This is a genomic window from Saccharopolyspora galaxeae (assembly GCF_016526145.1).
Taxonomy (GTDB): Bacteria; Actinomycetota; Actinomycetes; order Mycobacteriales; family Pseudonocardiaceae; genus Saccharopolyspora_C; species Saccharopolyspora_C galaxeae.
The window spans coordinates 57,097-114,767 of record NZ_JADDUE010000006.1; the positions used below are offsets into that span (position 1 = coordinate 57,097).

Genomic DNA, 57,671 nt, shown 5'->3' on the forward strand with positions numbered 1-57,671 from the left:
GACCGGGCCGGTCTCGGCCTCGGTCGTGCAGTTCACCTCGGGTTTCTTCGTCGGGGCCGGTTCGATCGAACTCCAGGTGGTCGCGTTCGCCACGATCAGCGCGACCGCCACCGGCGGGGCTTCCACCTTGTTCAACGTGCAGCGCCAGGTCGGTTCGGCGCTGGGTGTGGCGGTGACCGCCGGGGTGCTGGCGATCGGCGGCGCAGGTGCGCACGGGTCGCTGGGCCCATACCATGCCGCGATGCTGGTGTCGGCGGGGTTTGCGCTGGTCGGAGTGCTGATCGCGCTGCGCATCAAGACCCCGTCCGAGCCGCGGTCCGACGCCGTGACCGGAGCCGGTTCGGGCAGCGGCGCGGGCCCGGTGCCCGCTGGCCGCAACTGATCGGCGCCACCCGGATGTGCGGCGAGGCGAGATCTGGCCCACCGGGGGGAGACATCATCGAAATCTGTAGTTAGGCTAGCCTTAACTAATTGATCCTTCTGGGAACGGTGAGGAAGGAACGCCAGGTCAGATGACGACAGCGGACCGAGCCCGACGCGGCGGCCACCCGCGTCCGCCCACCCGCACGCTGGAAGTGCTGCGGACCGCGGACCTGACGCCGTCGATGCGGCGGATCACCCTCGGCGGCGACGAGATCGCCGGGTTCCGGGACGAGCACACCGGCCCGAACATCAAGGTGTTCGTCCCCCAGCGCGGTCAGCGGCGGCCGGTCCTGCCCGTCTTCGACCACGACGCCGGTAGGCACGTCTGGCCCGAGGCGCACGAGCGCCCGACCATGCGCACCTACACGGTCCGCCGCTACGACGAGGCGCGCGGCGAGCTCGACGTCGATTTCGTGATGCACGGCGAGCACGGCGTGGCCTCCTCCTGGGCGCGCGGAGCCGCCCCGGGCGACTACCTCGGCGTGCAGGGCCCCGGCGGCCGGACGCCGCGCGCGGCCGACTGGTACCTGCTGATCGGCGACGAGACCGCGCTGCCAGCCATTTCGGCGATCATCGAGGGGCTGCCGCTGACCGCCAGCGGCGAGGCGTTCCTGGAGGTCTCCGACAGCGCCGAGCAGCAGCACATCGAATGCCCGCCGAACCTCAACCTGAACTGGCTGCACCGCGACGGCGTGCCCGCGGGCCGCTCGACCAAGCTCGGCGATGCCGTCCGCGAGCTGGACATCCCGCCGCAGCGGGACGTTTCCGCGTGGGTCTCCGGTGAATCCGGGGTGGTCCGCGGCATCCGCAGGCACCTGCGCCGGGACCGCGGGCTCGACGCCGCATCGGTGCTGGCGATCGGCTACTGGAAAGCCGGAATGGTGGAAACCGATTACCACGACCAGTACAACCACGACCGCGACTGAACGGTCTGCGGACCACTCCGTGCCCGCGCGCGAAACCCGCCGGGTACCGGCGAAGGGACAACCGTGTCAACGGCTTCGATCCACTTACAAGGCCCGGTCCACGACGTGCTGGGCGTCGGTTTCGGCCCGTCCAACCTGGCGCTGGCCGTCGCGGTCGAGGAGCACAACCGCCGGTGCGCCGAGCAGGAGCAGCTGACCGCAGGCTTCGTGGAACGCCAGCCGCGGTTCGGCTGGCACCGCGGGATGCTCATCGAGGGCACCACGATGCAGGTCTCGTTCCTCAAGGACCTGGTCACGATGCGGGATCCGGCCAGCGACTTCTCGTTCCTGTCCTACCTGCACGGCAAGGACCGGCTGGTCGACTTCATCAACCACAAGACGATGTTCCCCACCCGCGTCGAATACCACGACTACCTGGAGTGGGCCGCGGGCAGGCTCGAGCACCTGGTGCAGTACGACGCCGAAGTCATCGACGTGCGGCCGGTGCAGCAGGGCGAGCTGTTCGAGGTGCTGGTGCGGCACGGTTCCGGGCAGGTCACCGCGCGGCGGGCGCGCAACGTCGTGGTCGCGGTCGGGCTGGAGGCTAACCTGCCGCCCGGCGCGGAACGCGGCGACCGGGTCTGGCACAACCTCGAACTGCTGCACCGCATCGGCGAACTGGAGGGCGCCGATCCGAAGCGGTTCACCATCGTCGGCGCCGGGCAGAGCGCCGCCGAGGTCACCGATTACCTGCACCGCACTTTCACCGGCGCCGAGGTCTGCTCGGTGTTCGGCCGCTACGGGCACACACCTGCCGATGACAGCCCGTTCGCGAACCGGATCTTCGACCCGGAGGCGGTGGACCACTTCTACAGCTCGCCGACCGGGGTGAAGCAGCTGCTGATGGACTACCACCGGAACACGAACTACTCGGTGGTGGACCTGGAGCTGATCGAGCAGCTCTACGCCCGCGTCTACCAGGAGAAGGTGCAGGGCAAGGAACGGCTGCGGATGCTGAACGCCTCGCGCGTCGTGGACGTCGAGGAAGGCGCGGACGGCGTCGCGGTCACCGTGGAGTTCATGCCCACCGGCGAGCGGATGGTGCTGGACTCGGACGTGCTGGTGTACGCGACCGGCTGCCTGCCGGGCGATCCGGGGCGGGCGCTCGGGCGTACTTGGGACGAGTGCCTGCGCGACGCCGAGGGCCAGGTGCAGGTGGACCGCGACTACCGGGTGCGGACTTCGGACGAGGTGCGCGGCGGGATCTACCTGCAAGGCGGGACCGAGCACACGCACGGGATCACTTCGTCGCTGCTGTCCAACGGCGCGGTCCGCGCGGGCGACATCCGCGATTCGATCCTGCGCCACCGCAACGCGCCGCGTTCCGCGCCGCGGCGGGACTACGCCCTGTCCGGCGATCCCTGCTGATCGCTCGCGGAGCTGATCACTTGCGGGGCTGATCGCGTTGCGCTGGCTCAGCTGCCCGGGATCGGTGCGTGCGCGCGGAGGAAATCGAGCATCGTCGAGCGGCTGAAGGCTGCGCCGATCCCCCCGGCGTCGAAGGCGTGGTAGCCGAACGGGAACTCCCGATAGGTGACCGCGTTCCCATTCCCGCGCAGGCGATCGGCGACGGCGCTGACCCGCTCCGGCAGGATGAGGTGGTCGTTGCCGCCGGTCACCAGCAGCGTCGGCATCAGCCCTGGCCGCACCCGCTCGATCGGGGAGGCGTAGGCATAGCGCTGCGGGTACTCGGCCGGTCCGCCGCCGAGGTAGGCGCGCGCGACGCGCCGGGCGTAGCCGTAGAGCCCGTCGTCCTGCCAGTTGCCCACCAGGTCGGCGGCCGGGTAGAACCCGGCGACCGCGAGCGGCGGTGCCGGTGGCGGACCGCCGCAGCTGCTGGGCACCTCGCCCGAGCCGTAGGCGGCGTTGAGCGACAGGCTGCCGCCCGCGGACGCGCCGGAGAGCACCAGCCTGCCGGGGTCGATCCCGAGTCCCCGCCCGTGCTCGGTCAGCCACGACATCGCGCACACCACGTCGCTGCTGGCGTCCCGCCAGCGCACCGGCGGTGCCAGCCGGTAGTCGATGGAGATCACCGGGTAGCCGTGATCGGCCAGGTAGCGGAAGATGCCACGTTGTTCGTCGCGGTTGCCGCCGACGAACCCGCCGCCGTGGATCCAGACCACGGCAGGCCGTGCAGCGCCGGAATCGTTGCGCGGCAACCAGATTCCGGCGCGCAACGGCTCACCCTGCACGGTGCCGAAGGTGACCGTCCGATCCGGCGGGGGCATGGGCCTGCCGCCCTGCACGACGTCCGCGAATCCGACGTCCGCACCGTGCGAATGCGCGTAGCCGAGTTGCGCGCCGAGCACCGCCAGCGCCCCGAGCAGCGTGATAGAGCCGGTGGCCAGGCCGCAGATTGCGCTGCGGCGGGTCTGCGACCGCCACGCCATCCAGCTCAGCAGCACGACCAGCAGGCCGGTCAGCGCGAACTCGAACGGCCGCCGCCCGACGGCCGACCCGAACGAGCCGACCACCGGTAGCGCCGGGATGAGTGCGCCGAGCACGAGCACCGCGACGACGATCGAGGCGGCGACACCGAGTGCGCCGAACGCGCCGCGCAGCCTGCCGCCGTGATCGCCCGGTCGCAGCTTCGAGGACATGCCGTGCTCCGTTCGAGGCCGGGACTTAGGGGCACTTTCGGGATGATTTGCGCAGCGGTGCCGGTAGCGGAACCTCAGCGACTTCCTCGCCGCCCCTTGCCGGTGTGACCGCGATTTCTGACGTAGCACCCTACGCGGCGAAATCGCTGTCCTCGCGAGGAAGCCGCTGCGAACCCGCGGCGGTGCCGGTTGCTCGCATGATCGGCCGCTCAGCGGCTCCGCCGCTGACAAGACAATGACCAAAAATCACACTGAAACGATCCGTTGAAGTCAGGGGGCGCTGATCTCCGGCAAGCCCTGTGTGATCACTGGCACAGTCCGGTGCCGGGAACAAATCCGGGAAAAGGAGCGGTTGGAACCGGCGATGAGCACCTCGGCGAACTCCGACCGCGCACCGGCCAACGGCTCCGGCGCACCCGACGAGCCGGACCCGATCCGCGGGCGCGCGCACGGACGTTCGGCCGTTCCGCTTTCGATCCTCGACCTCGCGCCGGTCGGCGCGGCGACCACGCCGGGCGATGCGCTGGCGACCACGACCGAACTCGCCAAGTCCGCCGAGAACTGGGGATTCCACCGGCTGTGGGTGGCCGAGCACCACGGGATGCCCGGCATCGCCAGCTCCTCCCCGTCGGTCGTGATCGCGCACTTGGCTTCGGCGACCAGCACGCTGCGGCTCGGTTCCGGCGGCGTGATGCTGCCCAACCACGCGCCGCTGGTCGTCGCCGAGCAGTTCGGCACCCTCCAAGCCCTCCACCCTGGCCGCATCGACCTGGGCATCGGGCGCGCACCCGGCACCGACCAGGGCACCGCCCGCGCACTGCGCCGCACCAGCGGGCCGCTGTCGGCGGACGACTTCCCGCAGCAGCTCGGGGAGCTGATGGCGTTCATGGGCGACGGTTTCCCCGCCGATCACCCCTACGTGGAGGTGCAGTCGGTGCCGCACGGCCAGGCGCCGCCGGTGTGGCTGCTGGGTTCCAGCGGGTTCAGCGCGCAGGTCGCCGGAGCGCTCGGCTTGCCGTTCGCGTTCGCGCACCACTTCAGCGCCCGCAACACGATCCCGGCGATGGAGCTCTACCGCGAGTCCTTCCAGCCCTCGGCGGTGCTGGACGAGCCGTACGCGCTGATCGGTGTGCAGACCATCGCCGCGGACACCGACGAGGAAGCGCTGGACCTGACCCGGCCGATCGCGCTGAACATGCTCCGGCTGCGCCGCGGCAGCCCCGGCCCGATCCCGAGTCCCGAGGAAGCGCGCGAATACCCGTACTCCGAGGTGGAGCAAAGCTTCGTGGACAGCTGGCTGGCCGACGCCGTCTACGGCTCGCCGCAGCGCGTGCGCACCGAACTGGAGGAGCTGCGCGAACGCACCGGGGCGAACGAGCTCATGCTCACCGCGAACATGTACGACCGGGAGTCCAAGCTGCACTCCTACGAGTTGATCGCCCGCGAATACGGGCTGCCCGGCGTGGCCTGAACAGCGCCTCGAGCTGCGCAGCGTGGTCGGCGCCACTATCCCACCAGGTCACGCGCAGGCGTGGGAAAGCTGTGGCGTACGGTCGGACTGCTCGAAACGAAGCTGGCGAGCCGGCGGCGGGATTGAGGGGTCTGTGGTGAAGCCTGGCGTGCTGGTCGCGTACCGGGTCATGGCGTACGTGACCGCGGTGCTGCTGATCTTGCTGTGCGCGACGATGGTGCTGAAGTACCTGTGGCCGGAGGGGTCGGCGACCCAGCTCTTCGGTGACACCTGGACCACGACCATCGGCATCGGCCACGGCTACCTCTACATCATCTACTTGTTCGTCGCGCTGGTGACCACGGTGCAGCTGCGGATTCCCTACGGGCGGATGCTGCTGGTGCTGCTGGCCGGCACCATCCCGTTCGGCGCGTTCTTCGCCGAGCGCAAAGTGGTGCTGTGGCACCGGTTGCGCACCAGCGGTGAGCCGCTTCCGTTCGAGCGATCGAGCAGCGCGGCGGCTGCATCGGGGTCGACGAACTCATGACCTCAGTTCCCGAACGAGTCACCGACGAACCCACCACCTCCGCGGAGCCGAAGCGGCGCGGCGTGCTGGCGGCGTACCTGGCGCTGACCAAGCCGCGGGTCATCGAGCTGCTGCTGGTGACCACCATCCCGGCGATGTTCCTGGCCGAGCGCGGCATTCCCTCGCCGTGGCTGGTGCTGGTCACGCTGGCGGGCGGTGCCATGTCCGCGGGCAGCGCGAACGCGCTGAACTGCGTGGCCGACTCGGACATCGACGCGGTCATGCACCGCACCCGGAGCCGCCCGCTGGTCAGCTACGAGGTGCCGCGCAAGCACGCGCTGATCTTCGGGATCGTGCTGGGCGCGGCGTCGTTCGGCATCCTCGCGCTGGGCGCGAACCTGCTGGCCGCGGTGCTGTCGCTGGCGGCGATCCTGTTCTACGTCTTCGTCTACACGCTGGTGCTCAAGCGCCGCACCTCGCAGAACATCGTGTGGGGCGGGGCAGCGGGCTGCATGCCCGTGGTGATCGGCTGGGCCGCGGTGGCGGGCAAGGTCGAGTGGCCCGCGCTGGTGATGTTCGGGGTGGTGTTCCTGTGGACGCCGCCGCACTTCTGGTCGCTGGCGATGAAGTACCGCGACGACTACGCCAGCGCCGGGGTGCCGATGCTGCCGGTGGTGGCCACCCCGCGGCAGGTCTCGGCGCGGATCTTGGTCTACAGCTACGCCACGGTGGCCTGCACGCTGCTGCTGGTGCCCGCGACGAGCTGGATCTACGTCGCTTTCGCGGTGCTGGCGGGTACGGCGTTCCTGGTCGTGGCGCAGCGGCTGCACGGCGCGGTGCGGCGCAACGGGGTCGCCAATCCGATGGTGCTGTTCCACCTGTCGAACTCGTACCTGACGGTGCTCTCGGTGGCCATCGCGGTGGATGCGGCGGTCGGCCTGCCCAGCTTGGGCTGAGGCGTCCCGATCACAGGTTGAGATGGCGTCGCAGCGCGGCGTCGAGTGCTTCGAGCGATTTGCGGGGCAGCGCGCCGATCCGGCTCCGGACCCGCGTGTAGGAGACCGCGCGCAGTTGTTCGGCCTGGGCCTTGGAGTCGTTGTCCAAACCGCACTCGGTCGCCCTCAGCAGCACTTGGAACGGCAGCACGCGGGAGATGTTCGAGGTCACTGGAACCACGGTGACGACCCCGCGGCCGAGCCGCTGGATGCTGCGGTTCGCGGCGTCGTTGCTCACGACGACAGATGGACGGGTCTTGTTCGCTTCCGAGGCTCGGACCGGCTCCAGCTCGACCCAGAAGATCTCACCGCGCCGCATCGCCGATTCCGTCGGCGGTCGTGGAGTCCCAGAGCTCGGAATCGCCGGACTCGTCCCACTCCTGCCATGCCGCTGCGTAAGCGTCTTCCAGATCGGCGCTGCGCAGTAGTTCGACGGCCTGGTGGAGCACCGCGGATCGCGAGCTGACGCCGGCCTGTTCGGCGTAGGAGTCGATGAACGCGACATCGTCCTCCGGCAAGCTCACACTCATCTTCATACCTGTGATGCTACTGGCTTTGCCACCGCTTTCCCACCGCATTGAGCAACGCGGCCAGCAGCACTGCTACCCATGTGACGATCAGCGCCGTGCCCAGTCCGGCGAGGTAGTCGCCGTCGACCAGGCCGGGGTTGTGGTTCGGAGCGTACGCGCGCCACAGGAACGGCACGGCGATCGCCACCAGCACGGTGCTCACGACCAGCCCGGCCGCGACCGGAGCCCGCAGCGAGCTCGGCAGCAGCCTGGACAGCGCCCACCCGGCCGCCGCTGCCACCGGCATCAGCAACAGGTCGGTGAGCACCGGACCCGCTAGCAGCCATCCGGCCGTAGCGGTCGTGATCGACGGCTCGGCGAGCAACTGGTCGTACAGGAACCACCCGCCCAAGCCGATCATCGTCAGCCCGCCGAGCGCGAGGATCAGGCGCAACACGACGATCACAGGACCTCCACTCGCCGCAGCCACTTCGTCTGCATCACGCCCGGCCGGTTGGGAGCGATCAAGCGGCACGGGAAACCGTGATCGGGGTGCAGCGGTTCGCCGCCGAGCCGCAGCGCCAGCAATGTCAGCGGGTCGGCGGCGTGCGTGGGCGCGACCACGCTCGACGAGTACGGCCCGGCGGCTTCCAGCGACGACACGCGCACCTGCGCGTCCGCGGGGGCGCCGACCGCGCGCAGCACGTCGGCCAGCCGCACTCCGCTCCAGACCGCCTGCTGGCTCCAGCCCTCCACGCAAGCGATCGGCAGCTCTGCCGTGACCTGCGGAAATGACTTCAGGTCGGGGAGGCTGAAGGTGCGAACCCCGCGCGGACCGCGGACCTCCAGCCGCCAGCCGGTGTCCTGCGCGGAGTCGAGCACCCCGGCCGCGGCGGCGGTCCGGTTCACCGGCAGGCCCTGCGCTCCGAGCCGGGAGCGAGTGCCCAGCACCGCCACCTCGCGCAACCAGGGAACCGTCATTCCCGCGGTGACCGTGACCGCGGTGCCGACCGACAGCGCTGTCACCCCCAGAAAGCCCCTCCGGCTCACGAGCCGGCCCGGGCCGCGTTGCGCGGCGGGCTCGCGCGGTTCGCCCAGCGCCCGCCGGAACACCGGGATCTTCACCGCCGCGTGCAGCAGCAGCGATCCCACGGCGATCCAGCCCACGGCGAAGTGCACCTGCGGGAAGTAGAAGTTCCACGGGTAGTTCTGCGCGATGTTGAACAGGCCGGTCAGCAGCTCGAACGAAGCCGAAGTCACCAGCACCAGCAGCGACAGCCGCTCCAGCAGGTGCGGCAGCGAACGCACCACCGGGCGCTCGAACAACTTCGGCGCCACGCTCCACAGCTTCGCGGCCAGCAGCGGGATCGCCGCGATTCCGCTGATCACGTGCACGCCCTGGGTGACGCGGTATAGGTTGACCGGCCGCGACGGCCAGTGGAACCAGCCCGGCGGGTGCTGGATCCCGTGGCTGATCAGGCCGGTGATCATGCACAGGCCGAAGGTCACCGCCAGCCACATCCCCAGGTGGCCCGCGGTGACCGGTTCCCGTCCCGCTCTCGTCATGGCACCTTCCGCGATATCGGCCCGGCAGTTTCGGGCTCTCCTGGTTGTTCGGAGACCTCGCGGATTGCGATTGCGACAGAACGGCGTGCTCGCGGCTGGTGTCCACATCGGACGGACGGCGCGCTCGGGACGCCGATCACCGCATGACGCGCGCCATGTCCCGCACGGCCCGGGTGGTGCCCTTCACCGAGCCGGTCACCTTGGACCGGGTTCCGGCGGTGCGGGGCCGGTAGTCGATCGGCAGCTCGGCGACCCGCCAGCCCGCCTGCTGCGCGCGGAGCAGCAGCTCCAGCGGATAGCCGAACGCACGGTCCTGCACGCCCAGGTCCAGCAGCTCCTGCCGCCGGGCGCAGCGCACCGGGCCGATGTCGTGCACCGGCAGACCCCGGCGGCGCAACAGCCCGGCGAGCACGGCGTTGCCCGCTTGCGCGTGCCACGGCCAGGCTCCGCGGGTGGTCGGGACGCGGCGGCCCACGGACAGGTCGGCGGTGCCGGAACGCACGCGCTCCACCAGTTCGGGCAGCACCGCTGCGTCCATCGAGCCGTCCGCGTCCAGGAAGCACACGATCTCCGCATCGGCGGCTTCCAGGCCGGTGTGCACCGCGGCGCCGTAGCCGCGCCGCGTCTCGTGCAGGACTTGCGCGCCGTGATCCGCGGCGACTTCGGGCGATCCGTCGGCGGAGCCGTTGTCCACCACGATCGCCCGGTAGTCGCCGGGAATCGCGGCCAGCACGCCGGGCAGCGCGGCGGCCTCGTCCAGGCAGGGCAGGATCACGTTCACGGAACTCATGCCGACCAAGCTAGAGCCATCGGCGATCGTGAGTTACCGCGGGACGGTCCAGCCACCTTCGAGCGCGGCGCGGCGTGGCCCGCTGCGTCGCGTCGCGAGTGGCTGCCTGCCTCGTCCGATCGGCGTCGGCGCGGTCCGTTTCCGCGGTGAGCGTGCTCATCGCAGCACCGGGAACACCGGGCTGCCCGCGCGCCCGGTGGCGACGTCGATGAAGTTCACCGGATCCGCGATGCCCGCGAGCAGCGCGACGGTGTCCCGAACCGGGGCACCGGCCATCGGACCCGGCACGTCCAGCTCCAGCGCGGCGGCCATGTCGAAGTAGTGCACGACCGCCTCCATCAGCGCCAGCCGCAGCGCTTCGCCGATCTGCACGGTTCCGTGCCCGCCGTAGTCGAAGTTCCGGCTCAGGTCCCGGGTGCGCATGTCCGCGAGCACTTCGGGCGCCACGGTGGCGAACTGCTCGACCAAGTCGCCCATCGACCGGTCCTCGGTGCTGCGCACCGCGGCGTCGCGGATCGAATCGGCTCCGGTCTCGGCGATGCCGCCCGGTTGTTGGAGGTGACGCAGCAGCGATGCCGCGTCCGGGAAGCTCGGAGCCGCCGACGCGGTCTCGCTGCGGATCACCGCTGCGAGCGTCGCAGGCGCGTCGGCGTAGTGCGCGTAGACGTGCCGCACGTTCCAGCCGTCGAGCCTCGTCGGCGTGTCCCACCGAGCGTCCGGCAACGACTTGCCCAGTTCCGCCCAGCCGCGCCACGCCTGGCCCAACGCATCCAGGATCATGGTTCCCCCATTCCGTCCCGCCGTCATTGGAGCACGTCCGCGGCTTCGGCCGGGTGCGATTCGGTGGGAGAACCGGTGGCGAGCCACTGCACGGTCCCGGCGGCGCGCCATGCGCACGGGGGGCTTTCGGGGCTCGCCATTGCTCGGCGAGCCCCGCGGCAGCAAGCCCGAAGCGGTCAGGCCAGCGACGGCGCCACGCCGCCGTCGACGCGCAGTGCCGCGCCGCTGCTGGCCGAGCCCGCTTCGGAACCCGCGTACAGCACCAGGTTCGCGACCTCTTCCGGCCGGATCAGGCGGCCGAGCAGCGAACTCGGCCGCTCCTGCGCGATGAACCGCCGCTCGGCTTCCTCGAACGGCACGTCCGAGCCGATCCGGCTGCGGATGAACTCCTCCACGCCCGGAGTCAGCGTCGGGCCGGGCAGCACGCTGTTCACGGTGACGCCGCTGCCCGCGACCTCTTGCGCCATGCCGCGTGCGACGGACAGCTGGGCGGTCTTGGTCATCCCGTAGTGCACCATCTCGGTCGGGATGAAGATCGACGACTCGCTGCTGATGAAGATCACCCGGCCCCAGCCGCGCTGCACCATCCGCGGCGTGTAGTGCCGCGCGAGCCGCACCCCGGACAGCACGTTGACCTCGAAGAACCGGCTCCACTCCGCATCGCTGATCTCGAAGACGGGCTCGGCGCCGAAGATCCCGGCGTTGTTCACCAGCACGTCCACGTCGGGCAGTTCGGAGATCAGCGAGTCGGCGCCTTCCGCGGTACCGATGTCGGCGGCGATGCCCCGCACGGTGCCGCCGGTCTCCGCGCGGATCGTCGCCACGGTGTCGTCGACCCGTTGCTCGGAACGCCCGTTGACCACGACCTCGGCGCCCGCGCGGGCGAAGGTGGTGGCGATGGCTTGGCCGATGCCGCTGGTCGAGCCGGTGACCAGCGCGGTGCGCCCGGTCATGTCGGTGTTCATCGCTGCTCGCTTTCCTGGTGGCTGCTCGTCCGGCGGGGCTGCCGGAGACACCTTCGCCATACCCCGTGCTGAGTCCGGTGCATCGCGCGGTCGTGCATCCGGCAGTGCCGGTTCCGCAACGAGCAGCGAGCCGGACCACCGCTTTGTTCCGCGATGTGTCCGGGCGCACGGCCCGCGGGTCGCTCAGCCGGGCTTCTGCCAGGTCAGCGAGTAGCGCCACAGCAGGTGCCTGCGGAACCGGCTGCCCGGCAGCAGGTGTTCGGCCGCCCGCCGCACCTGGCCCCAGCTCATGTCCGGGTCCCGCACCGGCATTCCCGGTGCGTCGCCGCAGCCGCCGTGGCGCCGCGCGCGCACTTGGTGAGCGGGCAGACCTGCGAGCGCGGCCGCCCAGTCCAGCGGGGTCCGGTTGCGCGCGAGGCCCACGATCACGAGCCGACCGCCGGGGGCGAGCAGCCGCACCATGCTGCCGACGGCCGCGGCGAACTCCATGTGGTGGATCGCCGCGACGCTGCTGATGAAGTCGTACCCGGCGGCTCTGGACTCGTCGTGGAACTCCAGGAAATCGGCTTCCACGAAGGAAAGCCCGGGGGAGTCGGCGCGCTCCCGCGCCGCGCCGATCATGCCCGGGTCGCGGTCGATCCCGGTGACCCGCTGCGCGCGTCCCGCCAGCTCGCGCGCGAGCCTGCCGTCACCGCAGCCGACGTCCAGCGCTTCCGCGCAGCCTTCGGGCACTTCGTCGAGCACCAGCGGGTAGTAGTGCACGTTGTGGTTCCACTGATCAACCGCCACGGGCCCAAGCTACCGAGCCGAATGTGACCGTGGTGTTGCCGAACGCACTCGTTCGCGCAAGGCGAATCCGAGTCTTCGCCCCGGAGCGAAAAGCGGGGGCACGCCCGGGCGCTGGGCGTGCCCCCGCCGAAACGCCGGGGACGCGAGGCGGCGGTGGGAAGGGAAACCGCCCGCGCCACCGGCGATGGATCAGCTCAACGCCGGACGCACGGCTTCGGTTGCGCTGACCACGTTCTGCAACGCCGTCTCCACCTCGGCGTAGCCGCGGGTCTTGAGCCCGCAGTCCGGGTTCACCCACAGCCGCTCGGCGGGCACCGCCGACAGCGCCGCCCGCAACAGGTCGGAGACCTCGCCGGATTCCGGCACCCGCGGCGAGTGGATGTCGTAGACACCGGGCCCGACGCCGCGGCCGAACCCGACCTCGTTGAGGTCGTCCAGCACCTCCATCCGCGAACGGGCCGCTTCGATGCTGGTCACATCCGCGTCCAGGGCCACGATCGCGTTGATCACGTCACCGAACTCGGAGTAGCACAGGTGCGTGTGGATCTGGGTCGAATCCGAGATGCCGGAGGTGGCCAGCCGGAACGACTCCACCGCCCAGTCCAGGTACTCCTCGTGCTGCGCCGACCGCAGCGGCAGCAGCTCGCGCAACGCGGGCTCGTCGACCTGGATGGCCCGGATCCCGGCGTTCTCCAAGTCCTTGACCTCGTCCCGGACCGCGAGCCCCACCTGCCGGGCGGTCTTGGCCAGCGGCTGGTCGTCGCGCACGAACGACCACGCGAGGATGGTGACCGGGCCGGTCAGCATGCCCTTCACCGGCTTCTCGGTGAGCTGCTGGGCGTACTTCGCCCAGTCCACCGTGATCGGCGCGGGCCGGGACACGTCGCCGAACAGGATCGGCGGGCGCACGCAGCGGGAGCCGTAGGACTGCACCCAGCCGTTCTGCGTGCTGACGAATCCCTCCATGTGCTCGGAGAAGTACTGCACCATGTCGTTGCGCTCGGGCTCGCCGTGCACCAGCACGTCCAGGCCCAGTTCCTCCTGCAGCCGGATGACCCGCTCGATCTCGTCGCGCATCCGCTGCTTGTAGGTGGCCTGGTCGATGTTGCCCTTCTGCAGCGCGGCACGGGCCTTGCGGACGTCGGTGGTCTGCGGGAACGAGCCGATCGTGGTGGTCGGCAGCGGTGGCAGCCGCAGCGATTTCTGTTGCGCCGCACGGCGGTTCTCGTAGGCGCCGCGGCGCGCGTGCTCGGGTCTGAGCGAGTCCAGCCGCGCCTGCACCCGGTTGTTGCGCACGCGGTCGGCGTTGGCCCGGTCGGCGATCACCTGGCGCGCGGCGATCAGCTGCTCGCCGACCGCGTCGCGGCCCTCGTGCAGTGCCCGGCCGAGCACCACGACCTCGTCGACCTTCTGCGCCGCGAACGCCAGCCACGACTTGACCTGCGGGTCGATGCCGGTCTCCGCCTCGACGTCGTAGGGCGAGTGCAGCAGCGAGCAGGACGTGCTGACCGCGACCGAACCGGCCACGCCGAGCAGCGTCGCCGCCGTGGTCAGCGCCTTGTCCAGGTCGGTGCGCCAGATGTTGCGGCCGTCGACCAGGCCGGCGACCAGCGTCTTGTCCCGCAGCCCCTGGACAGCGGGCAGTTTGTCCACAGTGGAGGACCCGGCGATCAGGTCGACGCCCAGCGCCTCCACCTCGGCGGCGGCGAGCACGCCCAGCGCGTCGCCGAGATCGCCGAAGTAGGAGGACACGAAGATCTTCGGCCGCTCCCGCAGCTCGCCGAGCTTGCGGTAGGCGGCGCGCAACGCGTCCAGCTCGGCCTGCGAGCGATCCGCGACGAACGCGGGCTCGTCCAGCTGCACCCACTCCACACCGGCGCGGTGCAGCTCACCGAGCAGCTCGGTGTACGCGGTGAGCAGGTCGTCGAGCCGGTCCAGCGGGCGGAACGATTCCGGCGCGCCCTCCTCCGGCTTCGACAGCAGCAGGAACGTCAGCGGTCCGACCAGCACCGGACGGGTCTGCACGCCGAGTTCAGCCGCCTCGTTGTACTGGTCGACGGGAGTCTGGTCGGACAGCGCGAACGCCGTGTCCGGGCCGATCTCCGGCACCAGGTAGTGGTAGTTGGTGTCGAACCACTTCGTCATCTCCAGCGGCGGTGTCGATTCCACGCCGCGTGCCAACGCGAAGTAGGTGTCCAGCGGGCTCAGGCCCAGCTCCCGGAAGCGGCGCGGGACCGCGCCGAACGTGACGGCGGTGTCGAGCACCTGGTCGTAGTACGAGAACGTGTTGCCGGGCACCGAATCCAGCCCGGCGTCGCGCAGCGATCGCCAGGTGTCGGTGCGCAGGGTGCGTGCGACTTCGCGCAGTTCCGGCTCGGAGATCCGGGACTTCCAGTAGTTCTCCAGCGCACGCTTGAGTTCCCGGTTCGGGCCGATCCGGGGGTAGCCGAGTACGGTGGAGCCGATCTTGCTGGCCAACGCTCTCTCCTCGCGAGCTCGACGGCAGGTTCGCCGAGGTCGCGCCGGGACCGGCACACGCCACCGCGTGCGGTTCCTCCACCGGTCCTCCCGCGGGACCTCGGGCTCGCGTGCGCATCGCGGCGCACGCACCGGCGGCAGGTCTTCGGACTCGCGGGCGTTCCTCCGGCGGGTGCCGGGTCTTCCTACTGACCGTCGGCTTCCCGAGCGCGTGCTCAGTGCTGTGACCGGCCGGAACCGGTGACGGCGTTCGTTCCCACTCACCGCTGCGGGGCAGTCCCGGATTCGCACCGGGTTCCCTCTTGCCTCGCCCGCCGCGTGCCTGCTCGGGCCGGTGCGGGCGAACCACCAGCACGTCGGAGGTTACCCAGTTCTGCTCGGAAGACAAGGCCCGCGAACTCCGACATCGCGTCCACTGCATGGGAAAGCGCGATAGGTGACCTGGGATTTCGACCGATCTCGCGCAATTCGCGGGAGAAACCGGATCGGAGACGCGGATCACGTCCGAACGGCTGCGAAGCGGGGTCGCCGACCGTGCGGTGAGCGGGCGCGGCGGGGTCGAAGATCGCGGATCTGTCGATCGGCTTGCCGTTCTATACCGGCTCTGCAACGCCGCCCGCGTCGGTCCCACGGTCGGCGGAGCTGCCCGTTACCCTGCTCCGTGCAGCTCAGCAATGTGGTGAACAGGCCCTCGTAGCTCAGTCGGACAGAGCAAAGGACTTCTAATCCTTAGGTCGCAGGTTCGAGTCCTGCCGGGGGCGCTTTTCCCTGGTCGAGAGTTCGAACCACAGCATCTCAAGATCAATTGAGCGTACCTTAACCCACGTTCCGCGGAGGTGCCGAACGCCTCTCGGGCCGACTTCGTGGCGCGTACTCTCCGCAACTCCGCCGCGTCCGTACGTGTACAAATTGATCACTTTCGGTGTCGAACCTGATCACGTTTCGTGCTGATTGATCGTGGCTGCCGACGCTTGATCCGGCCGGTCCTGCTCAGTTGCGCGGTTCGCGTGCGTCGGCACCCGAAAACCGCAGGTCAGGACATGTCCGTTAGGCTCGGCGCGTGGCTTCTGAGACGGTTCCGGCCGGACGGCGCAGATCGAGTGCGGTGGGAGTGCTGGTCGGCACGGCCGGACTCCTGGCCGCGGTGGTGGCGATCGCGCTGACCGCGTTGTCCGCGAGCGACGCCTACGCCGCCTACGGCCTGCCGGACCCCGGCGCGGTCACCAGGTTCGGGCTGCCCGTGGCGCGGGTGCTGGCCGAATCCGGCGCGGTGGTGTGCATCGGTTCGCTGCTGCTGGCCTCGTTCGGCATCCCGGCGCGGCGATCCGGGCCGTTGACGGCCGACGGCTACGCGGCGGTGCGGGCCGCAGGCTGGGCGGCCGCGCTGTGGTGCGTCGGCGCTGTATTGCTGGTGCCGTTCACTGCCGCGGACGCCACCGGACGTCCGGTGAGCGAGGTGCTCGACAGCACCGTGCTGTTCGGCCTCGTGGACGCGTTGGAAGAGGCCAAGTCGTGGCTGATCACCGCGGTGATCGCGTTCGTGCTCGCCGTCGCCTGCCGGATCGTGCTGTCGTGGGGCTGGACGGTCGCGCTTTTCGCGCTGTCGCTGGCCGGGATGCTGCCGCTGATCGCCACCGGGCACTCCGCCAGCGGCGGTGCGCACGACATCGCCACGAACAGCCTGCTGTTCCACCTGTACTCCGCGACGATCTGGGTCGGCGGGCTGATCGCCGTGCTCGCGCACCTGGCGCGCAAGGGCGCGCACGCGGGGCTGGTGGCGCGGCGGTTCTCCAAGATCGCGCTGGTGTGCTGGATCGTGATGGCGGTCTCCGGCGTGCTCAACTCCTACGTGCGGGTGCCGCCGGAGCAGTTGTTCACGACCACCTACGGGGCGTTGGTCGTGGTCAAGGTGCTGTGCCTGGCGCTGCTCGGTGTCATCGCGTACTTCCAGCGGGAACGCGCGGTCAAGCGGATCGAGGAAGGTGCCGGGCGCAACGCGCTGCTGCGGCTGGGCGCGGTCGAGGTCCTCGCGATGTTCGCGACCATCGGTGTCGCCGTCGCGCTCGGACGTACGCCGCCGCCCGCGGAGCTCGGCCCGCTGCCCTCGCGGGTGGAGCTGCTGGTCGGGTACCCGATCGAACCGCCGACCGTGCTGCGGCTGCTGTTCGACTTCCGCTTCGACCTGGTCTTCGGGACGTTCTCGATCGCGTTGGCCGCGCTGTACGTGTGGGGCGTGGTCAAGCTGCGGCGGCGCGGCGACCGGTGGCCGGTGGGGCGCACCGCGGCGTGGCTGCTCGGGTGCGCGTCGATCCTGATCGCCACCTCGGCGGGCATCGGCCGGTACGCGCCCGCCATGTTCAGCGTCCACATGGGACAGCACATGGTGCTGTCGATGCTCTCGCCGGTGCTGCTGGTGCTGGCCGGGCCGACGTCGTTGGCGCTGCGGGTGCTCAAGCCGGCCTCGAAGGACCAGCCGCCGGGGCCGCGGGAGTGGTTGCTGGCCTTCCTGCATTCGCCGCTCACGCGGCTGCTGACCAACCCGCTGGTGGCGTTGGCGCTGTTCGTGGGGTCGTTCTGGGCGCTGTACTTCTCCGGGTTGTTCGACGCGGCGCTGTACGAGCATTGGGCGCACCTGGCGATGAACGCGCACTTCCTGCTGGTGGGCTACGTCTTCTACTGGCCGGTGATCGGCATCGATCCGGCGCCGCGGCAGCTGCCGCCGCTGGTGAAGGTCGGGCTGGTGTTCGCTTCGATGCCGTTCCACGCGTTCTTCGGCATCACGCTGATGATGTCCAAGACGGTGATCGGCTCGGACTTCTACCGCGGGCTGGCGCTGCCTTGGGTGCCGGACCTGCTGGCGGATCAGAACCTCGGCGGGGGCCTCGCGTGGGCGTCCGGAGAAGTGCCGTTGGTCGTGGTGATGCTGGCGCTGCTGATCCAGTGGTCGCGCGCGGACGATCGGGCCGCACGGCGGATCGACCGCAAGGCCGATGCGGACGGGGACGCGGACCTCAAGGCGTACAACGAAATGCTGCGCCGCCTGTCGGAGGGCGACACGTCCGGCAGCCGCTGAGTTGTCCACAACAGCCGCGTCCGTCCACAGATCGTGAAATCGAGGTGGCGGCGCGTGATCGGCGCACCGCAAGCTGGATTCAGGCCGAGATCCGGCCCGGCGCTTTCGTCCGAGGGGCGGGCGCCGCACGGGACAGCGAGGCGGTAGTGATGTTCGAAACCGGTGTGGCGGTCGTGGGAACGGTGCTGACCGAGCCGCGGACCCGCGAGGTGTCCGGCAGCAAGGTAGTCAGCTTCCGGGTGGGCAGCAGTGCCCGGCGCTTCGACAAGACCACCGAGCAGTGGGTGGACGGTGATCGGCTGGTCGCCACCGTGAACTGCTGGCGGCGGGTGGCGGACGGAGTGGACGGCGTGGTCGCGAAGAGCGCGCCGGTGGTCGTATCCGGCCGGTTGCGCACGCGGGAGTACGAGCTGCACGGGCAATGGCGAACCTCGGTCGAGATCGAGGCGAACGCGGTGGGGCTGGATCTGGCGCGCAGCAACCGTTTTCCGGAGCCGGAGGCGGCGCCCGCAGCGGTCGGCGGCACCGGCGGTTCGCGCGGATTCGACGCGGGAAAGGTCACCGCGGCCCGTCCCGGCTGATCTTGCAGCCGGTTGACCAGCGGTGATGATGTTGCCAGGGGTGTTCGTGAGCAGTCGGTGCACCGCTGTCGGGGCGGCAACCGACGGCGGTGCACGAGACGACACGGGCCGCATCTACGATTTGGGGTATGGCCGAGTTCGTTTACACCATGAAGAAGGTGCGGAAGGCGCACGGGGACAAGGTCATCCTCGAGGAAGCGACCCTCCAGTTCTACCCCGGTGCGAAGATCGGCGTCGTCGGTCCCAACGGCGCCGGCAAGTCGACCGTGCTCAAGATCATGGCTGGACTCGAGCAGCCGGACAACGGTGAGGCGTTCCTCTCGCCCGGTTTCACGGTCGGCATCATGCAGCAGGAGCCGCCGCTGAACGAGGAGAAGACCGTCCTCGGCAACGTCGAGGAAGGCGTCGGCGAGATCATCCAGAAGCTGCACCGCTTCAACACGATCGCCGAGCAGCTCGCCACCGACTACACCGACGAGCTGATGGAGGAGATGGGCCGGCTCCAGGAAGAGCTGGACCACGCCGACGCCTGGGAGATCGACTCCCACCTCGAGCAGGCGATGGACGCGCTGCGCTGCCCGCCGCCGGACGCCCCGGTCACCCAGCTCTCCGGTGGTGAGCGCCGCCGGGTCGCGTTGTGCAAGCTGCTGCTGAGCAAGCCGGACCTGTTGCTGCTGGACGAGCCCACCAACCACCTCGACGCCGAGAGCGTGCTGTGGCTGGAGCAGTTCCTGCAGAACTACGAGGGCGCCGTGCTGGCCGTGACGCACGACAGGTACTTCCTGGACAACGTGGCCGGCTGGATCCTGGAGCTGGACCGCGGCCGGACTTACCCGTACGAGGGCAACTACTCCACTTACCTGGAGAAGAAGCAGGAGCGGCTGGCCGTGCAGGGCAAGCGCGACCAGAAGCTGCAGAAGCGCCTCAAGGACGAGCTGGAGTGGGTCCGCTCCAACACCAAGGCGCGCCAGAGCAAGTCGCGTTCCCGGCTGGAGCGCTACGAAGAGATGGCCGCCGAGGCGGAGAAGACCCGCAAGCTCGACTTCGAGGAGATCCAGATCCCGCCGGGGCCGCGGCTGGGCAACCTGGTCGTGGAGACCGAGCACCTCAAGAAGGGCTTCGGCGACAACCTGCTGATCGACGATCTGTCGTTCAACCTGCCGCCCAACGGCATCGTCGGGGTCATCGGCCCCAACGGCGTCGGCAAGACGACCCTGTTCAAGACCATCGTCGGGCTCGAGGAGCCGGACGCGGGCAAGGTCCGGGTCGGCGACACCGTCAAGTTGTCCTACGTCGACCAGAACCGGGCCAGCATCGATCCGCAGAAGAACGTGTGGGAGGTGGTTTCCGAAGGTCTCGACCACATCCAGGTCGGGCAGGTCGAGATGCCCTCCCGCGCGTACGTGAGCGCGTTCGGCTTCAAAGGCGCCGACCAGCAGAAGCCCGCGGGGGTGCTCTCCGGCGGTGAGCGCAACCGGCTGAACCTCGCGTTGACCCTCAAAGAGGGCGGCAACCTGATCCTGCTGGACGAGCCGACCAACGACCTCGACGTCGAAACGCTCGGCTCGTTGGAGAACGCGCTGGAGAACTTCCCGGGCTGCGCCGTGGTGATCTCGCACGACAGGTGGTTCCTGGACCGGGTCGCCACGCACATCCTCGCGTGGGAAGGCGACGACGAGAACCCGGCCAAGTGGTTCTGGTTCGAGGGCAACTTCGAGGGCTACGAGAAGAACAAGATCGACAGACTGGGCCAGGAAGCTGCTCGCCCGCACCGTGTCACCCACCGGAAGTTGACCCGGGGCTGAACGGGGAGGCGTGTTGGCCAGCGTGCACGAGGCTCAGCCGAGCGGTGTGGCGCACGAGCTGTACGAACCCGCCTGGCAGATGCGATGGCGGGTACCCGAGCTTGCTCTGATGCTCGGTGATCAGGCCGTCGCGCAGGCCAGACGCCTCGGTGACCGTTCGTTGCGGCTGCGCGCCGAGGCGGTGGCGCTGTTCGCGTCGAACCGCCTCGGGCACGGCGTGGAGGTGACCGGTCGCGCGATCGCGGCCGTCCGCGACGCCGAGGCGGCCGACGACCACGAGCTCGCCACGGAGCTGCGGATCGAGCTCGCGTGCTGCGCGCGCAGCGCGGGCGGGCACGAGGTCGCGCTGCGGATCCTGCAACCGGTCGTCGAACGCGAACGGATCGAGCCGACGCTGCGCGCGCACGCCTTGATCGAACTCGCCGCGGCGCTGCCCGGCAAGCAGCAGGACGGCGAGCGCGCGGACGCGCTCGACGAAGCCGAACGCCTCTACTCCGCCACCTCCGAGCTCAACCGGGACACCAGCCGGGTGCTGCTGTCCCGGGTGCACACCGCGCGGGCCGGGAACCTGCGGCGCAACGGTGACTTCGAGGAGGCGGCGCGGGTCGCCGAGGCCGGGTTGTCGGACCTGGAGCGGCTCGGCGACCCGGCCGCGGAAAGCGGGGAGCTGCACGCACGCCTGGTGCTGGAGCGCGTGCACTCGTTGCTGGACCTGGGGCGTCGTGGTGCGGCCGTGGAGGCGGCCGCGCCGGTGGTCCGGGCTCCCGTACGAGCGGCCGCGGCCGGACCGTCCGGCTGGCTGCGGCTTGCGCTGGCCACCCGCGTGCACTTGCCGTCGGGAGAACTCGCCGCGGCGGTGCAGCTGCTCAACGACGCGGCGGCGAACGCCGAACGGCACAAGCTGGATTGCTTGCTCAGCGAGTCGCTGAGCATGTCCGCGCAGGTGCACGAACGATCCGAGGAGTTCGCCGAGGCGCTCACCTGCCTGCGCCGGGCCTACGCGGCCGACCGCAGGTGGCGTGCCGCGATGCACTCCGCACGGGTGCGGTTGCTGACGGAGTTTCCCGCGCTGGCCGAGGCGGGTGCCGCGCAAGGACGCGGTGCCAGAACCGCGCACCGGGCCGCCGAAGCACCGGCCCCTCGGCGCGCGGCGGATGCGCGTGAACAGTCCGATGGCCTTGCCGCTGCGGCGCCGCGGTCGCGGACGCACGCCGCGGAGGATCCCGCGCGCACCGCCGCGGACTCCGCGCATGCCGAGCACTTCGCCGCGGTGTTCCCCGGCGCAGTAGTGCCGGACGAGACGGCTTCTTCCGGTGGCGCGGGCGCGTCCGCTCCGGAGCGGACCGGCCGACCCGAGACGGCTGCACATCCGCACGAGCCCGCCGAACCGGAGGAGACGGCGGGACGCCGACGCGCCGACGGCACCGGCAGGAGCCGCGCGCACCGCGCCGCGGAGCCGCCGGCCGAAACCGAGTCGCCGTCATCGCGCAGACGGGACGCCGCTGAGTACGGTTCGCAGCATTCGACGCCCGCGCCGGAAAGTTTCGTCTCGCGGTGGGACGAACCGGCATTCGGGCGCGAGAGCGCCGCCTCCGCGGAGTCGGCCACGACGTTCGCGGCCGGACACGAGTTCCCGCAGCCGGAACCGCCGCAACCCGAGGCACCCGCCGAGCCCGAAGATCCGCTGGACGCGTACCGGCAGCCGGGCGAGGGCAGCGTCCGTGACGCCGCTCGCCGGTTGATGGAGACGCTGACCAGCAGGGTCGACGAGGATCGCAAACGGGCCCAGGACCCGCTGCGGCGCAACGCCGCGGACGAACCCTCCACCGGGCGAGGCGCGGACATGCCGGCTCCGCGGGCCCCGCAGCAACCGGCGACCGGCGGAGGCCGCCGCCGCGCTCCGGAACCGGACGACGAGGCCCCGGCCGGTCACGGCGGGGTGGACGTTCCGGTCGGCAACGTCACCTCGGCTCCGTTCAGCGAGGACTTCCCGGTCCGCGACTTCGGTTCGCGAGCGGACGATCCGCTGCGAGCCCAGTCCGACTCGGCGCCGGATTCCGCCCCGTTGAGCGGATTTCCGGCTCCGCGCAGGTACCGGGAGGAAACCGGCGACCCGGCCGCGCAGCAACCGCCGTGGGAAACCGCGCGCGCCGCGGACCGGTGGGACGAGCAGCCGCCCGCACCGGACGTCACCGCGATCATGCCGGTGATCGCGGTGCCGGAGGACGACGCGGAGTCGCACGGCGATGCCGTGCAGGTGGGTGCGGTGGAACCGGCAGGCGGTACCGAGCGCCCGGCTGCACCGCAGGCCGAGGACTCCGCCCCGCCGTACTCGGACTCGGCGGCTGGTCGGCTCGGTGCGCTGGACGAGTTCGCCGAGCCCTCGGACGGCGGCCGCCGTTCGCACGGGCGTTCGCTGGCCGAGATCCGCGAGAGCCTCGCCATGACGCAGGACCGCGAGAACGAGTCCCGCGGCGGGGCCCGGCACGCTCCCGCAGCTGACGACTACTTGCGTACCGATGCTGAACAGCTCGACGATCCACCGCGCTCCGGTGGTTCGTGGGCGGATCGCTACCTGAGCGCGTACGCGGGCGAGGACCACCGCGCGACCGGTCGCCGGGCGGCCAGGCACGCCGACCCGGACGAAGCGGCTGCGCCCGCGGCCTCCGACCCGGGTGCCTCGCTGTGGGATTCGGCGCCGTGGGAGCGCGGAACCGGCGATGCGGGCGACGGGTCGCAGGCTCCTGCCGACAACCTGCTGCCCGGCCCGGGAGTCCGCGGTCTGGGTGAATCCACCGGCGCGAACGCTGCGGAACCGGCGAGCAGGCACGCCGACCCCTCCTCCGAGCACGCGCGGTCCGCGGCGGAACTGCTCGCCAGGCACCGCGGTGCGGAACAACAGGCGCAGGACTCACCGCAAGGAGAAGTCGGCCTCGCGGACCTGCTCGCCGAGGCCCTGCTGGCCTACGAGAACGGCAGGCGCGGCGACGAGCACGACGACGGGCAACGCGCGAGCAGGCACTCGGACGCGGACGCGCGACCACCCCAAGAGTCCACTTCGGACTCCGCTGCGCCCGGTGCACGGCACCGCAGACCCGCGGATTCCCCTTCGCCGCACGATTCTTGGACGTCGCGCGGCTACTGAGACGTTGTGCCGAACGAGCCGGGAGCAACGGTGCTCCCTCCCCGCCGGTGAGCGGTCCAGCGGGCTTAGGGTGGAAACGTCCTGGCACAACGCGGTGCCGTCAAGCGTGGAGCAGCCTGAAGATGACCTCGAAATCCCGTTCCTCGACCACAGGTCCCGCCCCGGGCTACCCGGGCGCGCCGGAGAACCCGGAAGCCGCCAAGGCGTGGTTGCTCGACCGCGCCGCGGAAACCGCGGCCGATCTCGGTGAGCTGCTCAGAACCTACTACCGGCACGTGCCCGCCGAGGAGCTCGTCGGCGTCGAGCCGGACGAGCTGATCGCCGCGCTGCGCTCGCACTACGCCTTGGCCGCGGAGCGTCCCGCGGGCCGCCCGCTGGTGAAGGTGACCAACCCCAGCACCGACGAGGACGGCTGGGCGAACCCGGCCACCGTGCTGCAGCTGGTCACCGACGACATGCCGTACCTGGTGGACAGCGTGATCGCCGAGCTGACCCGCAACGGTGCGCAAACGCAGCGGATCATCCATCCGATCATCGTGGTGCACCGCGACGCCGCCGGCGCGCTGCTGGACGTGCGCCCGCAAGCCGATCCGGGCGCGCCGCCGCAGGACGCGCTGGCCGAGTCGTGGATGTTCGTCGAAGTGGACCGGATCACCGATCCGAGCCGGTTGGGCGAGCTGGAGCAGGGCCTGCTCACGGTGCTCAGCGATGTCCGGGAGGTCGTCGAGGACACCGAGCGGATGCTGCAGAAGGCCCGTTCGCTGGCCGACGCGCTGAACGAGCAACCGCCGCCGTTGCCCGCCGAGCAGGTGCACGACGGCGCGGAGCTGCTGCGCTGGCTCTCGGAGGGGCACTTCACCTTCCTCGGGTACCGGCACAACGAACTCGTCGAGCAGGACGGCGCGCAGCACCTGCAGCCGGTGCTCGCCTCCGGCCTCGGGGTGCTGCGCAGCGACGACGTCGCCGCCCGCGACCTGACCAGCGGCCCGGACGTGCTGGCGGGCGCCCGCGCGGGCGAGCTGCTGGTGCTCACCCAGGCCAGCGCACCGTCCACAGTGCACCGTTCGGTGCACCCGTTCTACGTCGGTGTGAAGACTTTCGGCGCCGACGGCGAAGTCACCGGGGAGCACCGCTTCCTCGGCCTGTTCACCACCACGGCGCTGCACGAGAACGTGCTCGACATCCCGTTCATCGAGCGGCGGGTGCGCAAAGCGATCCACAGCGCGGGATTCCCGATGGAGTCCTACTCCGGCCAGCGGATGCTGGAGGAGATCCAGAACTACCCGCGCACGGAGCTGTTCTCCACGGACCTGGAAACGCTGCGCGACACGGTGATCGGCGTGCTGGCGCTGGCCGAGCGCCGCAAGCTCAAGCCCTTCGTGCGCCGCGATCCCTACGGCCGGTTCTTCTCCTGCCTGGTCTACCTGCCGCGGGACCGCTACACGACGCGCTCCAGGCTGGCGATGCAGGAGGTGCTGCTCGACGAACTCGGCGGCGAAAGCCTCGAATACAGCACGCGGGTCGGTGAGTCGACGCTGGCGCGGGTGCACTTCGTGGTGCACACCAGGTCCGGCCCGCAGGCCGAGCCGGACCTGGCACGGATCCAGGAGCGGCTCTCCGACGCGATCCACACCTGGGAAGACCAGATGGTGGAGGAGCTCGACGTGACCCCGGAGGTCGCGGGACGACCGCGCCGGGTGCGCCGTTCGGAGGCCGCCAGCGAGGCCGCGCAGCGCTACGCCGCGTCGTTCCCGGAGGCGTACAAGGAGGACTTCGGCGCGGGCGAGGGCCTGCTGGACCTGCGCCGCCTGGAGTCGCTGTCCGACGAGCGCGACCTGCGCATGTCCTTCTACACGCCGCGCGATGCCACCCCGGGCGAGCGCCGGTTCAAGATCTACGTCGCCGGTGAGCGGGTGACGTTGTCGCGGGTGCTGCCGGTGCTGCAGAGCATGGGCGTCGAGGTGGTCGACGAGCGCCCGTACGAGGTCGTGCCGGAAACCGGCCACCGCTACTGGATCTACGACTTCGGCCTGCGCGTCGAGCCGGGCCTGCTGGAAAGCGGCGGCGCGGAACGCCTCGACACGCTGCGGGAACGCTTCGAGGACGCGTTCCGGGCGGCGTGGCTGGGCGACGCCGAGGTGGACCGGTTCAACTCGCTGGTGCTGCGCGCGGGGCTGAGCTGGCGGCAGGCTGCGGTGCTGCGCGCCTACGGCAAGTACCTGCGCCAGACCGGTGTGGCCTACGGCCAGGAGTTCATCGCCGACGTCATCCTCACCCACCGCGAGATCACGGTGGCGCTGACCGAGCTGTTCGAGGTGCGCTTCGATCCGAAGCTGGCCGCCGACGAGCGGGCGAGCCGCCAGGAGGAGCTGGCGGGCGCGGTGACCTCCCTGATCGACGACGTCACCAGCCTCAACGCCGACAAGATCCTGCGCAGCTACCTCAGCCTGGTCCGCGCGACGCTGCGCACCAACTACTTCGCGGGCGAAGGCACCCGGCCTTACCTGGCGATGAAGCTGGAGCCGAAGGAGATCCCTGGCCTGCCGGAGCCGCGCCCGCAGTACGAGATCTTCGTGTACTCGCCGCGGGTGGAGGGCGTGCACCTGCGGTTCGGCTCCGTCGCGCGCGGCGGGCTGCGCTGGTCGGACCGCCAGGAGGACTTCCGCACCGAGGTGCTGGGCCTGGTCAAGGCGCAGGCGGTGAAGAACGCCGTGATCGTGCCGGTCGGCGCGAAGGGCGGGTTCGTGGTCAAGCGGCCACCGCTGCCCACCGGCGATCCGGGCGCGGACCGGGAGGCGGGCCGCAACGAAGGCATCGCCTGCTACCGCATGTTCATCTCCGGCCTGCTGGACCTGACCGACAACCTCGTCGGCGGCGAGGTCGACCCGCCGCAGGACGTGGTGCGCCACGACGGCGATGACACCTACCTGGTGGTGGCCGCGGACAAGGGGACGGCGACGTTCTCCGACATCGCCAACGAGGTCGCCGGTTCCTACGGCTTCTGGCTGGGCGACGCGTTCGCCTCCGGCGGCTCGGTCGGCTACGACCACAAGGCGATGGGCATCACCGCGAAGGGCGCGTGGGAGAGCGTCAAGCGGCACTTCCGCGAACTCGACGTGGACACCCAGCGGGACGAGTTCAGCGTCGTGGGCATCGGCGACATGGCCGGTGACGTGTTCGGCAACGGGATGCTGCTGTCCGAGCACCTCAAGCTCGTCGCGGCGTTCAACCACATGCACGTGTTCATCGACCCGGATCCGGACCCGGCGAGTTCGTTCGCCGAGCGGCGGCGGTTGTTCGAGCTGCCGCGCTCCAGCTGGGACGACTACGACCGCGGCAAGATCAGCGAAGGCGGCGGGGTCTGGTCGCGCTCGCTGAAGTCGATCCCGCTGAACGACCGGGTGCGCACCGCGCTCGGCATCGACGACGCGGTGCGCGAGCTGCCGCCCGCCGAGCTGATCAAGCGGATCCTGCAGGCACCGGCCGATCTGCTGTGGAACGGCGGCATCGGCACCTACGTCAAGTCCGGCGCCGAGACCCACGCCGACGTCGGCGACAAGGCCAACGACGCGGTCCGGGTGGACGGCGACCAGCTGCGCGTCCGGGTCGTGGGGGAGGGCGGCAACCTCGGGCTCACCCAGCTCGGCCGCATCGAGTTCGCCCGCGCGGGCGGCATGGTCAACACCGATGCGCTGGACAACTCCGCCGGGGTGGACTGCTCCGACCACGAGGTCAACATCAAGGTGCTGCTGGACCACCTGGTCGCGGAAGGGCGCCTGGACGGTGCGCAGCGCAACGAGCTGCTGGCCGAGATGACCGACGAGGTCTCCGATCTGGTGCTGGCCGACAACTACCGGCAGAACGCGGTGCTGGGCGTTTCCCGCCAGCACGCCGCGCAGATGATGTCGGTGCACGCGCGGCAGATCAGCGCGCTGGAGGAGAGCGGCAAGCTGGACCGCGAGCTGGAGGCGCTGCCGACCAAGAAGGAGTGCCGGGAGCGGGAACGCGGCGGTGCCGGGCTCAGCTCGCCCGAGCTGGCCACGTTGCTCGCGCACGTCAAGCTCTCGCTTAAGGACCAGGTGCTGGCCAGCGACCTGCCGGACGCGGACGCGTTCAGCAGCAGGCTGCCGGACTACTTCCCGCAGCCGCTGCGCGAGCGCTACGGCGACGCGGTGCCCGCGCACCCGCTGCGCCGCGAGATCACCTCGACGCTGCTGGTCAACGAGGTCGTCGACGGCGGTGGCGTGTCGTACGCGTTCCGGCTCAACGAGGAGATCGCGGCCAGCTCCACCGACGCGGTGCGCGCGTTCGCCGTGGCCACCGACGTCTACGACCTGCCGCAGCTGTGGCGGCGGATCGAAGCGCTGGACAACGTGGTGCCCACCCGGGTCGCCGACGACATGGTGCTGGAGGTCCGCAGGCTGCTGGACCGCACGTCGCGCTGGCTGCTGCAGAACCGTCCGCAACCGCTGGCGATCGGCGCCGAGATCAGCCGGTTCCGGCCGGTGGTCGCCGACCTGTCCGGCAGCGTGCGCGGCCTGCTGTGCGGGCGTGCGGCGACCGGCGCGGACGAGAAGACGCGGCGGCTCATCGACGAGGGCGTTCCGGCCGACCTGGCCGAACGCATCGGCGTGCTGCTGGACACCTACGCGCTGCTGGACATCACCGAGGTGGCCGAGCTGGCCGAGCGGGACGCCGGGATCAGCGCGGAACGCAGTCCGCGGGAAAGCGCCGAGCTGTACTACCAGCTCTCCGAGCACCTGGACATCGAGCGGCTGCTGCTGGCGGTCAACGAGCTCGAACGCGGCAACCGCTGGCACTCGCTGGCCCGGCTGGCGCTGCGCGACGACCTCTACGCCTCGCTGCGGGCGCTGACGATCGACGTGCTGCGCACCAGCGACCCCGAGGAACCGGCCGCGGACAAGATCGCGCAGTGGGAGGCCACCAACGCCTCGCGCATCGGCCGGGCGCGGACCTCGCTGGAGGAGATCAAGCGTTCCGGCGGCTTGGACCTGGCAACGCTGTCGGTAGCGACTCGACAGCTGCGCAGCATGGTCCGCTGAGCAGCCCGGCCCGGACGCCCTTGGTGGGGTGTTGCCGGGCCGGGTGTCGGCGACGGGCGCACGGGGTGGGGCTGACCGGCGAGGGCGCCGCACACGGCCGACTACGATCTGGGGCAGCCCCCATTCGCCGACAAGGGAAGGACGCCGAGTAGTGGGCGCATTCGTCTCCGAAGTCCCCCTGCGCTGGTCCGACATGGATGCGTTCGGGCACCTCAACCACGCCAGGACGGTGACCTTGCTGGAAGAGGCCCGCGCCGAGCTGCTGTTCGGCGAGGCGGGCAGGCAGGGCATGCTCGGCATGGCCGAGGGCATGGTCGTGGCGCGGGTGGTCGTGGATTACCACACCCCGGTGTCCTACTCGGCGGGCACGTTGCAGGTGCGCATCTCGGTGCGGGAGCTGAAGGCCGCGTCGTTCGTGCTGGACTACTCCGCGTTCGCGCGCGGCTCGGAGGCGGTGGCCACCGCGGAGACGGTGCTGGTGCCGTACGACCTCAAGGCGGGCCGCCCGCGCAGGCTCACCGCCGACGAGACGGCGTTCCTCACCGAGTGGCAGCTCACCCCGGCCGCGGAGGAAGCGGGACTGCACCGTGCCTGAACTGCGGATGCCGGACCAGGTGGAGCGCGACGACCTCGGCGCCTTCGTGGCCCGGTCCGTGCGGCTGGACTCGCAGGCGGTGATCCGGCTGCGCAACCGCGGCGGGACCGGCCGCATCGACGTGTGGTCGGCGACCCCGTTCGACGCGTTGTGCACGCGCTCGGTCGAGGGCGAGGCCGATCCGGCCGATCTGAGCGTTTCCGGCAACGAGCTGCTGGCCGCGTTGACGGTCGCCGGTGGCCCGAAGATGGATCCCGGCCCGCCGCGGGACCTGCTGTGGCGGTCCGAGCTGCCGCCGGCCGAGGGCTGGCGCAAGGTCGACGACCTGCCCGCGAAACTGGTCGGCGAGGTCGCCGACCAGGGCGTCGGGGTGGCGAAGGAGAACGTGGGCCCGAAGGGCACGCCGCCCGCTTCGCTGATGGACCAGGAGGTGTTCACCGTCAGCGGCGGCGGCTTGGACGTGAAGGTGCCGTTGCGCTGCCTGTTCGTGGTCTCCGGGATGGGTTTCCTGCCGTCCGCGCCGCCGGAGTCGGAGATCGTGCGGGTCAGCGCCACCGATTCCTGGCTGCGCCTGGACTGCCGCTTCGGCGCCGTGGTCCGCCGCAGGCACGCCTTGCTGCCGCTGCTGATGTGAGAAGCTGTTTTTGATCTTGCTCTCGGCAGGTGTCCGGGTAGCGGAACCGCAGCGGCCGCGCCCCTGTCAGAACGGGCCGCGTCAGGCCGAGCGGGTGGTGCGGGCCATGAACGCGTCGACCGCCGAGCTCACCGCGCCCTCCAGCGGGCCGCGCCGGAAGAACTGCTTCCACAGCACCGCGAACCCGATGGAGAACAGCAGGAACAGTTCCGGCATGTACATGTTCAGGAACGCCACGAAGCCCACCGGCCGGTGCCCGTCCGGGGGGAACGCGGGGAAGTCCGGGATGCCGGACACGTCCTGGCCCATGCTCGCGAGATTCGCCAGCGTCTCCGGCACCCCGCTCAGCGGCCAGCCGCCGACGACGACCTGCCAGGCCATCACCAGCGCGTGCAGCGCGTACAGCGTCAACGCCATGGAGCCCGCCTTGACCAGCGGGGACACCGCGCGGCCCGCGCGGTCGGCGAGTTCCAGGCAGCCCGCCAGCACGGCGACCGCGACGCCCAGCGAACCCAGCAGCTCGAACGACGAGCCGCTGTGCGCGCGGGCGGCCAGCAGGAATTCGGGATGCCCGACCGGGACGGTGCCCTCCATCAGCACGTCCGGCAGGCGTCCGGCCAGCAGCGCCGAAACGGTGTAGGTCAGCGCCGCCAGGCCCGCACCGCCCAGCGCCAGCCGCAGCCGCACCGCGCCGGAGCGCAGGTCCAGCCTGCCGACCGCCAGCCCGGCCAGCACCAGCGCCAGGTAGGACGTCGCCGGGTAGAAGTCCAGCAGCAGCAGGTCCAGCACCCCGAGATCACCGATCAGGTGGCCGGGATCGATCGAGTTCACCGCTTCGACCATCATCGCCACCGGGCTGCCCTCGGTGACCGCGGCCCGCAGCAGGTACGAAACCTGCGGTCCGAGCGCGACCATCAGCACCGCCGAGATCGCCAGCCCGCGCGCCCGCATGCCGACGAACGGCAGCGCGAGCAGGAAGTACGCCCCGTAGAAGGGGATGATCACGGTGAGCAGGAACCCGGTCGCGTCGGTGCAGGTGGCCAGCAGCAGCCCGATCAGCACCAGCAGCACCGCGCGCACCGCGATGCGCTTCCGCGCGTCCCGCAACTTCTGCCCGGTCAACGGGGTGCGGCGACCCGTCAGCATCGCCAGCGACACCCCGGCGAGGAACGTGAACAACGCCGTCGCGCGGCCGCTGCACGCGCCAGCCAGCGCGAGCTCCACGGCGCCACCGCTGAACGGCGCACCGAAGTGGATCACGAACATGCCGAAGACGGCGACGAACCGGGCGAGATCCACGCCCAGCAGCCGCGGGGCGCGGCCGGTTCGGGGGCGCTGAACGCTCGGCTTGGCATCGTTGTGCGGTGCCGGGCTCGCTGCGGTCATGACGTCCTGCTGGAGACGGGAGGCGGAACTCGGGCGTACGACAACTTACCGGGCGGGTACTTCCGCCCCGGCCCATGGTCAGCAACGTGGAGGCCGCGATCACATCCGGCCTGGCCGGCGGCGTGTCGCGATCAAACGAGCCAGACCGCGGTGTTGCCCGGCAACCGGTCGCCGTCCAGTTCTCCGCTGGAGAGCAACACCTCTCCCGGAGGCAACGCCACCGGGTCCGGTGAGGCGTTCAACGCGCAGGTCAGGTTGCCCGGCTGCCTGCGGAACGCGAAGCAGCCCGACGGCGCGCCGAACCAGTCCACGCGATCTCCCCGCAGCGCCGAGTGCTCCTTGCGCAGTTCCAAAGCCCGCCGGTACAGCGACAGCGCCGATGCCGGGTTCTCCAGCTGGGCCTCGACGGTGTACTCCACCCACTTCTCGTCCATCGGCCACCAGCCGGCGGGCGCGGCGGAGAAACCGAACGGCGGCTCGGAGCCTTCCCACGGCATCGGGCTGCGCACCGGCGCGCCCGAAAGCCGGCCGGAGGCGCCGGGTGGCAGCACGAGTTCCTCACCGTTGTCCAACCCGACGACCCCCGGCAGCGCCAACGTGACCAACGCCAACGCGCGCGCTTGAGCTTGCGCGGTGGCACCGCCGCCGAACCGGGCCACCGGGTGCGTCCGGTCGTCGCTGGTGGCCACCCACACCGGCCGGACCCCGAGGCCCGCCGCCGACGCGAGCATCCGCGTGATCATCTCCTGCAGCGCGCCCGCGTTGAACGCGGTGCGCCCGAGGCGCAGGTCGATGCCGATGTCCCAGTCCGGCGGTTCGTCGTAGCGGTCGAACCAGGTTTCGTCGATCAGCACCCCAACCCCGCGGTCGGGGTAGTCCGACAACACCGGCCGCAGTGCCCGCAGCGCCTCCCGCACCGCTTCGCCTGCGGGTTCGGCGTTACCGGGGACCGCGCTGATGCGCAGGCCGTCGATGCCCCGGTCCAGCCAGAACCGCACCGCGTCCGCGAACTCCGGACGTCCGCTCAGCGCACCGGCCAGTGAGCGCTGCACCGCCACGTCCACGGCCACTCGCAGCCCGGCGTCGTGCGCCTCCTCGACGAGCAGCTCGAACGACCGCACGTCGCCCAGCACCGGGTCCACGCTGCGCCCGCGCTCATCGGTGAGCGGCGCCGCCAGCAGCGCGGTCAGCCACAGCGCGTCCACGCCGAGCAGCTCCAGGTACCCGAGCCGCCCGCGCGCACCGTCGAGATCACCGACGCCGTCCTCGCTGGAATCGGCGAACGAACGCAGATCGACCCGGTAGAAGACCGCATCGTGCCACCACGGGGTCAAGACCCCCTGCAGCGGTGCGAACGCATTCATCTCCGGGACAAGCTCTCATTCAGAACCAGGAGTTCATCATGCTGTGCGCTGCCATTTCCAGGTATTGCCACAGCCGCTCGCGGTGCTCCTGCGCCAGGCCGGCTTCGTCCACCGCGATGCGCATGCAGCGCAACCAGGCGTCGCGCTCGGTCGGTCCGACCTTGAACGGGGCGTGCCGCATCCGCAGCCTCGGGTGCCCGCGCTGCTCGGAGTAGGTGGTCGGGCCACCCCAGTACTGGATCAGGAACAGCCGCAGCCGCTCCTCGGCCGGACCGAGGTCCTCCTCCGGGTAGATCGGGCGGAGCAGTTCGTCCTTGGCCACTTCCTCGTAGAACCGCCGCACGATGAAGCGGAAGGTGGGTTCGCCGCCGACTTGCTCGTAGAAGGTCTCCGGTGCGCTCACGACTCCCATCCTCCCCTCCACCTGGTCGATGTCATACCTGGGCCGTTGAGTCGTACTGCGGTCGGCCGTTCGGGTAGGGCGGGTGGATGTCCTCGTCGTCGTAAGCGCGCTTGATCTCGGCGCGCAGCCTGCGCTGCACCGACCACTGGGTGCTCGGCCGGACCTTGACCGTCAGCCGCAGCGTGATCGTGTCCGAGGTGATCTGGTCCACGCCGAGCATCTCCGGCGGCTCGAGCACGTTCGTGGACAGCGGTTCGCGCGCGGCCGCCTCGGTCGCGACGTTCGTGGCGACCTCGATCGCCTTCTCCACGTCGCTGGAGTGCGAGACCGGGAAGTCCACCACAGCCACCGCGAAGCCCTGGCTGGAGTTGCCGACGCGCAGGATCTCGCCGTTGCGCACGTACCAGACCGTGCCGTTGAGGTCGCGCAGCGTGGTGACCCGCAGGCCCACGGCCTCGACCGTGCCGAGGGCCTCGCCGAGGTCGACGACGTCACCGACGCCGTACTGGTCCTCGACCATCATGAACATCCCGGACAGGAAGTCCCGCACCAGGTTCTGCGCGCCGAACGCGACCGCGACACCGACCACCCCGGCCGAGGCCAGGATCGGTCCGAGCTCGATGCCCAGCGACTTCAGGATGTAGACCAGCGCGAGGCCGAAGATCAGGAACGAGGTCAGCGACTTCAGCACCGAGCCGATCGTGCGGGCGCGCTGCGCCCGCCGCTCGGAAAGCAGCGCCGCACCGGCGGATTCGCTGCGGCGTTCCTTGAGCGGCTGCAGCAGCTTCGGTGTCTTGCCGCCGTTGCCGCGGGTCAACCGGGAGATCGTCCGGTGCACGAAGTAGCGCAGCACGAGCGCGACGAGCACGATCAGCAGGATGCTCAGCGGCTTGGCGATCAGCAGGTCCGAGTACATCGCCAGCCACTGGTTGTTCGTCAGGTCGAACACCGTCTGACACCAGCTGCCGTCGTCCTGGACGCAGCTGGGTTGGGTCAACAGCGGGGGTGTCATGGGTCGGGGGTCTCCATGCTCGGGGGCTTCGATCGACCTTATGGCTCGCCGAAGACCGGGCGGAACACCTGCGCGAGTGCCGGCGGAAGCGTTTCGGGGTTTGCGGACGCCCCGCCGTCCACAAACCCGTCGCTGTTCGCCGCCGCGCGGTGTCGCCCGTGCCTTCTGCGACGTTGTTCCGGGAAGCGACCGCTCAGGCGAGGGGGAGCCCGGTGGCCTCCGCTAGGAAGGCGATCTGGTCGGTCGCGAGCCCCACGGTACGCGACACCGATCGCGCGGAATGTCCCACCTCGGTCTCCCTGCGCAGCAAAACCGGCCGCTGCGCCGGATCCGAACTCGTCGCGTGCTGCAGCGCCGCGCACATCTTGCGCGCGTGGTTCGGATCCACCCGGGTGTCCGATTCGTAGACGGTCAGCAGCACGGCCGGGTAAGCGGTGCCTTCGGTGACCGCGTGGTACGGCGAGTAGGACAGCAGCCAGTCCAGCTCTTCCGGATCCTCGGCCGTGCCGTACTCGTCGTTCCAGGTGCGGCCCAGCAGGAACTTCTCGTAGCGCACCATGTCCAGCAGCGGCGCGGAGCACACCACCGCGCGGTACAGCTCCGGGCGCTGGGTCAGCGCGGCGCCCACCAGCAGACCGCCGTTGGAGCCGCCGGTGATCGCCAGTTGACCCGGCGTGGTCCAGCCGGTCTCGATCAGGTGCTCTGCCGCGGCGTGGAAGTCGTCGAAGACGTTCTGCTTGCTCTCCCGCATCCCGGCCCGGTGCCACTGCTGGCCTTCTTCGCCGCCGCCGCGCAGCGACGGCTCCGCCCACACGCCGCCCGCGGCGACCCAGGACAGGGCGATGGTGGAGTAGCCGGGCTCCATCGACAGCGAGAAGCCGCCGTAGCCGGTGAGCATCGCCGGGCGCGGGTGGTCCGGTTCGCGGGCGGGCGCGAGCACGAACATCCGCACCGCGGTGCCGTCCTTGGAGGTGTAGGTGACCTGCGAGGTGTGCACCTCCGGCAGGTCCACCGCGCCCGGAGCGCGTTCGGCGATCCGCGTGCGGCCCTCGGCCCGCGAGTACACGTGCACGCACGGCGGGGTCGCGAAGTCCGTCCAGCCGATCCACAACCGGTCCGCGTCGCCGTCGGTGTCCTCGTCGAGCGTGGTGAGCGCGGTGATCTGGCCGGTGCCCGGCAGCGGCACGTCCGCGGTGCGCTCACCGGTGACCGGGTCGTGCAGCGTCAGCTCGGAGACCGCGTGCCTGTTGCGCAGCACCACCAGCTTCGGGTCGTCGGTGCCGTCGTCGAACCAGCGCACCGCCTCCAGCACCGAGTCCGGTTCCTCCGGGATCAGTTCCGTCCAGTTCTGCGGCTCCGGCTCTTCCGGGTCGGCCACGCACAGCCGCCAGCGGTCCGCGCCCAGCGTCGTCAGCACGTACAGCCGCCCGTCCCGCTCCACCCAGGCCGAGACCTCGACGTCCGCGGAGATGTCCACGATCTGCCGAAGCTCGCCCCCGGTGGTCAGATCGGCGATCCACACCGAGTCGCGCGGGGCGGTGCCCGGACTCCCCCCGACCAGCAGCCAGCGGCCGTCCCGCGAGACGCCGGTGCCGTAGTAGAAGGTGTGGTCCAGGCCGTCGCCGTGGATCAGCTCGTCGTCGTCCGGGTGCCTGCCGATGAGGTGCCGCCACACCCTGCGGTGAAACTGCTCCTCGCCGTCCGGAACCGCTTCCGGCGGCAGCCTGCGCACGTAGAAGAACTCCGCGCCGCCGGGCAGCCAGGAGATCGACGAGTAGCGGCACCGGTCGATGGGGCCTTCGAGCTGCTCACCGGTGGTCACGTCCAGCACGTACAGCAGCGATTCCTCGTCGCCGCCGACCGAGATCTGGTACGCCAGCCGCTCGCCCTCCAAGCTCGGCGACCAGCTGTCCAGCGTCGTCAGCCCGCTCGGGTCGATGGTCGTCACGTCCAGCAACGGGCGTTCCGAGCCGTCGCTTTCCCGCAGGTACAGCACCGGGAATTCCTGCCCGGGATCGCGGCGGGTGAAGAACGCCCGGCCTGCCCGCCAAACCGGGGCGGAGACCGAACCGGCCGAGAGCAGCGAACGCAGCCGCTCGCCGGTTTCGGCGCGGCCGGGAAGCTCCTCCAGCCAGGCGCGAGCCAGCTCGTCCTGCGATTTGGACCAGGACTCGGTCCGCGGGTCCGCGGGGTCCTCGAGCCACCGGTACGGGTCGGCGACCCGCCTTCCGTGCAGCTCGTCGACGGTGTCAGCGCGTTCGGCGGGGGGATACGACATGGGCGGCGCAACCTTGCTCACGTCCGCCGACGATACGGGTGCGAAGCGTCGCCGCGGCGGCCTCGCCGCGGTGTCGGGCGAATTCACCCTGAACGATCAACATCCGAAGCAATACGATCGGCGTGGGTACCGGCGGTCGTGCCCGGCGTCCACGGGCGGGCCCGGTGTTCCCCGGCAGTCGTAGCGATCTCCGCATCGACACCGCGCCGCTAGCACGTGGCGAATCACACGTGCGTTCGGGGCAGCGTCTGTGGTCGACTGGTCCTGCCGAACGGTGGAGGTGGTCGCGTGCCCGACCGAAAACCGACTCCGACGGGCGCAGCCCACGGGCTGGCGCCCCGGACCGGGCTGTGCTCGGTTCCGTCCCGGACTGCCGGACCGTCGGGTGATCCTCCCGCGTCGTGGCGCAAGCGGCGGGTGCTGCTGCTGAACACGACCTTCGAGCCGCTGACCGCGCTTCCGCTGCGCCGGGCCATCGTGCTGCTGGTCTGCGGCAAGGCCGAGGTGGTGCACGGCGACTCCGCGGGGCTGATGCTGCATTCGGCCACCGCCAGCCACCAGGTGCCGTCCGTGATCCGGTTGAGCAACTTCGTGCGGGTGCCCTACCGCGGCCGGGTGCCGCTCACCCGCTCCGCGCTGATGCACCGCGACGGGCACCGCTGCGTGTACTGCGGAGTTCGCGCCGAGACGATCGACCACGTGGTACCGCGCAGCCGGGGTGGCCCGCACGCCTGGGAGAACTGCGTCGCCTGCTGCACCAAGTGCAACCACCGCAAAGCGGACAAGACGCTGAGCGAGCTGGGCTGGTCGTTGCCGGTGGCGCCGCGTGCGCCGCGCGGGCGGAACTGGCGGTTGATCGCGGGCCTGACGGAGACCGATCCGCAGTGGCTGCCGTACTTGGGTGAGGCCGCGGCGTAGCCGCCGCACTCAGGCCGCCGCACCGGCGAGCTCCGCACCGCCGCTGATCCGGACCCCGCGGTCCGCGCCGCTGATCCGGACCCCGCGGTTTTCGCCGCTGATGCGGACGCCGCGTTGCGCTTCGCCGGCCCGCAAGCCCGACTGCCCGCTGATGCGCACTCCGCGCTCGGTTCCGCTGATCCGGACACCGCGTTGCTCGCCGCTGATCCGCACACCGGCCGCAGCGCTGATCCGCACGCCATGCTGGCCGCTGATCCGCACGCCATGCTGCGCACCGCTGATCCGCACGCCGGCTTGCCCGCTGATGCGCACCCCGCGGTCTGCGCCGCTGATCCGCACACCGTGGGCCGCGCTGATCCGCACACCGTGGGCCGCGCTGGTCCGCACGCCGCTGTGCCCGCTGATCCGGACACCGCGCTGCTCGCCGCTGATCCGCACACCGGCCGCACCGCTGATCCGGACGCCGCTGCTGATGCGCACGCCGCTGCGCGCCTCGGCCGGGCTCACGCCTGCGCGCTCATCCAGGACACCGTTCCGGCCGCTGATCCGTACTCCGTGCCCGCTGATCCGCACGCCTTCGCGGCCGCTGCTCCGCACGCCGTGCAGCGCCTCGATCCGGCGCCTGCGCTTCTGGCCGCTGATGCGCACGCCCGCGGAGCTGATCCGAACTCCGCTGCGACCGCTGATCCGGACGCCGCGCTGCCCGCTGATGCGGACGCCACTGCGCGCGTCGACCCGGTTCCCGTCGGTGCCGCTGATGCGCACCCCGGTTCGCTGGTCAACGACGCTCGCCCGGTGCTCCTGACCGCTGATGCGCACGCCCGCCTGCCCCAGGATGCCGACGCCTGCCTGACCGCTGGTGCGCACCCCGCGCTGCGCACCGCTGATCCGGACGCCGTGCTGGCCGCTGATGCGCACCCCGCGCTCCGCGCTGCTGATGCGCACCCCGCGCTCGATCGCGCTGATGCGGACACCGCTGCGACCGCTGATTCGGACACCGCGCTGCTCACCGCTGATGCGCACGCCTGCCGCGGCGCTGATTCGGACCCCGGCCCGGCTGCTGATGCGCACGCCCCGCTCGGCGCCGCTGATGCGGACTCCGCGCTCGATCGCGCTGATGCGGACACCGGCCCGCGCGCTGATCCGCACGCCCCGCTCGGCGCTGATGCGGACACCGCGGTCGTCGCCGCTGATCCGAACACCCGACGCCGTGTGCACACCGTGTTCGGCAAGCGGCTGCGAGCTTGTCGAAAGAGTGAGAGTATTACGCTGAGCGGCGGTTTTGATGATCGACATGGTGTGCCTCCTGCGCTTGAATAGCCGAGTTATGGGCAAGTGATCAAATATGCAAGGCCCATACAGGTGAAAAACTAGAAGCGCGCAAGGGCTCGAACAAGCCGCCAACTCGCCGTCCACTGCAACCTTCTGGATGGGCTCCATTCGGCCGCGATCATTAGTCTGAAAGAGTTACCTTACGTGAGACATAACACGGTTGACTAGTGACGTTCAGTAGTTCAACTCCTGCTCACGCCCGTTGTGAACACTCGCTGTAGCTGAACTTTTGGCCACTGAATACATAAAGTGATAACGGCTGGAGGCGGTGCCGATCGCGGCAGGAGCGGTCAGCGGCGAACAACGGCGCGGCCGCCGCGACAAGCCCGCATGGACCCGTCCCATCGGACGAAGTGATCGGCTACCGTACGGCTCGTGACTGTCGTGGAGACCTTGCTCGTCCTGGTGGCGATCCCAGCGGCCGTGTACGGCCTCGCCACGCTGATCGCGCTGTGGCCGAAGCTGACCCGCAACCGCTACCGCGCCGGCCAGGACTGGAACTTCGACCCGGTCTTCTGGGTCGCCGACCCGGCGAGCACGAGCACTGCGCCGGAAGGCGCCGCTTCCGCGCGGCCTGCCAGCACCGATCGGGGAGGCGCACATGGGAACTGGTGAGATCGCTACGCCCGGGCACGACCCGGACGGGCAACCGTCGGAATCCGAACTCGCCACCGGTGAGGTGCTGACCGCCACCGGACGACTGTCGATCGCCCGCCGGGTCGAACCGCAGCGGCCGAAGCTGCCGTTCAGCCCGGCGCAGCTCGCCCGGATCGACGAGGCCCTGACGCTGTCCAGCCGCAGCACCGGGCTGGAGTTCGCGATCTACCTCGGCGACCTGGGCGAGGACACCCGGGAGTTCGCGGGCGGGCTGCACGCCAACCTCGGTGCGCGGGCCGCGGAAGGGGTGCTGGTCGCGGTGTCGCCGCAGCAGCGGCGCGTGGAGATCGTCACCGGCGAGGAGTCCAAGCGCCGGGTGCCGGACCGCAGCTGCCAGCTCGCCCTGATGAGCATGGTCGCGTCGTTCAAGGAAGGCGAACTGCTCGAAGGACTCATCAGCGCGTTGCGGATGCTGTCCGACGCCGCAGGAACGCAGCACTCCGCGGCGCACTGATCGCTTCCCGGCGAATCCCGTCGGGATCGTGGCGGTTGCGTACCCGGTCGGCCGCCGGGGACGACAGGGGATCGCGGCGTAGACGAGCACCAATGGAGCACGAGAAGGGCGGGCCTGATCAGGCCCGCCCTTCTGGCGTCCGGAGACCGGTCAGGACCGGTCGAACTCCCGCGCGGCCAGCGCCCGCACGATGCCCGCGCGCCCTTCCGATACCAGCCGCCGCAGCGCCGCCGGATGCTCCCCTTCGAGCCAGGCATCGGCCGCGTCCACGGTGGCCTGCGTTACCGCCCAGGACGGGAACAACCCGATCACCGTGGGCTGCGCGCGCTCACTGGAGCGGCGCTGCCACACCTCGTCGATCTCGGCGAAGTAGCGCTGCACGTACGGGGCGAGCAGCTCGCGCTGACCGGGGTGCTGGAAACCGGCAATGATCGCGTCGCTGACCGCGTTCGGCAGCTCGTCGTCGTGCACCGCCCGCTGCCACGCGCGTTCTTTAGAGTCCTCGGTGGGGATCAGCGAACGGGCGCGTTCGGCGCGGCGCCTGCCGGTCGCGGTCTGGTCCTTGGCCAGTTCCGCGTCGATCTCGGTCTCCGCGGCCGCGCCGTGCGCCACCAGGGCCTGCAGCAGGTTCCAGCGCAGGTCGGTGTCCACGGTCAGCCCCGGCAGCGGCGCGGAGTCGTCCAGCCAGCCCCGCAGCACCGTGACCTGCTCCGGGTCCAGCACCGAACCGGCCAGCGAATTCACGAACGCGAGCTGGTGGTCCGAGCCGGGTTCGGCGGCGCGGGCCAGCTCCAGCAGCCGGGTGGCGTAGCGCCGCCAGCCCTCGCGCTGCCACTCCGGGTCGGTGTAGGAGGCCAGCGCGGTCTGCGCCTGCAGCAGCACCCGCTGCACGACGCCGATCTCGCTTTCCGCGCCGATCCCGGAATCGGCGGAGCGGCCCAGCACCAGGCTGACGAAGTCGCGGGCCTTCAGCTCGGCCTCGCGGGTCATCTCCCATGCCGTGGACCAGCACAGCGCACGCGGCAGCGACTCGTCGAGATCGCCGATGCGGTCGATCAGGGTGGCCAGCGAATCCGGGTCCAGCCGCATCGTGCAGTAGGTCAGGTCGTCGTCGTTGACCAGCACCAGCTTGCCCCGGTGCACCCCGGTCAGGTCCGGCACCGCGGTGCGCTCGCCGGTCACGTCGAGTTCCACGCGGTGCGTGCGCACCAGCTTGCCGGTGGCCGGGTCGTCGTCGTAGACGCCGATCGCCAGCCGGTGCGTGCGCAGCTCACCGGCGCCGGGCCGGGCCCCGCCCTGCACCACCGTGAACTCGGTGAACCGGCCCTCGTCGTCGGTGGTGAACCGGGGGCGCAGCATGTTCAGCCCGGTGGTCTCCAGCCACTCCGCGCTCCACCAGGACAGGTCCCTGCCGGAGGCTTCCTCCAGCGCCTGCAGCAGGTCGCTCAGCGTGGCGTTGCCCCAGGCGTGCCGCTCGAAGTACACCCGCAGCCCGGCCAGGAAGTTGTCCAGCCCGACGTAGGCGACCAGCTGCTTGAGCACCGAGGCGCCCTTGGCGTAGGTGATGCCGTCGAAGTTGACCTCCACGGCCTGCAGGTCCGGGATGTCGGCGGCCACCGGGTGCGTGGACGGCATCTGGTCCTGCCGGTAGGCCCAGGACTTCTCCACGCTGGCGAAGGTCGTCCAGGCGTGCGCGTACTCGGTGCCGCCGACCTGCGAGAGCACGCTGGCCCAGGTCGCGAAGGACTCGTTGAGCCACAGGTCGTCCCACCAGCGCATGGTCACCAGGTCGCCGAACCACATGTGCGCCATCTCGTGCAGCACCGTCTCGGCGCGGCGCTCGTAGAGGTAGCTGGTGACCTTCGACCGGAACACGAAGTCCTCCAGGAAGGTCACGCACCCGGCGTTCTCCATCGCCCCGGCGTTGAACTCCGGCACGAAGCACTGGTCGTACTTGCCGAACGGGTAGGGAACCCCGAACGCCTTGTGGTAGAAGGCGAAACCCTGCTTGGTCTCGCGGAACAGCCGCTCGGCGTCGAGGTGCTCGGCCAGCGAGGCGCGGCAGTACAGCCCGAGCGGGATCGGGTCCTGGCCGGGTTCGCCGGGGAACTCGTCGCGCCACTCGGCGTACGGTCCGGCGACCAGTGCGACCAGGTAGGTCGACATCGGCCGGGTGGTCGCGAAAACGTGCGTGCGGCCCAGCTCGGAATCGGCGACCTCGGCCGCGGCGTTCGAGATGACCTTCCAAGACGCGGGCGCGTGCACCGTGATCTGGTAGGTCGCCTTCAGGTCCGGCTGGTCGAAGCAGGTGAACATCCGCTTCGCGTCGGCGGTCTCGAACTGGCTGTAGAGGTAGACCGCGCCGTCCACCGGGTCGATGAAGCGGTGCAGGCCCTCGCCGGTGTTGGTGTACTCGCAGTCGGCGTGCACGACGAGCTCGTTGTCCGCGGCCAGCTCCGGCAGCCGCAGCCCCTCCTGCTCCGAGTAGCCGGACACGTCCAGCTCGACGCCGTTCAACCGCGCGCCGCGCACCCGGCCCGCGATCAGGTCGATCCAGGTTTCCGCGCCGGCCTGCGCGCTGCGGAACCGGACCGTGGTGGTGGAGCCGAAGGTCCGCACGTCCGGCCCGCCCGCACCGTCGGAGAGGTCCAGTTCGATCACGTAGGACTCGACGTCCAGCAGTGCGGCGCGCTGCCGGGCCTGGTCCTGGGTGAGGTTCGGCGGGGCCAACGGATCACCTCGTCGCTCGTAGGGTCGGTCGGTCTCCGGCGCGCCGTGGCCGCGCCGGTTCACAGGGGATGCCGGGAATCCAATCACGTCGGAATGCCGTCCGGCCGCCGGACGCCTGGACGACTCGCCCCGGCGTGTCGGCGAACCGCCTCCACCGCTGGACTTTCGCTGGGCATGCGCCCGGAATCCGGGAAAACCGGGAGATTCCCACCCGATCGGCGCGCTGCGGGAAGATCGGGGGGCGGCGGGGAGTTGCTAGGAGCAGCGGGCCGCGAAATCCGCCCGCGCCTACCGACAAGCGCCCGTGATGGCACGGAGCACAGTGGAGGGTGAATCCATGAGCGTCGCCGAACGCCCCAAGGTCGACTTCTACTTCGACCCGGCCTGCCCGTTCGCGTGGGTCTCGTCGCGCTGGATCCTCGAGGTGGACAAGGTCCGCGACATCGACCTGAACTTCCGGGTGATGAGCCTGGCCGTGCTCAACGAGGGCCGCGACCTGCCCGAGGAATACCAGGATTTGATGGCCAAGGCGTGGAAGCCGGTGCGCGTCGCCATCGCCGCCGCCCAGCAGCACGGCGACGAGGTGCTCGGCCCGCTCTACACCGCCATGGGCACCCGGATCCACGAACGGGAGATCAAGGACTACGACCAGGTCATCAAGGAGTCCTTGGACGAGGTCGGGCTGCCCGGCTCGCTGGCCGAGGCCGCGAACGGCACCGACTACGACGAAGCGGTCCGCGCCAGCCACCACGAGGGCATGGACCCGGTGGGCGACGACGTGGGCACGCCCACCCTGCACGTGGACGGGGTGGCGTTCTTCGGCCCGATCACCACGCGGATCCCGCGCGGTGAACAGGCGGGCGAGCTGTTCGACGGCGCGTACAAGCTCGCGTCCTACCCGTACTTCTTCGAGCTCAAGCGCACCCGCACGGAGTCGCCGCAGTTTGACTGAGGTGACCGCCGAGGATGTCCTGATCACGCGGCCGAGCGGGCGTGCAACCGGGACGCTGCTGTGCCTGCCCGGCACGATGTCCGCCCCGGCCATCTTCGACGGACTGGCCGACCGGACCGGCGCGGACGTCGTGACCGCCCCGTGGCTGACGTGGCCCGGACCGCACGACATGGCAACGCTCGGTGCCCGAGTCGCCGAGCTGGTGGTCGAGCACGCGCCGGTGGTGCTCGTCGGGCACTCCACCGGTGGTGTGATCGCATTGCGCGCGGCCCTGCACCGGGTGCGTGGCTTGGCCGGTTTGGTGCTCAGCGACACCGGGGCGAACATGCGCGGGCACGGCGACGTGGACGCCATCATCGAGCACGTCCGCGCCGCCTGGGGCCCGGAGTTGTGGCGCGCCGTCGCACAGCGCGGGGTGCACCTCCCGGTGCCGGAGCGCATCGCGGATGCGCTGGAAACGTACCCGGCGACCTTGCGCCGCTCCGCCGTGATCGAGGCGTTGACCAGTCAGCGCGACACCGACCTGGCGCCGTTGCTCGGCGAGCTGGACCTGCCTGCCCTGGTCGTGCACGGGCGCTACGACCGCGCCCGCGAGCTCCGGCACGCGACCGAACTCGCCGAGCTGCTCGGCGCGCCCGCCCCGGTGGTGCTGGAGTGCGGGCACACGCCTGCCGCGGAGTGCCCGGAGTCGTTCGCGGCGCAGGTCCGCCGGTTCCTGGCGAACCTCGACTGATGGCGATCAAGGTCTGTGCACGCGTTCGCGGTTGTGCCAGTCTCGGTGTGCTGTTGCCGGTGTCACATATCGGGAGGAACGCATGGCGACCCCTACGGCAGTCCGGACCGAGCACGTGATCGACGGCGCGTACGTCGCCGGTTCCGGCGAGCGCATCGACGTGGTCGACCCGGCGACCGAGCAGGTGGTCGGCTCCGTCCCGGCAGGAACCGCCGCGGACGTGGACGCTGCGGTCGCGGCGGCGCGGGCGGCGTTCGACGGCTGGGCAGCGCGCCCGGTGGCGGAGCGCTCGGCGCTGGTGCGTGCGATTTCCGAAGGCATCGCCCGGCGCCGCGACGAGATCGCCGCGACGGTGACCGCCGAGATGGGCTCCCCGATCGGTTTCGCCACCCAGGTGCACGCGAGCGTGCCGGTCGCGACGTCCGCGGGCATCGCCGACGTGCTGGACCAGGGCTTCGACTGGACCGAGGAGCACGGCAACTCGCTGATCGTGCGCGAGCCAGTCGGCGTCGTCGGCGCGATCACGCCGTGGAACTACCCGCTGCACCAGATCGTGGCGAAGGTCGCGGCGGCGCTGGCCGCGGGCTGCACGGTGGTGCTCAAACCCAGCGAGCTCGCCCCGCTGACCGCTTCGATCTTCGCCGAGATCGCCGCGGAGGCGGGCGTCCCGGCGGGCGTGTTCAACCTGTTGCACGGCACCGGCCCGGTGGTGGGCGAGGCCATCGCGGGCCACCCGGACGTCGACATGGTCTCGTTCACCGGCTCGACCCGTGCCGGACGCCGGGTTTCCGAGGTGGCAGCGGGCACCGTCAAGCGGGTCGCGCTGGAACTCGGCGGCAAGTCGGCGAACGTGGTGCTCGACGACGCGGACCTGGCCAAGGCGGTGAAGCTCGGCGTCGCCGGTTGCTTCCCGAACGGCGGGCAGAGCTGCAACGCGCTGTCCCGGATGCTGGTGCCGGAATCCCGGCACGACGAAGCGGTGGAACTCGCGGTGGCCGCGGTCGCGAAGTACTCCGTCGGCGATCCGAGCGACGAGCGGACCCGCATCGGCCCGATGGCTTCGGACGTGCAGCGCGACCGCGTCGTCGACTACATCCGCAGCGGTGTGGCCGAGGGGGCTTCGGTGGTCACCGGCGGCCCGGAAGCTCCGGACGGGCTCGATCGGGGCTACTACGTGCGCCCGACGGTGTTCACCGGGGTGAGCCCGGACATGACCATCGCGCGCGAGGAGATCTTCGGCCCGGTGCTGTCGATCCTGCCGTACCGGGACGATGACGAGGCGGTCGCGATCGCCAACGACTCCGAGTACGGGCTCTCCGGCGCGGTTTTCGGTTCCGACGAGCGCGCGCTGGCGGTGGCCCGCCGGATCCGCACCGGCCAGGTCGCGGTCAACGGCGGGGCGTTCAACCCGAACGCGCCGTTCGGCGGCTACAAGCAGTCCGGCAACGGGCGCGAGTTCGGCAAGTTCGGGCTGGAGGAGTTCCTGGAGGTCAAGTCGATCCAGCGGTGAAGGCCGGGTCATCCGCATTCGGCCCGCGGTAGCGGCGGCAGCGCAGCGACGTCGTCGCCCGCGCCGTCGACTTCGTCCGAAGTGGACTTCGAGCCGCGTGCAGCCCGGAAATGGTCCGAAGTGGACACCGTTGCTCAGGCCGCGAGCGCTCTGCGCAATGCCCGGCCGGTGGTCTCCGCCGGGTAAGGGGAGGCCCGCAGTGCCTCGGCCTCGCTGATCGCGGCGGCGCGGAAGGAATCGCACAGCCCCGCCAGGGCTGCGAGCTCGGCGCGCTGGCCGCGGACGAACTCCGCATCGACCGGGTTTCCGTGCCCGGGCACGACGATCTCCGGTCGTAGCTGCAGCAGCGCAGCTAGCGCGGCAGGCCAGCTTTCCGGGAAAGCGTCCTCGAAGTCCGGTGGCGCACCCTGTTCGACCAGGTCGCCTGCGAAGACCACGCCGGCGTCCGGCACCTGCGCGACCAGGTCGTGGTCGGTGTGCCCGGCGCCGAGGTGGTGAAGCTGCACGATCCGGTCGCCGAGGTCGATCTCCGCGCGGTCGTGCACCAGCCGATCCGGTTGCGCCACGTCGGTGCGCGACAGTGCGGTGGCCAGTTCGTGGCGCCCCTCGGCGCGGTAGTGCTCGACCCATTCCGCGCGCTGCCGTTCGGCGTGCTCGTCCAGGTAGCGCGGGCAATTCGCGTGCGCCCGCACGGGCGCGGGCAGGAACGCCGCGGTGCCGAAGCAATGGTCGAAGTGACCGTGCGTCAGCACCACCTCCCACGGCTGCGACGTCACCTCGCGAACCGCCGCGGCCAGTTCCGCGCCTTGCTCGCGATCGCCCCGGGTGTCCACGACCAGCGCCCGAGCCGAACCGAGCACCAGTCCCGTGCTCAGGTCGAGCTCGGAGTGCCTGCGCACGAACACCCGGTCGGCCACCTCTCGCCACTGTTCCACGTCCCCAGGATGCCGTCGCCGACCGGCGTCGCGGCAGGGGTGCGAAGCCGCCGCGCGGTGTTTGGCACACTGCCTGCGTGCGCGTCTACCTTGGATCTGACCACGCAGGATTTGAACTCAAGAACCACCTGGCCAAGTGGCTGGGCGAGCGCGGTCACGAAGTGACCGACGTCGGCCCGGCGGTCTACGACGCCCAGGACGACTACCCGCCGTTCTGCGTCGAAGCCGCCCGCCGCGTCGTGGCCGACGAGGGCAGCCTCGGGCTGGTCATCGGCGGTTCCGGCAACGGCGAGCAGATCTCGGCCAACAAGGTTCCCGGCGCCCGCGCGGCGCTGACCTGGAACGTCGAGACCGCGAAACTGGCTCGCCAGCACAACAACGCACTGCTGGCGGGCATCGGTGCGCGGATGCACTCGGTCGAGGAGATCGAGGAGATCGTCGAGGCGTTCCTGGGCACCGAGTTCGAAAGCGGCCGCCACCAGCGCCGCATCGACCTGCTCGCCGACTACGAGCGGACCGGGAACCCGCCGGCGCTTCCCGCGGAGTGACCATGCCCGAAGCACGCCCGGTCGCGTTGTGGACACCGCTGGTCGCCTTCGGCGCCACCGCGGCCGGGGTGCTCGTCCTCTTCTTCGCCCAAACCGCGCTCTCGCCCGTGCTGCTGGGCGGTCCGGGCGCTACCTGCACCGCCCCGGATTGCGTGCTCGGCGTCGGGCTGTGGCTGATCGTCGGCGGTTTTCTGGCGCTGTGCCTGGCATTCCTCGCGGGAATGGTGGTGGCCTTCTGGCGCCGCGGTACGACCGGCGTGGTCCGCCGCGGCCTGATCGTGGCCGCTTGCTGCGTCGCCGCCTACCTGGCCGAGTCCGTCGTGCTGTGGGTGTTGTTCTGAGCGCCTGTCTCGGGCCTGCGCTCGGCTCGGGTGTCGGCTTTTTCGAGCGGCGTCAGCCGCTTCCGCCACGTGCACAACGTAACCACCGCTGAAGGACAGGCACTGACGCGATGCCCGAAGGTCACACGTTGCACCGGCTCGCGCGGCTGCACGATGCGCGGTTCGGCGGGCACCGGGTGCGAGTGCTCAGCCCGCAGGGCCGATTCGCCGCCAGTGCGTCCGAAGTGGACGGTGCGGTGCTGGAGCGCGCCGAGGCGCACGGCAAGCACCTCTTCCACTGCTACGGCCCCGGAATCGTGCACGTGCACCTCGGGTTGTACGGGAAGTTCACCGAAATCCCGCTGCCGCCGGAACAGCCGCGCGGCCAAGTTCGGATGCGGATCGTCGGCCCGGATTGCGCGACGGATCTGCGCGGCCCCACGGCCTGCGAACTGATCACGCCGGAGGAAGTCGCGGCGCTGCGCGCCCGCCTCGGCCCGGACCCGCTGCGCGCGGACGCCGAACCGGACCGCGCGTGGCAGCGGATCGAGCGCTCCCGCACGCCGATCGCCGCGTTGCTGCTGGATCAGAAGGTCATCGCGGGCGCGGGCAACGTCTACCGCGCCGAAGTCCTGTTCCGGCACGGCATCGCGCCCTACACGCCCGGCCGGGAATTGGGCGCGCGGCGGTGGAAGCTCGTCTGGCACGACCTGGTCGAGCTGATGGCCGGCGGCGTGCGGACCGGGCGGATCGACACGGTCCGGCCGGAGCACGAGCCGGAGGCGATGGGGCGCCCGCCGCGGCAGGACCGGCACGGTGGCGAGGTCTACGTCTACCGGCGAGCCGGTGCGCCTTGCCTGATCTGTGCGACACCGGTGGTCACCGCGGACCTCTCCGGCCGCAACCTCTACTGGTGCCCCACCTGCCAGGCCTGACCGGCGCCTCAGAAGTCGAAGCCGTCGAACCCGTCGAAGCCGTCGAAATCTCCGAAGTCGCCGCCGTCGCCGAAGCCGCCCGGGTCCGCGCCCTCGAACCCGTCGGCTCCTTGGAAACCGTCGGCGTAGGCGGCCTCGGGAACGCCGGACATGCCGCCGAACAGTGCGCTGGCCAGCATGAACGACCCCGCGCCCCAGGCTCCGGCGACCAGCGCGGGCTTCCACCACGGCTGGCTGTACCAGCCCTCCGGCACCGGACGGCCCGCGACTCGGCCGCCCGGGTAGTAGTGCGGCGTCTGCTCGCTCGGCTCCGGCGAGGCCACCTGCCGCTGCCCTTCGACCTCGACGTCGCGGTGCTCGGTCACCTTGCCCGCACCGTGCCGGTCCGCGAGGTCCGGAAGTTCCGGGCCGGGGTCCATGTCCATCGCGGTGCGCGCCGCGCGCACGTAGTACAGGCCTTCCATCGCCGTCCGGGTGGTGAGCCTGCACTGCTCGGCGGTGCTCGCCTGGTCGAGCTGGGACACCGCGGCCTGGTGCCGTTCGGCGGCGTCGGCAAGCGCCTGCTTGGCGGCCTCGTTCGTGCCGACGAGGTTGAGCACCTGCCCGCCCAGCCGCTCGGTCCAGCGCCGGGCGTCGGCCTTGGCGTCGTCGAGCTGGTTGCGCTGGTACTCGACGTTCTGCCTGCGCGACCACCACACCGCGACCACGAGGACGACGGCGGCGGCGATGATCAGGATGACTGCGGTGTCCACGGTGCCTCCGAGCTGGTCCGGTCGGACAATCCCGAGGCTACTCGCGGCGGGGGAGTGCTCGGGCGGGTCAGGCGCCGAGCGGTACCTCGGCCACGGTCTCCCACTCGGAGCAGGAGTGATCCCGGTTCAGCCGCACCAGCGAGACGGCGCCGGCTTTGGCCGTGGTCGGGTCGACGTCGGTGCCGCTGAGCGTGGCCACGGCGAAGATCGCGGGACCGTCCGTGGTGGAGTACGCGAGGCTGATGTGCCGGTCGACCTCTTCCGGTTCGCCCGGGAGCTGCTCGGCGCCGACCACTTCCGCGGTCGCCTCGCGCAGCGCCGCGCGCAGTTCCAGCAGCGTGGTCTGCGGCTCGGCGGGCAGCGACAGCGACTCGGGCAGCACCACGGCGCGGTGGAACGCCAGCGACAGCGGCGCGAAACCGGTGAGCCGCCTGCGCGCGGTGTCCACCAGCCCGTCCAGCCGTTCCTGCGGCACCTCGTCGGTGAAGCCGACCTCCTGCACCAGGATGTGCATCCATTCCAGCGGGACGAGGTCGAAACCCGGCAGGTCCCGCATGGCGTACTGGTACTGGTTCACCAGGTGGCGCAGCCCGGGCTGGTCGGCGAACGGCAGCAGCCACGCGTAGCTGGTGCGGCCGGAGTGCCATCCCGGCCGCCAGCGGGCGTGGTTGCGGACCTGGTCGGCGTGCGGCAAGTCGGTCACCCTTCAAATAGTGCACTGGCGCGGGCGGTTGTGGGGCGACCTTGAGCTATCTCACGGTCGTGGTGCCCGGGTGGGAATGATCACCGGACGGCGCCGACCGATCGCGCAGCGTGTCCGCCGCGTCCGCGTTGCGCACCCGCAACGACAGCAGCAATCCCAGCGCACCGAAGGCGATCGAGGCGAGGAACGCCCCGCGGTAGGCCGACATCTGCGCCTGCACCACCGCCGACGGCACCGAGACATCCACAGTGGACGTGTAGCTTTCGGTCAATGCCACCAGAATCGTCGCACCCACCGCGGTTCCGAGTGCGGTCGCCACCTGCCTGCTGGCGTTGAACAGCGAGCTGGCCCGGCCCATCGACGCGGCGGAGATCCGCGCGAACGCGGCGGTCTGCAACGGCGTCATCAGCAGTCCCATGCCGATCCCCAGCCACACCAGCAGCACCGTCAGCAGCCAGTACGGGGTCGCGGTGTCGAGCAGTTGCAGCAGCAGCCCGACACTGATCAACACGGTGAATCCGATGAGCAGCAGTGGCCGCGGCCCGACTCTTGTGTAGAGGCGGCTGACGAGCTGGGTGGTGGCGAGCATGCTCAGCGCCTGCGGCATCAGCACCAGTCCGGATCCGAGCGGGCCGAAGCCGTGCAGGTTCTGCAGGTACAGCGGGAGCAGGAACAGCGCGCCGAAGATCGCCCCGGTGGAGCACAGCAGCAGCCCGTTGCCGGTGCCGAACAGCCGATCGCCGAGCAGGCGCAGGTCCAGCATCGGTTCCGGGGTGCGCAGTTCGCGCGCGACCAGCCCGCTCAGCAGTACCGCGGCGACGATGAGCGTTCCCCACACCGAAGGCTTTCCCCAGCCGGTCTGGGCGCCTTGATCCAGCCCGACGAGGAGGGTGGCCAGGCCGCTGCCGGCCAGCACGAATCCGGGCAGGTCGAATCTGCCGGGCCGGGACTGCTGTTCCTCCTTCAGGAACAGCATCGCCGCGAGCAGCGCGAGCCCGCCCACCGGGACGTTGATGAAGAAGATCCATCGCCAGCTCGCGAATTCCACCAGCGCGCCGCCGATCAGCGGTCCGAGCATCGGCGCGATGGTGATCGGCACGGACAGCACGGCGGAGGCTTTGGCGCGTTCGTGCGCGGGGAAGGCGCGGAAGAGCATGGCTTGGCCGACGGGGACGAGCATCCCGCCGCCGACGCCTTGCAGGATCCGCGCGCCGATCAGCATCCAGATCTCGGTGGCGAGTCCGCAAAGCACGGAGGCGGCGGTGAACACGACGACGGCGAGCTGGAAGGTGCGTTTGCCGCCGTAGCGGTCGGCGATCCAGCCGGATGCGGGCACGAACACGGCGAGGCTGATCAGGTAGCCGGTGAGCACCCACTGCAGGGTTGCTTCGCCGACGTGGAATTCGCGGCCCAACGTCGCCAGCGCGACGTTGAGCACGGTCATGTCCAGGATCTGCATGATCAGGCCGAGCACGAAGGTGATGCCGACCAGCCACTTGTACTCGAGACGTCGCAAGCTGCGCTCCGTGTTCGCTCCGGCGGTTCCCCCAGGCCGGCCCCTCGCGCGGAGCTCCGACCTCACCCCTCCAGCATGCGCCACCCCAACGACAGCCCCAACGCGTTTATTTCCCAGCCCCAGGACCGCTCCGAAGCGCCCGGCTCACCAAGCCTTTCGCGCAACAACCACACCACCGGCAAAGCTGCCGCCGTCCGCATCCCGCGCAGACGCCTCCGCCAGCCGAACCGCCCTACTCACCGGCCCCGGCGGGTCTTCGTCTCCCAAGCCCCCAGCAACGCCAAGCCACCGCAAGAATCCCCACGCAACCACCGCACCGTGGGGGCTTACGGGGGCTCGGCCCCCGTATGAATATGCGAAGGAGGACCGGCCCAGGCCCCGACGAGTCGGGGCAGCGGCACAGTCCTCCCACCTCCGGAGCGGGCGACGGGAATCGAACCCGCGTAGCCAGTTTGGAAGACTGGGGCTCTACCATTGAGCTACGCCCGCATGCTCGGTCGGAACTTCCGTTTCCCGGAGCTTCGCCCGGATTCCGGTGCGTGAACCCGGTTGGTGCGTGAGTCCGGGTGTTCGCGACCTTGCGTGCCCCACTTTAACCGGTCGCGATAGGGTCTTTGCAACGCACCCGGGGGTTCCGGGGTGCGTCGCAGGTCGAACGGGGTGTGGCGCAGTTTGGTAGCGCACTCGCTTTGGGTGCGAGGGGTCGTGGGTTCAAATCCCGCCACCCCGACGTTCGAGGGAGGCGTGGTCGGTCCGGCCACGCCTCTTTGCCGTCGAGATCACGTTGCGTGATCTTTCCGGGTGACCTGTTCGACAGCTGGTAACGATGCCCGCCGGGCTCTCGATTCCGTTGGCGTGCGCTTTCACGTTGCTGCGTCGAGGGTTCTGCGTCGCGTCCGGCTGCCCGCCGTGCTGGTCGGCGCGCTGCTGGTGCTGGCGGTCGTGCTGCTGGTGGGGGTGTCGTTGTTCGTCGATGTCCCGGGGGCGCGGCCGGTTCCGCCGACGGTGGGGATCGGCACGGCGGCCACTCCGACGAACCTGGGTCCGGCGATGGTTCCGGCGTTGGGCGGCCGGTGACCCGGCGTGCGCCGGTTTTCGGGCGGTTCGGCAACCCCCGGCCCGTGCTCGGTCGCCGCGGGCAATAGACTCGGAGGTCAGCCCGGCGTGGCCGGAGCGTGCCCAGTCCCGGGCGGTGCTGCTGTCCTGGGCGTCGCTCGAGGCGTTCCGCCGGGGTCCGAAGCACGTTCGCACTAGGAGACCACGTGAAGAGCACCGTCGAGCACCTGAGCCCGACGCGCGTACGGATCAACGTCGAGGTGCCGTTCGACGAGCTCAAGCCGAACTTCGACCGCGCGTACAAGCAGTTGGCGAACCAGGTCCGGATTCCGGGCTTCCGTCCGGGCAAGGCACCGGCCCGGGTGCTGGAGAGCAGGGTGGGCCGCGCGCCCGTGCTCGACGAGGTCGTCAACGAGGCGGTCCCGGAGAAGTACCTGGAGGCCGTGAACGGCAGCGAGGTGCGCACCCTCGGCCGTCCGGAGATCGAGGTCACCAAGATCGAGGACGGCGAGCAGGTCGCGTTCACCGCCGAGGTCGACGTGCGCCCGGAGATCACCGTGCCCGCTTTCGGCGAGCTGTCGGTGACCGTGGACGACGTCGAGGCGTCCGAGGACGAGGTGCAGCAGCAGCTCGATGAGCTGCGCGCCCGCTTCGGCACGTTGACCGGCGTGGAGCGTCCGGCGCAGCAGGGCGACTTCGTCAGCATCGACCTCTCGGCCACCGTCGACGGCGAAGAGGTCGAGGACGCGCGCACCAGCGGGCTGTCCTACGAGATCGGTTCCGGCCAGCTCATCGACGGCATCGACGACGCGCTGATCGGCGCGTCCGATGGCGACACGAACACTTTCACCAGCCACCTGCTGGCGGGCGAGTACGCGGGCAAGGACGCCGAGGTGACGGTCACGCTGAACTCCGTCAAGGAGCGGCACCTGCCGGAGGCCGACGACGAGTTCGCGCAGATGGCCAGCGAGTTCGACACCGCGGACGAGCTGATGGCCGACCTGCGCGAGCGGGCGGCCCGGATGAAGCGGATGCAACAGGGGATGCAGGCCAGGGACAAGGTCCTGGACGCGCTGCTGGAGACCGTGGAGGTGCCGCTGCCGGAGAACCTCGTCAACTCCGAGGTCGAGGCCCGCGAGCACGACGCGGTGCACCCGTTCGACCACGACGAGGAGAAGTTCGGCGAGTGGCTGGCGCAGCAGGGCCAGACCCGCGAGCAGTTCGACGCCGAGACCCGGCAGGAAGCCGAGAAGGCGGTCCGCACCCAGCTGGTGCTGGACACGATCGCCGATGCCGAGGACGTGTCGGTTTCGGACAACGAGCTGACCGAGCGGATCATCTACCAGGCGCAGCGGTTCGGCGTGAGCCCGGACCAGTACGTGCAGCAGGCCCAGCAGTCCGGCCAGCTCGGCGCGATCTACGCCGACGTGCGGCGCAGCAAGGCGCTGTTCTCGGTGGTCCGGCAGGCGACCGTGCGCGACGAGTCCGGCGGGTCGCTGGATCTGGACGAGTTGTTCGGATCGGAGACCGACGAGTCGGGCCAGCCCGAGGTCGTGCCGGGTGAGGCCGAGCAGAAGTCGGCCGACGCGGAGGGCGACGGCGAGAACGCGGAGTCCACTGCGGGCGCGAAGTCCGAGTGAGCCTTTTCCGGCACGGCGATTTCGCTGTGCGCGAAAGGAATCCGCGCTTCGTCATGGCGGAACACAAGCTCTGAGCGAACGTGGGCGGTACCGGGAAGCTGGTGCCGCCCACGTTCGTTAGGGTCGGTCGTAAGCGGATCACCGGTAACCGAAAAGTACGGCGTCCCTGGGATTCGGCGGCCGAAAGCCCGCCCGGTCCATTGTGGAAGCCCCTCATCGTGGAAGAAGGCAGGGAGACGTGACGCAGCACCTGACTGTTCCGGCGTCGTCGGACTCGACGCCGCACATGCGGTCGACGAACGGGCTCTCGCTCAACGACTCGGTTTACGAGCGGTTGCTGCGGGAGCGGATCATCGTCCTGGGCTCCCAGGTCGAGGATTCCATCGCCAACCAGATCTGCTCGCAGCTCGTCCTGCTGGCGGCCGAGGACGCGGAGCGGGACATCTCGCTCTACATCAACTCGCCGGGTGGCTCGGTCACCGCCGGGATGGCGATCTACGACACGATGCAGTTGATCAAGCCCGATGTGGCGACGGTGGCGATGGGCTTCGCCGCGTCGATGGGCCAGTTCCTGCTCTCCGCGGGCGCCACCGGCAAGCGCTTCGCGCTGCCGCACTCGCGGATCATGATGCACCAGCCTTCGGCGGGCCTCGGTGGCACGGCTTCGGACATCGCGATCCAGGCCGACGTGTTCACCAAGCACAAGCGGGAGATGGCGGAGCTGATCGCGCACCACACCGGTCAGGACGTGGAGCGGATCATCGCCGATTCCGACCGGGACCGTTGGTTCACCGCCGACGAGGCGCGCGACTACGGGTTCGTGGACCACATCGCCACCGCCGCCAACCTGCCGAGCTGACCCGCGAACCCACAGCAACGAGGAGTCACCCGTCGTGAGCTCATTCCAGCTTCCGCAGTCCCGGTACGTGCTGCCTTCGTTCGTGGAGCGCACCGCGTACGGGGTGAAGGAGTCGAATCCGTACAACAAGCTGTTCGAGGAACGGATCGTGTTCCTCGGCGTCCAGGTCGACGACGCTTCGGCCAACGACGTGATGGCGCAGCTGCTGTACCTGGAGTCGGACGACCCGGACCGGCAGATCGACATCTACATCAACTCGCCGGGCGGTTCGTTCACCGCGTTGATGGCGATCTACGACACGATGCAGTACGTCCGCCCCAACATCCGCACGGTGTGCCTGGGGCAGGCCGCTTCGGCGGCGGCGGTGCTGCTGGCGGCGGGCACCAAGGGCCAGCGCCTGGCGCTGCCGAACGCCCGCATGCTGATCCACCAGCCTTCCACCGAGGGCATCTACGGCCAGGTCTCGGACTTGGAGATCCAGGCCAACGAGGTGCAGCGGATGCGGGACCTGATGGAGTCGACGCTGGCCACGCACACCGGCAACTCCAAGGAGCAGATCCGCCAGGACGTGGAGCGGGACAAGATCCTGACCGCGGACCAGGCCCAGCAGTACGGGCTGATCGACGAGATCATGCCGTACCGCAAGCTGGCCGGCCAGTCCTGAATCGCCGCGTGGACCGCGGCCCGTCCGGGTTCTTCCGGGGCGGGCCGCGATCTTCCGGGCGGCGGTGCGCGGCGGAGTTGCGACGCCGCGCGAACGGTGGTCGCGGGGACGTTCCGCGGGGTGGGATGCTTCGCCGGGCCGTTCGCGACACGCCCGGCACGTGCGGTCCCACCCGCCTCGCCCGGCGGGTGGCGGACACTGTGAGTCTCCCCGAAGGCGGGGAGCGGCAGGTACCGTCGAAACGAGCACATACGGTCAGGCACGTCACCGGACGGCGTGCCGGAGGGGACGGGGTCAGCGGTCATGGCACGTATCGGTGACGGCGGCGACCTGCTGAAGTGCTCCTTCTGCGGGAAGAGCCAGAAGCAGGTGAAGAAACTCATCGCCGGCCCCGGCGTGTACATCTGCGATGAGTGCATCGATCTCTGCAACGAGATCATCGAAGAGGAGCTGGCCGAGGCCGGCGAGGTCAAGCTCGACGAGCTGCCGAAGCCGACGGAGATCCACGAGTTCCTGGACCAGTACGTCATCGGGCAGGACGCGGCGAAGCGGAACCTCTCGGTCGCGGTCTACAACCACTACAAGCGCATCCAGGCTGGGGAGCGCACCCGGGACAGCCGCGAGGAGAACGTCGAACTCGCGAAGTCGAACATCCTGATGCTCGGCCCGACCGGCTGCGGCAAGACCTACCTGGCGCAGACGCTGGCGAAGATGCTCAACGTGCCGTTCGCCATCGCCGACGCGACCGCGCTGACCGAGGCGGGCTACGTCGGCGAAGACGTCGAGAACATCCTGCTGAAGCTGATCCAAGCCGCCGATTACGACGTCAAGCGCGCCGAGACCGGCATCATCTACATCGACGAGGTAGACAAGATCGCGCGCAAGAGCGAGAACCCGTCGATCACCCGCGACGTCTCCGGTGAGGGCGTGCAGCAGGCGCTGCTGAAGATCCTGGAGGGCACCACCGCGAGCGTGCCGCCGCAGGGCGGCCGCAAGCACCCGCACCAGGAGTTCATCCAGATCGACACCACGAACGTGCTGTTCATCGTGGCCGGCGCGTTCGCGGGCCTGGACCAGATCGTCGAGGAGCGGGTCGGCAAGGCCAGCGTCGGCTTCGGTGCGCAGCTGCGGTCGAAGACCGAGATCGACGCGACCGACCACTTCGCCGATGTGCTGCCCGAAGACCTCATCAAGTTCGGCCTGATCCCGGAGTTCATCGGCAGGCTGCCCACCGTGGCCAGCGTGACGAACCTGGACAAGCCGTCGCTGGTGCAGATCCTCACCGAACCCCGCAACGCGCTGATCAAGCAGTACAAGCGGCTGTTCGAGATGGACAACGTCGAGCTGGAGTTCACCAGGTCGGGGTTGGAGGCCATCGCGGATCAGGCGATCCTGCGCGGCACCGGTGCCCGCGGCCTGCGGGCGATCCTGGAAGAGGTGCTGCTGCCGGTGATGTACGACATCCCGAGCCGTTCCGACGTGGCCAAGGTCGTGATCACTGAGCAGACGGTGCGGGAGAACGTCAATCCGACGATCGTCGCCCGGCAGAACACCCGCCGCGAGCGCCGCGAGAAGTCGGCCTGATCGGCTGCCCGGTCCTGCCGAAGAACCTCTTCGAACCTCGGTTTCGCGCCGCCCGATGCGCACCGCCGCGCGCGGTGCGCATCGTCAGCTCTTGCGGCGCCGCGGCACGTAGCCGCCGATGAAGTCGACGACCTCCGGCAGCGCTTTGCGGTAGTAGCGGCTGTTGTGCCCGCCGGGCGAGGTCGAGGCCACCTCCGGGTCGGCGCGGGCGATGAACCGGCGGGTGCCTTTGATGAACCGGTCGCGGGTGCCGCACCACACGCCCAGCGGAACGTCCTCGAGCGCGTCGAGGTGGCGCATGGGGTCGATGGAGGCCCAGTCCTGCTCGTCGGCGAAGGCCCGTCGCCGCGCCATCTCCGGCCAGTTGGTGATCAGTGCCGGGGACACGATCGCCGTCGCGCGCACCTGGCTGCGCAGCTCGTTGCGGCGGCGGGTGTAGAGCAGCGCGCCGAACCCGCCCATCGAGATGCCCGCCACCGCGAACGGCTGGCCGTCGGCTCCGCCGAGGCCGCGCTCACCGAGCCAGCGGGGCACTTCCTCCAGCAACATCCACATCGGGTCGTCGCCGAAGCGCTGGTGCCAGTAGCTGTTCCCGCCGCCGTCGACGGCCAGGAACGCGAATGGCGGCACGGCGCCGCTGGCAACCGCGGAGGTGAGCCAGCTGGGCACGCCACCGGCGGATTTGCGGGCGTCGCCGT

At 70.4% G+C, this 57,671-nt stretch carries 49 protein-coding genes, 3 tRNA genes and 1 riboswitch (2 of these 53 only partly in view); of the genes, 29 read left to right on the plus strand and 23 right to left on the minus strand.

Annotated features, from left to right (window positions below):
* The 3 genes from INP57_RS15095 to INP57_RS15105 all read left to right on the plus strand — a co-directional run.
* Positions 1-382, plus strand: the 3' portion of a protein-coding gene (locus tag INP57_RS15095) for a DHA2 family efflux MFS transporter permease subunit (protein WP_307850094.1). The gene continues 1,040 nt to the left of window position 1, outside the view; the window shows 382 of its 1,422 coding nt (coding positions 1,041-1,422); the start codon falls outside the window, past its left edge; it ends in the stop codon at positions 380-382.
* Positions 383-512: 130 nt separating this feature from the next.
* On the plus strand, positions 513-1,349 hold the full coding sequence (locus INP57_RS15100; protein WP_200070862.1) for a siderophore-interacting protein: 837 nt from the start codon (positions 513-515) through the stop codon (positions 1,347-1,349).
* 63 nt (positions 1,350-1,412) lie between these two features.
* A complete protein-coding gene (locus INP57_RS15105) occupies positions 1,413-2,756 on the plus strand; it encodes a lysine N(6)-hydroxylase/L-ornithine N(5)-oxygenase family protein (protein WP_307850095.1) in 1,344 nt (447 codons plus the stop codon).
* Positions 2,757-2,803: 47 nt separating this feature from the next.
* Here the strand turns inward: INP57_RS15105 and INP57_RS15110 are convergent, their stop codons facing one another.
* On the minus strand, positions 2,804-3,988 hold the full coding sequence (locus INP57_RS15110; RefSeq protein ID WP_200070863.1) for an alpha/beta hydrolase: 1,185 nt from the start codon (positions 3,986-3,988) through the stop codon (positions 2,804-2,806).
* Between the two features lie 364 nt (positions 3,989-4,352).
* On the opposite strand from INP57_RS15110, the gene INP57_RS15115 reads away from it, so the two are divergent.
* The 3 genes from INP57_RS15115 (at position 4,353) to INP57_RS15125 (ending at position 6,920) form a co-directional block, all read left to right on the plus strand.
* A complete protein-coding gene (locus INP57_RS15115; protein ID WP_200070864.1) occupies positions 4,353-5,459 on the plus strand; it encodes an LLM class flavin-dependent oxidoreductase in 1,107 nt (368 codons plus the stop codon).
* A 136-nt stretch (positions 5,460-5,595) separates the two neighbouring features.
* On the plus strand, positions 5,596-5,985 hold the full coding sequence (locus tag INP57_RS15120) for a DUF3817 domain-containing protein (RefSeq protein WP_200070865.1): 390 nt from the start codon (positions 5,596-5,598) through the stop codon (positions 5,983-5,985).
* The gene (locus tag INP57_RS15125; protein WP_200070866.1) at positions 5,982-6,920 is read left to right on the plus strand and encodes a heme o synthase; all 939 of its coding nucleotides are present in this window, start codon (positions 5,982-5,984) and stop codon (positions 6,918-6,920) included. The genes INP57_RS15120 and INP57_RS15125 overlap by 4 nt, the downstream gene beginning before the upstream one ends.
* Positions 6,921-6,930: 10 nt before the next feature.
* On the opposite strand, the gene INP57_RS15130 is transcribed toward INP57_RS15125, so the two are convergent.
* From INP57_RS15130 to metE, 9 genes are all read right to left on the minus strand, one after another.
* Positions 6,931-7,278, minus strand: a complete 348-nt coding sequence (locus INP57_RS15130) for a type II toxin-antitoxin system PemK/MazF family toxin (RefSeq protein ID WP_200070867.1) — start codon at positions 7,276-7,278, stop codon at positions 6,931-6,933.
* On the minus strand, positions 7,265-7,495 hold the full coding sequence (locus INP57_RS15135) for a ribbon-helix-helix domain-containing protein (RefSeq protein ID WP_200070868.1): 231 nt from the start codon (positions 7,493-7,495) through the stop codon (positions 7,265-7,267). The genes INP57_RS15130 and INP57_RS15135 overlap by 14 nt, the downstream gene beginning before the upstream one ends.
* A 10-nt stretch (positions 7,496-7,505) precedes the next feature.
* Positions 7,506-7,934, minus strand: coding sequence for a hypothetical protein (locus INP57_RS15140; protein WP_200070869.1), 429 nt, complete (start codon positions 7,932-7,934; stop codon positions 7,506-7,508).
* Positions 7,931-9,034, minus strand: coding sequence for a molybdopterin-dependent oxidoreductase (locus tag INP57_RS15145; protein WP_200070870.1), 1,104 nt, complete (start codon positions 9,032-9,034; stop codon positions 7,931-7,933). Before INP57_RS15145 ends, INP57_RS15140 begins: the two co-directional genes overlap by 4 nt.
* A 136-nt stretch (positions 9,035-9,170) precedes the next feature.
* Positions 9,171-9,824: a glycosyltransferase family 2 protein gene (locus INP57_RS15150; protein WP_200070871.1), complete on the minus strand. Its 654-nt coding sequence runs from the start codon at positions 9,822-9,824 to the stop codon at positions 9,171-9,173.
* A gap of 156 nt (positions 9,825-9,980) precedes the next feature.
* Positions 9,981-10,604, minus strand: a complete 624-nt coding sequence (locus INP57_RS15155) for a maleylpyruvate isomerase N-terminal domain-containing protein (RefSeq protein WP_200070872.1) — start codon at positions 10,602-10,604, stop codon at positions 9,981-9,983.
* 176 nt (positions 10,605-10,780) lie between these two features.
* Positions 10,781-11,569, minus strand: a complete 789-nt coding sequence (locus tag INP57_RS15160) for an SDR family NAD(P)-dependent oxidoreductase (protein ID WP_200070873.1) — start codon at positions 11,567-11,569, stop codon at positions 10,781-10,783.
* Between the two features lie 183 nt (positions 11,570-11,752).
* Positions 11,753-12,358: a class I SAM-dependent methyltransferase gene (locus INP57_RS15165; protein WP_200070874.1), complete on the minus strand. Its 606-nt coding sequence runs from the start codon at positions 12,356-12,358 to the stop codon at positions 11,753-11,755.
* A 189-nt stretch (positions 12,359-12,547) separates the two neighbouring features.
* Positions 12,548-14,836 carry a 5-methyltetrahydropteroyltriglutamate--homocysteine S-methyltransferase gene (gene metE / locus INP57_RS15170; RefSeq protein WP_200070875.1) on the minus strand — a complete coding sequence of 763 codons (2,289 nt, stop codon included), beginning with the start codon at positions 14,834-14,836 and terminating at the stop codon, positions 12,548-12,550.
* Positions 14,837-14,955: 119 nt separating this feature from the next.
* A riboswitch (cobalamin riboswitch) is annotated at positions 14,956-15,201 on the minus strand.
* Between the two features lie 322 nt (positions 15,202-15,523).
* Here metE and INP57_RS15175 point away from each other — a divergent pair.
* The 8 genes from INP57_RS15175 to INP57_RS15210 all read left to right on the plus strand — a co-directional run bounded on the left by INP57_RS15175 (position 15,524) and on the right by INP57_RS15210 (position 29,732).
* Positions 15,524-15,597 (plus strand) — tRNA-Arg (locus tag INP57_RS15175).
* 299 nt (positions 15,598-15,896) lie between these two features.
* Complete coding sequence (locus INP57_RS15180; RefSeq protein ID WP_200070876.1) at positions 15,897-17,909, plus strand: bifunctional copper resistance protein CopD/cytochrome c oxidase assembly protein; 2,013 nt, start codon at positions 15,897-15,899, stop codon at positions 17,907-17,909.
* 149 nt (positions 17,910-18,058) lie between these two features.
* Positions 18,059-18,490: a single-stranded DNA-binding protein gene (locus INP57_RS15185; protein WP_200070877.1), complete on the plus strand. Its 432-nt coding sequence runs from the start codon at positions 18,059-18,061 to the stop codon at positions 18,488-18,490.
* A gap of 128 nt (positions 18,491-18,618) precedes the next feature.
* The gene (ettA, locus tag INP57_RS15190) at positions 18,619-20,295 is read left to right on the plus strand and encodes an energy-dependent translational throttle protein EttA (RefSeq protein WP_200070878.1); all 1,677 of its coding nucleotides are present in this window, start codon (positions 18,619-18,621) and stop codon (positions 20,293-20,295) included.
* A 13-nt stretch (positions 20,296-20,308) separates the two neighbouring features.
* Positions 20,309-23,440, plus strand: a complete 3,132-nt coding sequence (locus INP57_RS15195; protein ID WP_200070879.1) for a hypothetical protein — start codon at positions 20,309-20,311, stop codon at positions 23,438-23,440.
* Between the two features lie 122 nt (positions 23,441-23,562).
* Complete coding sequence (locus tag INP57_RS15200; protein WP_200070880.1) at positions 23,563-28,503, plus strand: NAD-glutamate dehydrogenase; 4,941 nt, start codon at positions 23,563-23,565, stop codon at positions 28,501-28,503.
* 151 nt (positions 28,504-28,654) lie between these two features.
* Positions 28,655-29,098 carry an acyl-CoA thioesterase gene (locus tag INP57_RS15205; protein WP_200070881.1) on the plus strand — a complete coding sequence of 148 codons (444 nt, stop codon included), beginning with the start codon at positions 28,655-28,657 and terminating at the stop codon, positions 29,096-29,098.
* Positions 29,091-29,732, plus strand: coding sequence for a DUF8010 domain-containing protein (locus INP57_RS15210; protein WP_200070882.1), 642 nt, complete (start codon positions 29,091-29,093; stop codon positions 29,730-29,732). The genes INP57_RS15205 and INP57_RS15210 overlap by 8 nt, the downstream gene beginning before the upstream one ends.
* Positions 29,733-29,813: 81 nt before the next feature.
* On the opposite strand, the gene INP57_RS15215 is transcribed toward INP57_RS15210, so the two are convergent.
* The 5 genes from INP57_RS15215 to INP57_RS15235 form a co-directional block, all read right to left on the minus strand.
* Positions 29,814-31,118, minus strand: a complete 1,305-nt coding sequence (locus INP57_RS15215) for a heparan-alpha-glucosaminide N-acetyltransferase domain-containing protein (protein WP_200070883.1) — start codon at positions 31,116-31,118, stop codon at positions 29,814-29,816.
* Between the two features lie 131 nt (positions 31,119-31,249).
* Positions 31,250-32,482, minus strand: coding sequence for an alpha-amylase family glycosyl hydrolase (locus INP57_RS15220; protein ID WP_200070884.1), 1,233 nt, complete (start codon positions 32,480-32,482; stop codon positions 31,250-31,252).
* Between the two features lie 19 nt (positions 32,483-32,501).
* Positions 32,502-32,894, minus strand: coding sequence for a globin (locus INP57_RS15225; protein ID WP_200070885.1), 393 nt, complete (start codon positions 32,892-32,894; stop codon positions 32,502-32,504).
* A 22-nt stretch (positions 32,895-32,916) separates the two neighbouring features.
* Positions 32,917-33,897, minus strand: a complete 981-nt coding sequence (locus INP57_RS15230; protein ID WP_200070886.1) for a mechanosensitive ion channel family protein — start codon at positions 33,895-33,897, stop codon at positions 32,917-32,919.
* A 193-nt stretch (positions 33,898-34,090) separates the two neighbouring features.
* The gene (locus INP57_RS15235) at positions 34,091-36,175 is read right to left on the minus strand and encodes a prolyl oligopeptidase family serine peptidase (RefSeq protein WP_200070887.1); all 2,085 of its coding nucleotides are present in this window, start codon (positions 36,173-36,175) and stop codon (positions 34,091-34,093) included.
* Positions 36,176-36,463: 288 nt separating this feature from the next.
* Here INP57_RS15235 and INP57_RS15240 point away from each other — a divergent pair, with 288 nt between their 5' ends.
* Positions 36,464-37,093: an HNH endonuclease gene (locus INP57_RS15240; protein ID WP_200070888.1), complete on the plus strand. Its 630-nt coding sequence runs from the start codon at positions 36,464-36,466 to the stop codon at positions 37,091-37,093.
* A gap of 9 nt (positions 37,094-37,102) precedes the next feature.
* Here the strand turns inward: INP57_RS15240 and INP57_RS15245 are convergent, their stop codons facing one another.
* Entirely contained in the window at positions 37,103-38,311 is a 1,209-nt protein-coding gene (locus INP57_RS15245; protein WP_233627632.1) for a hypothetical protein, read from the minus strand.
* A 489-nt stretch (positions 38,312-38,800) separates the two neighbouring features.
* Between INP57_RS15245 and ctaJ the strand changes: the two genes are divergently transcribed.
* Together ctaJ and INP57_RS15255 are read left to right on the plus strand one after the other, a co-directional pair.
* Positions 38,801-39,040: an aa3-type cytochrome oxidase subunit CtaJ gene (gene ctaJ / locus INP57_RS15250; RefSeq protein ID WP_200070889.1), complete on the plus strand. Its 240-nt coding sequence runs from the start codon at positions 38,801-38,803 to the stop codon at positions 39,038-39,040.
* Entirely contained in the window at positions 39,027-39,536 is a 510-nt protein-coding gene (locus INP57_RS15255) for a DUF5130 family protein (RefSeq protein WP_200070890.1), read from the plus strand. Before ctaJ ends, INP57_RS15255 begins: the two co-directional genes overlap by 14 nt.
* A 150-nt stretch (positions 39,537-39,686) precedes the next feature.
* On the opposite strand, the gene pepN is transcribed toward INP57_RS15255, so the two are convergent.
* Positions 39,687-42,266: an aminopeptidase N gene (gene pepN, locus INP57_RS15260; protein ID WP_200070891.1), complete on the minus strand. Its 2,580-nt coding sequence runs from the start codon at positions 42,264-42,266 to the stop codon at positions 39,687-39,689.
* A 337-nt stretch (positions 42,267-42,603) separates the two neighbouring features.
* Between pepN and INP57_RS15265 the strand changes: the two genes are divergently transcribed.
* From INP57_RS15265 to INP57_RS15275, 3 genes are all read left to right on the plus strand, one after another.
* Entirely contained in the window at positions 42,604-43,218 is a 615-nt protein-coding gene (locus tag INP57_RS15265) for a mycothiol-dependent nitroreductase Rv2466c family protein (protein WP_200070892.1), read from the plus strand.
* 1 nt (position 43,219) lies between these two features.
* Positions 43,220-43,951, plus strand: coding sequence for an alpha/beta fold hydrolase (locus tag INP57_RS15270; RefSeq protein WP_200070893.1), 732 nt, complete (start codon positions 43,220-43,222; stop codon positions 43,949-43,951).
* An 82-nt stretch (positions 43,952-44,033) separates the two neighbouring features.
* Positions 44,034-45,461 carry an aldehyde dehydrogenase family protein gene (locus INP57_RS15275; RefSeq protein WP_200070894.1) on the plus strand — a complete coding sequence of 476 codons (1,428 nt, stop codon included), beginning with the start codon at positions 44,034-44,036 and terminating at the stop codon, positions 45,459-45,461.
* A gap of 134 nt (positions 45,462-45,595) precedes the next feature.
* Here the strand turns inward: INP57_RS15275 and INP57_RS15280 are convergent, their stop codons facing one another.
* Entirely contained in the window at positions 45,596-46,396 is an 801-nt protein-coding gene (locus INP57_RS15280; protein WP_200070895.1) for an MBL fold metallo-hydrolase, read from the minus strand.
* A 77-nt stretch (positions 46,397-46,473) separates the two neighbouring features.
* On the opposite strand from INP57_RS15280, the gene INP57_RS15285 reads away from it, so the two are divergent.
* The 3 genes from INP57_RS15285 to INP57_RS15295 all read left to right on the plus strand — a co-directional run bounded on the left by INP57_RS15285 (position 46,474) and on the right by INP57_RS15295 (position 48,199).
* Entirely contained in the window at positions 46,474-46,944 is a 471-nt protein-coding gene (locus tag INP57_RS15285) for a ribose-5-phosphate isomerase (protein WP_200070896.1), read from the plus strand.
* 2 nt (positions 46,945-46,946) lie between these two features.
* A complete protein-coding gene (locus tag INP57_RS15290) occupies positions 46,947-47,285 on the plus strand; it encodes a hypothetical protein (protein WP_200070897.1) in 339 nt (112 codons plus the stop codon).
* 110 nt (positions 47,286-47,395) lie between these two features.
* Positions 47,396-48,199, plus strand: a complete 804-nt coding sequence (locus tag INP57_RS15295) for an Fpg/Nei family DNA glycosylase (RefSeq protein WP_200070898.1) — start codon at positions 47,396-47,398, stop codon at positions 48,197-48,199.
* Positions 48,200-48,207: 8 nt separating this feature from the next.
* Here the strand turns inward: INP57_RS15295 and INP57_RS15300 are convergent, their stop codons facing one another.
* The 4 genes from INP57_RS15300 to INP57_RS15315 all read right to left on the minus strand — a co-directional run bounded on the left by INP57_RS15300 (position 48,208) and on the right by INP57_RS15315 (position 51,659).
* Positions 48,208-48,951 carry a hypothetical protein gene (locus INP57_RS15300; RefSeq protein ID WP_200070899.1) on the minus strand — a complete coding sequence of 248 codons (744 nt, stop codon included), beginning with the start codon at positions 48,949-48,951 and terminating at the stop codon, positions 48,208-48,210.
* Between the two features lie 67 nt (positions 48,952-49,018).
* A complete protein-coding gene (locus INP57_RS15305) occupies positions 49,019-49,654 on the minus strand; it encodes a 2'-5' RNA ligase family protein (protein WP_295139611.1) in 636 nt (211 codons plus the stop codon).
* A gap of 46 nt (positions 49,655-49,700) precedes the next feature.
* Positions 49,701-51,170 (minus strand): MDR family MFS transporter, encoded by a 1,470-nt coding sequence (locus INP57_RS15310; protein WP_200070900.1) that lies wholly within the window; start codon positions 51,168-51,170, stop codon positions 49,701-49,703.
* A 418-nt stretch (positions 51,171-51,588) separates the two neighbouring features.
* Positions 51,589-51,659 (minus strand) — tRNA-Gly (locus INP57_RS15315).
* A 167-nt stretch (positions 51,660-51,826) separates the two neighbouring features.
* On the opposite strand from INP57_RS15315, the gene INP57_RS15320 reads away from it, so the two are divergent.
* The 6 genes from INP57_RS15320 to clpX all read left to right on the plus strand — a co-directional run bounded on the left by INP57_RS15320 (position 51,827) and on the right by clpX (position 56,973).
* Positions 51,827-51,900, plus strand: a tRNA-Pro gene (locus INP57_RS15320).
* A gap of 125 nt (positions 51,901-52,025) precedes the next feature.
* Positions 52,026-52,247, plus strand: a complete 222-nt coding sequence (locus INP57_RS15325) for a hypothetical protein (RefSeq protein WP_200070901.1) — start codon at positions 52,026-52,028, stop codon at positions 52,245-52,247.
* 185 nt (positions 52,248-52,432) lie between these two features.
* Positions 52,433-53,866, plus strand: coding sequence for a trigger factor (tig, locus tag INP57_RS15330; protein WP_200070902.1), 1,434 nt, complete (start codon positions 52,433-52,435; stop codon positions 53,864-53,866).
* A 286-nt stretch (positions 53,867-54,152) separates the two neighbouring features.
* Positions 54,153-54,725 (plus strand): ATP-dependent Clp protease proteolytic subunit, encoded by a 573-nt coding sequence (locus tag INP57_RS15335; protein ID WP_200071142.1) that lies wholly within the window; start codon positions 54,153-54,155, stop codon positions 54,723-54,725.
* A 34-nt stretch (positions 54,726-54,759) separates the two neighbouring features.
* Positions 54,760-55,389, plus strand: coding sequence for an ATP-dependent Clp protease proteolytic subunit (locus INP57_RS15340; protein ID WP_200070903.1), 630 nt, complete (start codon positions 54,760-54,762; stop codon positions 55,387-55,389).
* Positions 55,390-55,692: 303 nt separating this feature from the next.
* Complete coding sequence (gene clpX, locus INP57_RS15345) at positions 55,693-56,973, plus strand: ATP-dependent Clp protease ATP-binding subunit ClpX (protein ID WP_200070904.1); 1,281 nt, start codon at positions 55,693-55,695, stop codon at positions 56,971-56,973.
* A gap of 84 nt (positions 56,974-57,057) precedes the next feature.
* Here clpX and INP57_RS15350 read toward each other — a convergent pair whose 3' ends face one another.
* Positions 57,058-57,671, minus strand: partial view of an alpha/beta hydrolase gene (locus INP57_RS15350; protein ID WP_200070905.1) — the 3' portion only. The gene runs 229 nt beyond the window's last position; only the last 614 of its 843 coding nucleotides appear in the window; its start codon lies beyond the right edge, outside the window; its stop codon occupies positions 57,058-57,060.

Excerpts from the sequence above, each read along its gene's own strand:
- INP57_RS15200 (WP_200070880.1), top strand. The coding sequence starts at position 23,563 with ATGACCTCGAAATCCCGTTCCTCGACCACAGGTCCCGCCCCGGGCTAC.
- INP57_RS15135 (WP_200070868.1), bottom strand. The coding sequence starts at position 7,495 with ATGAAGATGAGTGTGAGCTTGCCGGAGGACGATGTCGCGTTCATCGAC.
- INP57_RS15100 (WP_200070862.1), top strand. The coding sequence starts at position 513 with ATGACGACAGCGGACCGAGCCCGACGCGGCGGCCACCCGCGTCCGCCC.
- INP57_RS15225 (WP_200070885.1), bottom strand. The coding sequence starts at position 32,894 with ATGGGAGTCGTGAGCGCACCGGAGACCTTCTACGAGCAAGTCGGCGGC.
- INP57_RS15265 (WP_200070892.1), top strand. The coding sequence starts at position 42,604 with ATGAGCGTCGCCGAACGCCCCAAGGTCGACTTCTACTTCGACCCGGCC.
- INP57_RS15290 (WP_200070897.1), top strand. The coding sequence starts at position 46,947 with ATGCCCGAAGCACGCCCGGTCGCGTTGTGGACACCGCTGGTCGCCTTC.
- INP57_RS15335 (WP_200071142.1), top strand. The coding sequence starts at position 54,153 with ATGCGGTCGACGAACGGGCTCTCGCTCAACGACTCGGTTTACGAGCGG.
- INP57_RS15215 (WP_200070883.1), bottom strand. The coding sequence starts at position 31,118 with ATGACCGCAGCGAGCCCGGCACCGCACAACGATGCCAAGCCGAGCGTT.
- INP57_RS15145 (WP_200070870.1), bottom strand. The coding sequence starts at position 9,034 with ATGACGAGAGCGGGACGGGAACCGGTCACCGCGGGCCACCTGGGGATG.
- INP57_RS15185 (WP_200070877.1), top strand. The coding sequence starts at position 18,059 with ATGTTCGAAACCGGTGTGGCGGTCGTGGGAACGGTGCTGACCGAGCCG.
- INP57_RS15125 (WP_200070866.1), top strand. The coding sequence starts at position 5,982 with ATGACCTCAGTTCCCGAACGAGTCACCGACGAACCCACCACCTCCGCG.
- INP57_RS15295 (WP_200070898.1), top strand. The coding sequence starts at position 47,396 with ATGCCCGAAGGTCACACGTTGCACCGGCTCGCGCGGCTGCACGATGCG.
- clpX (WP_200070904.1), top strand. The coding sequence starts at position 55,693 with ATGGCACGTATCGGTGACGGCGGCGACCTGCTGAAGTGCTCCTTCTGC.
- INP57_RS15230 (WP_200070886.1), bottom strand. The coding sequence starts at position 33,897 with ATGACACCCCCGCTGTTGACCCAACCCAGCTGCGTCCAGGACGACGGC.
- INP57_RS15255 (WP_200070890.1), top strand. The coding sequence starts at position 39,027 with ATGGGAACTGGTGAGATCGCTACGCCCGGGCACGACCCGGACGGGCAA.
- INP57_RS15220 (WP_200070884.1), bottom strand. The coding sequence starts at position 32,482 with ATGAATGCGTTCGCACCGCTGCAGGGGGTCTTGACCCCGTGGTGGCAC.
- INP57_RS15115 (WP_200070864.1), top strand. The coding sequence starts at position 4,353 with ATGAGCACCTCGGCGAACTCCGACCGCGCACCGGCCAACGGCTCCGGC.
- INP57_RS15110 (WP_200070863.1), bottom strand. The coding sequence starts at position 3,988 with ATGTCCTCGAAGCTGCGACCGGGCGATCACGGCGGCAGGCTGCGCGGC.
- ettA (WP_200070878.1), top strand. The coding sequence starts at position 18,619 with ATGGCCGAGTTCGTTTACACCATGAAGAAGGTGCGGAAGGCGCACGGG.
- INP57_RS15130 (WP_200070867.1), bottom strand. The coding sequence starts at position 7,278 with ATGCGGCGCGGTGAGATCTTCTGGGTCGAGCTGGAGCCGGTCCGAGCC.
- INP57_RS15235 (WP_200070887.1), bottom strand. The coding sequence starts at position 36,175 with ATGTCGTATCCCCCCGCCGAACGCGCTGACACCGTCGACGAGCTGCAC.
- INP57_RS15160 (WP_200070873.1), bottom strand. The coding sequence starts at position 11,569 with ATGAACACCGACATGACCGGGCGCACCGCGCTGGTCACCGGCTCGACC.
- INP57_RS15275 (WP_200070894.1), top strand. The coding sequence starts at position 44,034 with ATGGCGACCCCTACGGCAGTCCGGACCGAGCACGTGATCGACGGCGCG.
- INP57_RS15155 (WP_200070872.1), bottom strand. The coding sequence starts at position 10,604 with ATGATCCTGGATGCGTTGGGCCAGGCGTGGCGCGGCTGGGCGGAACTG.
- INP57_RS15150 (WP_200070871.1), bottom strand. The coding sequence starts at position 9,824 with ATGAGTTCCGTGAACGTGATCCTGCCCTGCCTGGACGAGGCCGCCGCG.